The 57,671-nt window shown below is 45.4% G+C and carries 52 protein-coding genes and 1 riboswitch (2 of these 53 cut by a window edge); of the genes, 16 read left to right on the forward strand and 36 right to left on the reverse strand.

Translation table 11 applies throughout. The features are described 5' to 3' along the window. The 5 genes from MHB82_RS18170 to MHB82_RS18190 all read right to left on the reverse strand — a co-directional run. Window positions 1–935: the 5' portion of a family 43 glycosylhydrolase gene (locus MHB82_RS18170; RefSeq protein WP_341175528.1), read on the reverse strand. It extends 10 nt beyond the left edge of the window; only the first 935 of its 945 coding nucleotides appear in the window; its start codon is at window positions 933–935; its stop codon lies off the left edge, out of view. Between the two features lie 45 nt (window positions 936–980). After that, a complete protein-coding gene (locus MHB82_RS18175; protein ID WP_341175529.1) occupies window positions 981–2,696 on the reverse strand; it encodes a discoidin domain-containing protein in 1,716 nt (571 codons plus the stop codon). A 70-nt stretch (window positions 2,697–2,766) separates the two neighbouring features. Further along, window positions 2,767–4,452, reverse strand: a complete 1,686-nt coding sequence (locus tag MHB82_RS18180) for an extracellular solute-binding protein (RefSeq protein WP_341175530.1) — start codon at window positions 4,450–4,452, stop codon at window positions 2,767–2,769. A 70-nt stretch (window positions 4,453–4,522) separates the two neighbouring features. Next, a complete protein-coding gene (locus MHB82_RS18185; RefSeq protein WP_095357443.1) occupies window positions 4,523–5,392 on the reverse strand; it encodes a carbohydrate ABC transporter permease in 870 nt (289 codons plus the stop codon). A gap of 17 nt (window positions 5,393–5,409) precedes the next feature. Then, window positions 5,410–6,363, reverse strand: coding sequence for an ABC transporter permease (locus MHB82_RS18190; RefSeq protein WP_110823194.1), 954 nt, complete (start codon window positions 6,361–6,363; stop codon window positions 5,410–5,412). Window positions 6,364–6,610: 247 nt separating this feature from the next. Here MHB82_RS18190 and MHB82_RS18195 point away from each other — a divergent pair, with 247 nt between their 5' ends. The 6 genes from MHB82_RS18195 to MHB82_RS18220 all read left to right on the forward strand — a co-directional run bounded on the left by MHB82_RS18195 (window position 6,611) and on the right by MHB82_RS18220 (window position 12,727). Next, window positions 6,611–8,341 carry a sensor histidine kinase gene (locus MHB82_RS18195; RefSeq protein WP_341175531.1) on the forward strand — a complete coding sequence of 577 codons (1,731 nt, stop codon included), beginning with the start codon at window positions 6,611–6,613 and terminating at the stop codon, window positions 8,339–8,341. Then, entirely contained in the window at window positions 8,319–9,668 is a 1,350-nt protein-coding gene (locus MHB82_RS18200) for a response regulator transcription factor (protein WP_341175532.1), read from the forward strand. The genes MHB82_RS18195 and MHB82_RS18200 overlap by 23 nt, the downstream gene beginning before the upstream one ends. Before the next feature lie 306 nt (window positions 9,669–9,974). After that, window positions 9,975–10,304 (forward strand): PadR family transcriptional regulator, encoded by a 330-nt coding sequence (locus MHB82_RS18205; protein WP_095286527.1) that lies wholly within the window; start codon window positions 9,975–9,977, stop codon window positions 10,302–10,304. A gap of 14 nt (window positions 10,305–10,318) precedes the next feature. Then, window positions 10,319–11,182, forward strand: coding sequence for a pentapeptide repeat-containing protein (locus MHB82_RS18210; RefSeq protein ID WP_095357439.1), 864 nt, complete (start codon window positions 10,319–10,321; stop codon window positions 11,180–11,182). Window positions 11,183–11,194: 12 nt separating this feature from the next. Next, window positions 11,195–11,956, forward strand: coding sequence for an ABC transporter ATP-binding protein (locus MHB82_RS18215; protein ID WP_095357438.1), 762 nt, complete (start codon window positions 11,195–11,197; stop codon window positions 11,954–11,956). Beyond that, the gene (locus tag MHB82_RS18220; protein ID WP_341175533.1) at window positions 11,957–12,727 is read left to right on the forward strand and encodes an ABC transporter permease; all 771 of its coding nucleotides are present in this window, start codon (window positions 11,957–11,959) and stop codon (window positions 12,725–12,727) included. 507 nt (window positions 12,728–13,234) lie between these two features. Here the strand turns inward: MHB82_RS18220 and MHB82_RS18225 are convergent. The 3 genes from MHB82_RS18225 to MHB82_RS18235 form a co-directional block, all read right to left on the reverse strand. Next, on the reverse strand, window positions 13,235–13,870 hold the full coding sequence (locus MHB82_RS18225; protein WP_341175534.1) for a hypothetical protein: 636 nt from the start codon (window positions 13,868–13,870) through the stop codon (window positions 13,235–13,237). Window positions 13,871–14,190: 320 nt separating this feature from the next. Beyond that, the gene (locus tag MHB82_RS18230; protein WP_220039431.1) at window positions 14,191–14,319 is read right to left on the reverse strand and encodes a DUF6254 family protein; all 129 of its coding nucleotides are present in this window, start codon (window positions 14,317–14,319) and stop codon (window positions 14,191–14,193) included. A 119-nt stretch (window positions 14,320–14,438) separates the two neighbouring features. Next, window positions 14,439–15,176, reverse strand: coding sequence for an SDR family NAD(P)-dependent oxidoreductase (locus tag MHB82_RS18235; RefSeq protein ID WP_095357435.1), 738 nt, complete (start codon window positions 15,174–15,176; stop codon window positions 14,439–14,441). 176 nt (window positions 15,177–15,352) lie between these two features. Here MHB82_RS18235 and MHB82_RS18240 point away from each other — a divergent pair, with 176 nt between their 5' ends. From MHB82_RS18240 to MHB82_RS18250, 3 genes are all read left to right on the forward strand, one after another. Then, entirely contained in the window at window positions 15,353–15,976 is a 624-nt protein-coding gene (locus MHB82_RS18240; protein ID WP_110823211.1) for a TetR/AcrR family transcriptional regulator, read from the forward strand. Window positions 15,977–16,196: 220 nt separating this feature from the next. Beyond that, complete coding sequence (locus tag MHB82_RS18245) at window positions 16,197–16,712, forward strand: DUF2243 domain-containing protein (RefSeq protein WP_341176662.1); 516 nt, start codon at window positions 16,197–16,199, stop codon at window positions 16,710–16,712. Then, window positions 16,702–17,511 carry a cytochrome c oxidase assembly protein gene (locus MHB82_RS18250; RefSeq protein WP_445671264.1) on the forward strand — a complete coding sequence of 270 codons (810 nt, stop codon included), beginning with the start codon at window positions 16,702–16,704 and terminating at the stop codon, window positions 17,509–17,511. Before MHB82_RS18245 ends, MHB82_RS18250 begins: the two co-directional genes overlap by 11 nt. A gap of 133 nt (window positions 17,512–17,644) precedes the next feature. Here the strand turns inward: MHB82_RS18250 and MHB82_RS18255 are convergent, their stop codons facing one another. Further along, window positions 17,645–19,342, reverse strand: a complete 1,698-nt coding sequence (locus MHB82_RS18255; protein ID WP_341175535.1) for an ABC transporter substrate-binding protein — start codon at window positions 19,340–19,342, stop codon at window positions 17,645–17,647. A gap of 229 nt (window positions 19,343–19,571) precedes the next feature. Here MHB82_RS18255 and MHB82_RS18260 point away from each other — a divergent pair, with 229 nt between their 5' ends. Then, window positions 19,572–20,459, forward strand: coding sequence for an AraC family transcriptional regulator (locus MHB82_RS18260; protein WP_095357432.1), 888 nt, complete (start codon window positions 19,572–19,574; stop codon window positions 20,457–20,459). Between the two features lie 125 nt (window positions 20,460–20,584). Here the strand turns inward: MHB82_RS18260 and rbsB are convergent, their stop codons facing one another. The 10 genes from rbsB to MHB82_RS18310 all read right to left on the reverse strand — a co-directional run bounded on the left by rbsB (window position 20,585) and on the right by MHB82_RS18310 (window position 32,253). Then, window positions 20,585–21,517, reverse strand: a complete 933-nt coding sequence (gene rbsB, locus MHB82_RS18265; RefSeq protein ID WP_095357431.1) for a ribose ABC transporter substrate-binding protein RbsB — start codon at window positions 21,515–21,517, stop codon at window positions 20,585–20,587. A 14-nt stretch (window positions 21,518–21,531) separates the two neighbouring features. Then, window positions 21,532–22,494 carry a ribose ABC transporter permease RbsC gene (gene rbsC / locus MHB82_RS18270; protein WP_371859932.1) on the reverse strand — a complete coding sequence of 321 codons (963 nt, stop codon included), beginning with the start codon at window positions 22,492–22,494 and terminating at the stop codon, window positions 21,532–21,534. A gap of 10 nt (window positions 22,495–22,504) precedes the next feature. Continuing rightward, on the reverse strand, window positions 22,505–23,986 hold the full coding sequence (locus tag MHB82_RS18275) for a sugar ABC transporter ATP-binding protein (protein ID WP_110823217.1): 1,482 nt from the start codon (window positions 23,984–23,986) through the stop codon (window positions 22,505–22,507). 14 nt (window positions 23,987–24,000) lie between these two features. Continuing rightward, the gene (gene rbsD, locus MHB82_RS18280) at window positions 24,001–24,402 is read right to left on the reverse strand and encodes a D-ribose pyranase (protein WP_341175536.1); all 402 of its coding nucleotides are present in this window, start codon (window positions 24,400–24,402) and stop codon (window positions 24,001–24,003) included. Beyond that, on the reverse strand, window positions 24,399–25,280 hold the full coding sequence (gene rbsK / locus MHB82_RS18285) for a ribokinase (RefSeq protein ID WP_341175537.1): 882 nt from the start codon (window positions 25,278–25,280) through the stop codon (window positions 24,399–24,401). The genes rbsD and rbsK overlap by 4 nt, the downstream gene beginning before the upstream one ends. Continuing rightward, complete coding sequence (locus MHB82_RS18290) at window positions 25,273–26,262, reverse strand: LacI family DNA-binding transcriptional regulator (RefSeq protein WP_341175538.1); 990 nt, start codon at window positions 26,260–26,262, stop codon at window positions 25,273–25,275. The genes rbsK and MHB82_RS18290 overlap by 8 nt, the downstream gene beginning before the upstream one ends. Before the next feature lie 187 nt (window positions 26,263–26,449). Next, window positions 26,450–28,555, reverse strand: a complete 2,106-nt coding sequence (locus tag MHB82_RS18295; protein ID WP_341175539.1) for a serine hydrolase domain-containing protein — start codon at window positions 28,553–28,555, stop codon at window positions 26,450–26,452. A gap of 427 nt (window positions 28,556–28,982) precedes the next feature. Next, on the reverse strand, window positions 28,983–30,227 hold the full coding sequence (locus tag MHB82_RS18300; RefSeq protein ID WP_341175540.1) for an MDR family MFS transporter: 1,245 nt from the start codon (window positions 30,225–30,227) through the stop codon (window positions 28,983–28,985). Between the two features lie 396 nt (window positions 30,228–30,623). Further along, complete coding sequence (locus MHB82_RS18305) at window positions 30,624–31,520, reverse strand: aldo/keto reductase (protein ID WP_341175541.1); 897 nt, start codon at window positions 31,518–31,520, stop codon at window positions 30,624–30,626. A 244-nt stretch (window positions 31,521–31,764) separates the two neighbouring features. After that, complete coding sequence (locus tag MHB82_RS18310) at window positions 31,765–32,253, reverse strand: GNAT family N-acetyltransferase (protein WP_127536748.1); 489 nt, start codon at window positions 32,251–32,253, stop codon at window positions 31,765–31,767. A gap of 171 nt (window positions 32,254–32,424) precedes the next feature. Between MHB82_RS18310 and xerS the strand changes: the two genes are divergently transcribed. Next, window positions 32,425–33,519 (forward strand): tyrosine recombinase XerS, encoded by a 1,095-nt coding sequence (gene xerS / locus MHB82_RS18315; protein ID WP_095357422.1) that lies wholly within the window; start codon window positions 32,425–32,427, stop codon window positions 33,517–33,519. 161 nt (window positions 33,520–33,680) lie between these two features. On the opposite strand, the gene mobB is transcribed toward xerS, so the two are convergent. Together mobB and MHB82_RS18325 are read right to left on the reverse strand one after the other, a co-directional pair. Continuing rightward, the gene (gene mobB / locus MHB82_RS18320; protein ID WP_341175542.1) at window positions 33,681–34,226 is read right to left on the reverse strand and encodes a molybdopterin-guanine dinucleotide biosynthesis protein B; all 546 of its coding nucleotides are present in this window, start codon (window positions 34,224–34,226) and stop codon (window positions 33,681–33,683) included. Window positions 34,227–34,231: 5 nt separating this feature from the next. Beyond that, on the reverse strand, window positions 34,232–35,500 hold the full coding sequence (locus tag MHB82_RS18325) for a molybdopterin molybdotransferase MoeA (RefSeq protein ID WP_341176664.1): 1,269 nt from the start codon (window positions 35,498–35,500) through the stop codon (window positions 34,232–34,234). Window positions 35,501–35,665: 165 nt separating this feature from the next. Here MHB82_RS18325 and MHB82_RS18330 point away from each other — a divergent pair, with 165 nt between their 5' ends. Next, window positions 35,666–35,956 carry an HNH endonuclease gene (locus tag MHB82_RS18330; protein ID WP_095357420.1) on the forward strand — a complete coding sequence of 97 codons (291 nt, stop codon included), beginning with the start codon at window positions 35,666–35,668 and terminating at the stop codon, window positions 35,954–35,956. Between the two features lie 127 nt (window positions 35,957–36,083). Here the strand turns inward: MHB82_RS18330 and MHB82_RS18335 are convergent, their stop codons facing one another. The 5 genes from MHB82_RS18335 to lpdD all read right to left on the reverse strand — a co-directional run bounded on the left by MHB82_RS18335 (window position 36,084) and on the right by lpdD (window position 38,992). Next, window positions 36,084–36,818: a DUF4247 domain-containing protein gene (locus MHB82_RS18335; protein WP_095357419.1), complete on the reverse strand. Its 735-nt coding sequence runs from the start codon at window positions 36,816–36,818 to the stop codon at window positions 36,084–36,086. Between the two features lie 11 nt (window positions 36,819–36,829). Continuing rightward, a complete protein-coding gene (locus MHB82_RS18340; protein WP_095357418.1) occupies window positions 36,830–37,336 on the reverse strand; it encodes a DUF4178 domain-containing protein in 507 nt (168 codons plus the stop codon). Between the two features lie 23 nt (window positions 37,337–37,359). After that, window positions 37,360–37,761, reverse strand: a complete 402-nt coding sequence (locus MHB82_RS18345; protein ID WP_095286503.1) for a DUF350 domain-containing protein — start codon at window positions 37,759–37,761, stop codon at window positions 37,360–37,362. Between the two features lie 95 nt (window positions 37,762–37,856). Further along, window positions 37,857–38,528 carry a PspA/IM30 family protein gene (locus tag MHB82_RS18350; protein ID WP_095357417.1) on the reverse strand — a complete coding sequence of 224 codons (672 nt, stop codon included), beginning with the start codon at window positions 38,526–38,528 and terminating at the stop codon, window positions 37,857–37,859. Between the two features lie 122 nt (window positions 38,529–38,650). Beyond that, window positions 38,651–38,992 (reverse strand): prenylated flavin chaperone LpdD, encoded by a 342-nt coding sequence (gene lpdD, locus MHB82_RS18355; protein ID WP_095357416.1) that lies wholly within the window; start codon window positions 38,990–38,992, stop codon window positions 38,651–38,653. 151 nt (window positions 38,993–39,143) lie between these two features. On the opposite strand from lpdD, the gene MHB82_RS18360 reads away from it, so the two are divergent. Further along, window positions 39,144–39,935: a polysaccharide deacetylase family protein gene (locus tag MHB82_RS18360; RefSeq protein WP_095357415.1), complete on the forward strand. Its 792-nt coding sequence runs from the start codon at window positions 39,144–39,146 to the stop codon at window positions 39,933–39,935. Window positions 39,936–40,061: 126 nt separating this feature from the next. Here the strand turns inward: MHB82_RS18360 and MHB82_RS18365 are convergent, their stop codons facing one another. The 3 genes from MHB82_RS18365 to MHB82_RS18375 form a co-directional block, all read right to left on the reverse strand. Further along, window positions 40,062–40,736 carry a 3D domain-containing protein gene (locus tag MHB82_RS18365; RefSeq protein ID WP_341175543.1) on the reverse strand — a complete coding sequence of 225 codons (675 nt, stop codon included), beginning with the start codon at window positions 40,734–40,736 and terminating at the stop codon, window positions 40,062–40,064. A gap of 2 nt (window positions 40,737–40,738) precedes the next feature. Then, a riboswitch (cyclic di-AMP (ydaO/yuaA leader) is annotated at window positions 40,739–40,937 on the reverse strand. 265 nt (window positions 40,938–41,202) lie between these two features. Next, window positions 41,203–41,928, reverse strand: a complete 726-nt coding sequence (locus MHB82_RS18370; protein WP_176475922.1) for an amino acid ABC transporter ATP-binding protein — start codon at window positions 41,926–41,928, stop codon at window positions 41,203–41,205. After that, window positions 41,915–43,354: an ABC transporter substrate-binding protein/permease gene (locus tag MHB82_RS18375; RefSeq protein ID WP_375335159.1), complete on the reverse strand. Its 1,440-nt coding sequence runs from the start codon at window positions 43,352–43,354 to the stop codon at window positions 41,915–41,917. The genes MHB82_RS18370 and MHB82_RS18375 overlap by 14 nt, the downstream gene beginning before the upstream one ends. A gap of 204 nt (window positions 43,355–43,558) precedes the next feature. Here MHB82_RS18375 and MHB82_RS18380 point away from each other — a divergent pair, with 204 nt between their 5' ends. Continuing rightward, the gene (locus MHB82_RS18380) at window positions 43,559–44,734 is read left to right on the forward strand and encodes a M20 family metallopeptidase (RefSeq protein ID WP_341175544.1); all 1,176 of its coding nucleotides are present in this window, start codon (window positions 43,559–43,561) and stop codon (window positions 44,732–44,734) included. Between the two features lie 252 nt (window positions 44,735–44,986). Further along, window positions 44,987–46,738 (forward strand): alpha-glycosidase, encoded by a 1,752-nt coding sequence (locus MHB82_RS18385; RefSeq protein WP_110823237.1) that lies wholly within the window; start codon window positions 44,987–44,989, stop codon window positions 46,736–46,738. Between the two features lie 75 nt (window positions 46,739–46,813). Here the strand turns inward: MHB82_RS18385 and MHB82_RS18390 are convergent, their stop codons facing one another. The 3 genes from MHB82_RS18390 to glgB form a co-directional block, all read right to left on the reverse strand. Then, window positions 46,814–48,520, reverse strand: coding sequence for a right-handed parallel beta-helix repeat-containing protein (locus tag MHB82_RS18390; RefSeq protein ID WP_341175545.1), 1,707 nt, complete (start codon window positions 48,518–48,520; stop codon window positions 46,814–46,816). A gap of 134 nt (window positions 48,521–48,654) precedes the next feature. Beyond that, on the reverse strand, window positions 48,655–50,097 hold the full coding sequence (gene glgA, locus MHB82_RS18395; protein ID WP_095357408.1) for a glycogen synthase GlgA: 1,443 nt from the start codon (window positions 50,095–50,097) through the stop codon (window positions 48,655–48,657). After that, on the reverse strand, window positions 50,094–52,100 hold the full coding sequence (gene glgB, locus MHB82_RS18400) for a 1,4-alpha-glucan branching protein GlgB (protein ID WP_341175546.1): 2,007 nt from the start codon (window positions 52,098–52,100) through the stop codon (window positions 50,094–50,096). The genes glgA and glgB overlap by 4 nt, the downstream gene beginning before the upstream one ends. Before the next feature lie 196 nt (window positions 52,101–52,296). On the opposite strand from glgB, the gene MHB82_RS18405 reads away from it, so the two are divergent. Beyond that, window positions 52,297–53,523, forward strand: a complete 1,227-nt coding sequence (locus MHB82_RS18405; protein WP_341175547.1) for a glucose-1-phosphate adenylyltransferase — start codon at window positions 52,297–52,299, stop codon at window positions 53,521–53,523. A 72-nt stretch (window positions 53,524–53,595) separates the two neighbouring features. Here the strand turns inward: MHB82_RS18405 and MHB82_RS18410 are convergent, their stop codons facing one another. The 4 genes from MHB82_RS18410 to MHB82_RS18425 form a co-directional block, all read right to left on the reverse strand. After that, window positions 53,596–55,101 (reverse strand): sensor histidine kinase, encoded by a 1,506-nt coding sequence (locus tag MHB82_RS18410; protein WP_341175548.1) that lies wholly within the window; start codon window positions 55,099–55,101, stop codon window positions 53,596–53,598. Beyond that, entirely contained in the window at window positions 55,098–55,796 is a 699-nt protein-coding gene (locus MHB82_RS18415; RefSeq protein ID WP_095286490.1) for a response regulator transcription factor, read from the reverse strand. Before MHB82_RS18415 ends, MHB82_RS18410 begins: the two co-directional genes overlap by 4 nt. Beyond that, entirely contained in the window at window positions 55,789–57,000 is a 1,212-nt protein-coding gene (locus tag MHB82_RS18420; protein WP_341175549.1) for a hypothetical protein, read from the reverse strand. Before MHB82_RS18420 ends, MHB82_RS18415 begins: the two co-directional genes overlap by 8 nt. 127 nt (window positions 57,001–57,127) lie before the next feature. Beyond that, window positions 57,128–57,671, reverse strand: the 3' portion of a protein-coding gene (locus tag MHB82_RS18425) for a phosphonate ABC transporter ATP-binding protein (protein WP_095286488.1). 182 nt of this gene lie beyond the right edge of the window; the window shows 544 of its 726 coding nt (coding positions 183–726); the start codon falls outside the window, past its right edge; it ends in the stop codon at window positions 57,128–57,130.

The following is a 57,671-nucleotide window of genomic DNA, read 5'->3' on the forward strand; positions in this document are numbered from 1 at the left end:
AAAGAGATTGAATTTGTATCCTTATTCAATGTTAATGCAGAGTAATTATTCAGTATCGGCATATCGCCTTCCCATTCAATCGGCAGTACCACATAGCTTGATTGAAAATAATCTGCTCCATTCCAGCGGTCCGCAAAGTACAAATATTCCTGTTCGGATCGCTTCAGTACAAAAGACGGCTGCGTGTGATATGTCGTTTCGTCACCGAAATTCCTGAGCATCCCCCACGGTCCATCCATAGTCTCCGCCACTGCTACCTTCCCTTGATTCGGATCCCAACCCGTACAAAAAGAGGTTAGCATGTAGTATTTCCCATCCCGCTTGAAAACCGCCGGCGCCTCCCGATACTCCCCCTGCCACAACTTTCCGATCAGACTGTCGACATTCAGGTAATCCTGCTGCAGACGATAGATATGAAGATCCGCATTATCTCTGGCAGCTGATATAAAGTAGGCAGTCCCGTCATCATCCTGAAAGAGCGTACAGTCACGCGACATATAACCATATGGATTGAAGCTGCCATGATAGATGAAATGGCTATCTGGATAATCGGATGTGGCAATGGCACATGCAGCATCATTATAATTCGTTCCGTTCTCATAGTGGACCCATAGTACAAACTTTTTAGTTTCCTGATTAAACAGCACTTTGGGCCTTTCGAGGTTCACTTTTCCGACCCTGTCATTCATTAATTTCATGTTGGTTCGTACCCTGATGGGGGCAACCGGAGTGGAAGTCGTAAGGATATGATTTCGAAACTCCCAATTGAACAGATCTCTGGAACGGTAACAGCTGACATAAATATCATCTCTGCGGTCTTCCCCATACCAGTAATAATAATGATCATGGAACAACATATGTCCACCATGGGCATGGATCGGCTGACCACTTATATCACGCCAGATGGTGCCATTGGTTAATTGATGATTATTCAAACCGTTATCCCTCTCTTCTATTTGTTTTTCAGGTTGGAGTATTTGCTATTCTTCATCTGCTCCAAATACCTTCACTTCCCACAACCTTGGTGTATACCAGTTGTTCGGGTTGTTATGGAGCTGAGCATTCACCATATGGATTCTTACATATCTCGCCGTACTTGATAACGTATCCGAGGTGAAACCGTAAGAGGTATTATTGGTACGATCCAATGCTTCAGTCCAATTTACATTGTCTGTACTTGTCTCAATTTTATATTTGTAAAACCCTTCAGAGCCTTTTTGCATCCACCAGGAAATTTGTACATTATGAATCTCTTGAACCGAACCGAGGTCTACCTTCCACCAATGTGGCCAGGAACTGCCTGTACCGATCCATTCCGTTTGATAGTTGCCATCGTTCGCATAATTCGCCGGGTTCGTCCCCGTAGCCGTTTGCGCTGTTGCTGGTTTGCCTTGGGACAGCAGCTTTCCGTCCTGGACAGGGACTACGACATCATCGTTCGCACTGTAGAGGACTTGATCGAAATAGTCATAGAATGCGTAACCATTGGAGAAGGAAACGGGAAGAAGCCGCTCCTCTGTTGTTCCGTTTTCCGTGCCAGCCCAGCCGAACATCCATCGATAAGCAACCATAACCACTTGGTTACCCGTGTTTGGTTTTACCCGCATGACAGAACCCGATTGTGCCGAGAAGGTTGACGTGTTGCCTATCGTTCGTAATTCAGACCACTCTCCATCGATGCTTGAAGCGGAGGAATACATAGGTATACTCGGGTACCAACCCGCAGCTTGGGACGAGAACAAATAATAAACGCCATCCTTTTTGATCACTTTGGGCAGTTCCCGATGTTGATCCTGATAGATTACGGAAACCTGGTTTTCCACATCCAGCCAATCAGAGGTCAACTTGTACAAAATCGTATCTGAATTATTATTCGCTGTTGAGATCAAATAAGCTGAATCGTCGTCATCTTTGAAAATGGAGATATCCCGAGACTCATTCCCTTCTGGTCGAAAGCTTTTATGAAAGGTGAAGTTCTCTCCAGGCGTGGCAGAAGCTACTGACACCCTGGCAAGTGTGTAATCTGTGCTGTTCTCATAATGGGCCCAAAATACGAATTTGTTCGTGGGAGCATGGTATAAGACATTAATCCCTTCGAATTTGGAATTCGCCAAGTCCGGATGATCCGTGTAGGAAAGTACCACCTTGTCATTCCCATAAGTGATATCGTCAGTTGACGTCTGTTGTATCATCTGGCCAAAGCCGCCTGAGGACTTTTGAACAAAATTAAATCTGTAGTAGGTATCCCCTACTTTTAGTTCATTCGGGAGGTTTAAAGTAGATTGGTTCGTATTATCAAAGGTTGTGAGGTTATCTGGAAGGGTGTGGGGTGCATATTCGGGCGAGACAGCAGAGGTTATCAAGGAGCTTCCGCCATATGCTTTCACTTGATATCTGTATGTGCTGCCTATGGTAAGGTCATAATCATCCAGCGTTGTTCCCGTCAAGGTTTGCAATAAAATGAAGGGCTCATTGTTCTCGGATCGATATAATTCATATTCGTTTGCTCCATTAACAGGTGCCCAGTGTATTTTGGCATTGGACACTTCGGATGCGTTCTTAAGCACAAACAGTGTTGCTGCAATCTGGGTCCCCTCACTATCTTCAGCGTGAACGGTTTGAGCAGAGAATAATAGATGGCAAGTTAACACTATCAATGCAATCACAATAGCCGTCCCTCGTTTTTCTATAACCATGTCTCATCATCTCCTTTTTAGTAGACCAACCTTCCTTATGCCGGAAGGCTGATCTTGGTAGAGTGTGACTTTATTTCAACTTCATGAGTGCCATGACATCCGTCTCGCTGGCCTGGCTGTACCACTCGTTTACTTCTTCGATGACTTGGTCTCCGCCTTTTTCGTGCCACTGCTTCACAAAAGTATCAAATGCTTCAATTGGCTCATTGCCGTATATGATTTTGGTGAAGGTTTCTTGCTCCATGGTAGTCAGCTGCTCCCACACATTTTGCATCGTTGGCGTAGGTGGACCGTTAAACTCGTTTGGAAGCAGAACATCCCGGTTTTCATATGAAATGCGATATCCATCTTTGGTCGTTTGATCCTTTGAATCACTTTGGATGAGCACACCGGTATCGGCTTTGACACCGTTCGCCAGATCAAAATATGATTTTCCGGGACCATCTACACTCGGCGTATTTTTGGTGAACCCCATTTTCCCAACACTTTGTATCGCTTCCAGAGGTTTGTTGAATTTTTTCGGATCGAATGTCACCTCTTCATTGACGATATCGTAATCGTAACCCTGAGCGTAGCCATATTTGAAATCCCCCGTACTGAAGGCCGCATCGTACATTTTATCGTAGTACAGGAAGAATGCCTCCATGTTTTGGAATTCGTTATTGAACATGAATACGCCATCGTTTTGCTGAGCGGACTGATATGTCTTATCACCATTTACACCTTGAATGGTCGGGTAAGCTTGGATTTTGGCGCCCTCGATATTTTTCTCCACATCCTTCACACTGTCATAGAGCCAAGGACGTCCAATGATGATGCCTGCCTTGCCTTCGGTAAAATCGGATAATGCGTCCCATGCACCCTGAGTGGCCAGTTCTTTGTTCAAATACCCTTTGGCATACCAATCCCGCAGCTTGGCGAGTGCCTCCCTGTTGCCTTCAGCTACTGATCCATAGGTTAATTTGCCATTGTCGTTCACCCATTGCCGCGGAAGGTGTTTCCCTGTATATGCGCTGAAGATCATGACGGGATCACTGACCCAGCCCGTGTTGTAGGAATCCTTGCCCGAGAATGTAAACCCGTATGTGTCTTGCTTGCCGTTACCATCCGGGTCCTCCGTGGTAAATGCCGCAATGACGTTCTCAAACTCTTCTATGGTTATTGGCGCTTTCATTTTCAATTTATCCAACCAGTCCTGACGGATCAGCATGACTTCGCCCTCCGTCAGATTCGGTGCGATCGCCATTCCGTAAACCTTCCCGTCCCTGACCACCGGATTGAACGTCGTTGGGTATTGTTTGTAAATCTCTCTCATCCGCTCTGGCATATAAGCTGCAATATCTTCCGTTATCTCTTTGACCCGGCCCGATTCGATCAGATCATTAACCAGCATGGTGTCATACACTGGCAGAACGTCAGGCAGCTTCTCGGAACCGGTCAACGCCAGCCGAAGCTTGGTATTATATTGGGAAGCATCCCCGCCCAGCAGGGTCGTTTCGATCTTGATGCCCAGATTTTTTTCTCCCCAGCGGGTTAATACATTGTCATTCAAACTTTCACCATTGATATATTTGCCGGCATTTTCATCCTGTTGTTTCGCAATCGTAATCTTGAATGGAGGATCGTATTTTCCGTCCTTAAGCACCGATGTCGGTGCAGATTCAGTACTGTTCTCTCCTTGGCTGCATCCAGCCACAAGCAAAGCCGAGAGAATAACCGTGCTAACCATTTTCCATAGTTTTCTTCCTTCTTTCATAGAACATGCCCCCTTCGCTCATATCGTACTATTTTCTATTCATCCGACTGTTCATGATTCGAATGAAGAGCTATTCTTTGACAGCCCCTAGCACAATCCCCTTCACGAAATATCGCTGCAAAAATGGATACACCAAAATTATAGGCAGTGTACTGACAAAAATTTGGGCTGCCTTGATGCTCTGCTCCGACATGGCCGCGACTTCAGACTGGCTCATCGCCATGTTCTGCATGTTGCTCTGCACCACAACCGTCTGCAGGAAGGAAGCCAGCGGATACCTGCTCGCATCCGACATGTATAAAATCCCGTCAAACCAGGAATTCCAATGTCCGACCATGATGAATAAAGATACGGTAGCGATTCCGGGCAGAGATAGCGGCAGATAGATTTTGCTAAGGATCACAAAGAAAGATGCTCCGTCAATGAATGCTGCTTCTTCCAGCGCTTTTGGAATCGTTTTGAAGAAATTAACGAGAAGAATGAGATTGTAAGCTCCGAAGGCTCCTGGCAGTACAAGGGCCCAGATCGTATCCTTCAACCCGAGGCTTGTCACCAAAATGTAAGAAGGTATCAGTCCCCCGGAGAAAAGCATGGTGAAGATAAAGAACCACATGAGTGCGTTGCGGCCCCGAAATTCCTTGGACAGAGCATATCCTGCACAGGTCAGGATAAACATGCTGATGGTGGTCCCCAAAACGGTTCGGGTGATGGATGTCAGCATTGCACCATTGAAATTGGAATTGTTAAACGTTTTTACATACGCATCCACGTTGAACCCGACCGGCCAAAATGACACCATATTACCGCTAATGGCCGCTTTGCTGCTGAGCGATTGCGCCAACAGATGAAGCAGTGGAAGAAAACACGCCAGACCGGCCAGTATCATGAACACGTAATTAAAATAGGAGAATACTCTATAACCTGTCGTCTTATGGTACATGATCCCTCTCCCTCTTGTTAGAATATTTTATAATTGGCATACTTATAGGCCAGCCTGTAGGATACGACGATCAGAATCAGGCTGATTCCCGATTTGAAGAGACCAACCGCTGTCCCGAATCCGTATTGCCCGTTTAACAAGGAAGAACGATAGACATAGGTGTCGATAATATCTCCCGTACTGTAGACAAGCGGGTTATACAAGTTGAAAACCTGATCAAATCCGGCGTCCAGAATGTTGCCCAGACTAAGTGTAGAGATGACGATAATCATCGGCAGCATGCTGGGCAAGGTGACGTATCGAATTTGCTGCCGGCGTGTGGCTCCGTCAATCTCAGCCGCTTCGTAATAGGAGGGATTGATTCCCGCAATGGTAGCCAAATAGACAATCATGCCAAAACCGAAGCTTTTCCAAACGTCACTCACAACGACAGTGTACCGAAAGAGATCCGGATCACCCAAAAAGTAAATCGGTTCGCTCCCAAACAACCAGTTCAATATTCGATTGATGCCTCCGTCTAATCCCAGAATATCAATCATCAGTCCCGCGACAGTGACCCAGGACAAAAAGTGCGGCAGATACACCAGTGTCTGTACACTTTTCTTAATCCCGATATTTCGTATCTCGCTCAGCAAAATAGCCATGATGATCGGAACGATAATACCGACGATAATTTTGGAAACGGCAATAATTAGCGTATTAACGATCGCTTGAGTTGCTTCGTCGTACTGGAAGATCCTTTCGAAATTTGCTAACCCGATCCACCGGGAACCCGAGATACCAAGCCATGGTTTGTAGTCCTGAAACGCCATGAGCAAGCCAACCATGGGCCCATACGAGAAGATACAGACAAATACAAAAGCGGGAAGACACAGTACATACAACGGCCAGCTTTTCCTGATTTCGGTTTTCCATGGACTACGCCTTTTAATCCTGGTTTTTACTTTTTCTGCGGATGTAACGGTGCCCATCTCATTAATGCTGCATACCTCCTTTATGACAAGTCCTGGAAATCAATCCTCCAATTAAGCTTAACAAAAGCGCTTTCATTCCAAAATGCCAAAATTTCAAGATCATCACCCCAGCCTGAACCACTTTAAACCGCTTTCATTTTAGCGTTGTGCCGTCCTTCCTCTTTTCGGTCGTTTGGCTTATATTAAAGTTAAATTGGTAGAGACCTTATTACTCCCAAGCTTATGGTCAGGAAAGGGAATCACGATGCTAAGAAAAATGTACATGAAGCGATTTATCTATTTCTTTGTTTTTTTTCTGCTGCTGACGTTAAGTTTATTTTTCGTGATGAACCGTTTGAGTTCCAAAACACTGGAGGACAATCTGATTGGAGCTTCCAAGAACCAGCTTGATTATGTGAAAGGCATTTTGGACGGAATTATGTATGAGGCTAACATGTACGGGGTCCAGTTTGCAGCCGACAGTGACGTCCGGTTTTATCAGAGCCAAGTGATTGAGCTGAGTAACTACGATTCCCAAATGAAGAAAAATGAAATCGTTGATCGCTTACGTCAAATTTTGCTTTCCAGCCGTTCGATTGAGTCCATCGGCATCTACTGGAAGTCTGAAGAATCGTTCCTGTCCACCAACAATACGCTGGAGGCAAGACTTCCGTTCAAGGAAGTTCAAGAACGGGGTTGGCGAATTGTCGAAGGCAGCCTGTATTACTTTGCCGTCTACCCTTATATCCAAAAAAACGGAAAGGTTGAACCTGCCCAATATGTCGTTGGCGTAAAACTGAAAACCGATTATTTGAAGAGCCTGCTCAAGAAGGCGGTCAACAATGACAGCTCGAATGCTTTTTTCCTGTTTAACCAACAGCAATTGTGGAGTGAAAAAGAAGTTGACAACGATTTATTGAAAGCGGTTAACAGCATGCTCACGCCCCAACCGGAGTCAACTGTAAAATATGATTATCATACCAAATCGGATGATTACTATGTTCTCTCAAGATACATTGAACCGATTGACGCCTACCTGATTACATACACACGTACGAATGATTTTCTGCAGCCGCTGGATCGCAATCGCAAAGTTTTCCTTGTGAGCATTTTAGCCGTTTTGACGCTCGGTTTGTTTGTTATCTTCACGTTTTACCGGAATTATTACCGAAACATTCGTCTGTTGGAGAAGAAGTTCTCACAGGTTGAACAAGGCAATCACAACACACGAATTACCGAGAACACCGATAAGGAATTCTACAGCCTATTCCGCAGTTTTAACCATATGGTTGCAGAGATTCAGGAGCTGTTCGTATCCTTGAAGACCGAAACGGATCTGAGAAGAAGTGCCGAATTAAAACAACTGCAAGCCCAGATTAATCCGCATTTTTTATACAACAGTTTGTTTTATATCATGTCGGTCGCCCAGTTTTCGCCGGATGCGGTCATGCGAATGAGCAAGCACCTGGCGGAATATTACCGCTATTTAACCAAATTGGACCGGCATGAGGTAACACTGGAGAGCGAGCTTCAGTTTGCGGAACATTTCCTGATCATCATGACACTCAGCAAAAAAATCGAGTACAAGATCGACTTGCCGTCCGAACTTGCCTCCCTTCCTCTGACGCCGCTGATCATTCAGCCTGTAGTCGAGAACGCCATTCAACATGGAATTGAAGGACGACAGGGAGCCCATCAGGTCACGATCGATGTCAAACGGACGCAAACTGCCATAACGATCAGGATCTCGGATGACGGAAAAGGGCTCTCACTGGAGGAAATCCACAGGCTCGAAACTCAGTTGGAGAGCGACACCCCCCCTGAAGGAATAAGAGGCGTCGGGCTCTGGAATGTAAACCGGCGTCTGAGAAATACGTACGGCGAGCTGAGCGGACTTCAATTTTCCACCAATGATTGGGGCGGCTTGTCAGTACTGATGCTGATCGATTTTTCTGCAGAGAAAGGAGAAACGTATGCGACTACTGATCGTGGATGATGGACACTACGTTGTGGAATATATGAAACACCTGCTTGATTGGAAGTCCTTCGGCATCCAGCAGATCGAGACGACGACCAATTCAATTGAAGCCAGAGAATGGTTGAACCAACGTCATGTAGATATTCTAATCACCGATATCCGAATGCCCGAGGTTTCGGGAATTGATCTGCTCCAACACATCCATCAACATAACTTGCTCACTAAAGTCATTATCCTTTCGGGCTACTCCCAGTTTGAATATGCGCAGCAAGGAATTCGTCTAGGTGCACTCGATTATTTGCTTAAACCAGTAGACAAGGATGATGTGGAGAAAGCCATGAATAAAGCCATCCATAATATAAAGAACACCACTCCACGTCCTGCCGTCCATTGGGAAAACTTCGATGGTTTGGGCTATCTGCTATCACTGCTTGGAGAAAATGAGACGTTGAGAACGGAATTCGAGGCTTATACCGACTTATTAGGAAGTCGCCTTTTTTGCTGCTTGAAAATGGACAATTGCACACAAGCTGATATAGATGATTTGCAGCACAAACTTGGAGATCAATGGACCTGTCTCGTCTGGTCTTCCGGAACGCAGCTGGTCGGTTTAGTTCCCGAAGAGGTTGCCGAGATGCTGATCACCAAACCGGACTGTACATTCTTATCCCCACCATTTTCAATAACCGACCGGAACGAATTCCGTCAGCTGTTTTACGAATTCTTCCTGGGTGAGTATGTGCAGTCTGCGGACTTTGGCGGGATATTTAATCTTTCTCCATCATGCGGGGATTGGGAGTCGGCGGGCAATATTATGAAAAGTTATGATCGAATCCATCTGCGAAAGGAAAAAATCCTCTTCCTGATGGAAACCATCCTTTATGTGTATACGGTGGACAAAGAACGGAATCCCTCTAAGACTGCAGATTGGATTTTCAATCGACTGAAGGATCCTGACAAACTATGGCCGACACTCATGGATATAGTTAGCCAAATCAGGAACAACAAGCAAATGTCCATTCAAACGATCGTGGGTAAAGTGCAAAAATATATCGAAGATCATCTTTCACATGGCCTCAGTCTGGATGAATTGGGAAAAGTGGCACACCTTCACCCTGTCTACCTTTCCAAACTGTTCAAACAGGAGACTGGAGAAAATGTGTCCAACTACATTTCCAAGAAACGACTGGAGAGAGCCTCCCACCTCCTGCTGGATTCAGAACTCCGCATAGCCGATATTTCTCAAATGGTTGGCTACAAGAAAAATCAGTATTTTATCCAATTGTTCAAGGAAGAGTTCGGGGTTACCCCTTATCAATACCGCAGGAATATGGTTCATCAGTAAGGGGAACAGTACGTGGCTAGACTAGCTTGAAGAATCAACCCCCTCTTCACCCCAGCGATGCCTGAGTATTAGTAACTTTCTCATGTTTAACTCGATGTGCCCAACGATGAGCTGAACCTTAGAGCTGACTCTCAGCTCTAAGGTTCAGCTCATTTTTTGTTGCTTGATTACTTGCCATAAAGAGAAGGAACGATGTAGATCACATGATGTGATAAACACACAAATTTTCAATCAAGGTAATTTGATTATAATACTACCTTGACAGTCACAGTAGTATGACGTATTATACAATTGCGAGGTGATTACATGAGCCAAAACAAAATTACATCCGACCTACTACGCGGCCATACCGATACAATGATTTTACGGCTCTTATCCGAAGCTGACAGATATGGGTACGAGATTGTCAAAATGATTGCCGAGCGCTCAGGCGGTGAGTACGAATTAAAAGAAGCCACCATGTATTCCAGTGTTCGGCGACTTGAAGCGGAGGGTGATATCGAGTGGTATTGGGGCGATGAATCTCAAGGCGGACGCCGTAAGTATTTTAGAATTACCGAAAAAGGCAAAGCAACGCATGCCAGCAACAAAGAAAACTGGGAGTACGCGAAGCGCGTGCTTGAAAACTTATTATAAGGAGTGTTGAGGTTATGAATGAAAAGCTCACTCACTATTTAAATGGAGTTTTTGCACCGTACGATGGGGTAAAAAGTGTCACCGAATTAAAAGCAGATCTGCACTCCGATTTGCAAGAAAGGTTTCGTGACCTCAAGGCAGAGGGCAAAGATGATGAAACTGCTTTTGAGATGACCATTGAGAGCATCGGCGATATTGAACAGACCGTGCAGGAGGTTGCCAACCTCTCCCGTTCTCTGGAGCGGCAGGTAGTGACAAACTTTAACGCAAGTAACCTGTCAACGAGCGATTTTGCTGGTGTTACCGCACATAAAGGACAATTCAAGTCCAGTGCGCTGAGAGGCTCCAATTTCAGGGATGCAGATTTGACTGGTAGTTCTTTTTCTAGCAGCGATGTCCGGGATGCCAATTTTGACCGCGCCAATCTGACGGACTGCACCCTCTCTACACTGGACCTTGCAAATGCGAGCTTCAGACAATCCCTTCTTGTACGCACGAACTTCAGCAAGTCGGGTATGGACGGAGCCAAATTCACAGATGTCAGACTGACTGACGTTACGTTCTCCTTAACTGATCTTAGAAAAGCTATCTTCCATAACTGTATCTTCGACGGTGTGGAGTTCAAGTCTTCCGATCTGAGCGGGCAGCGTTTTGATGGGCAAACCTTTATCGGAGTCAAGTTTGAAAAGGTGGCATTGAACGAAGTTTCATTTCAGAACGCTACACTCAAAAACGTATCCTTTCCAACGTCTTCCTGGTCCAACAAGTATTATCGGGTGATCAAGACCGTCTGCTTTGACGGTGCGATGATGGATAAACTCACTTATGCTGCCCTCAAAGGCATGGAAGCCAATGTATCCAAAGTTACGGTTATCTAAGGAGGGGATCCTATGCAAAACAAGTCCATTCAAGTGATTGGCCTGCAAAAATCCTACAAACAGCTGCACGTCCTCAAGGGCGTGGATTTCGAAGTGGAAAAAGGCAGTATCTTCGCCCTTCTCGGCTCCAATGGTGCCGGCAAAACAACCGTTGTTAAAATTCTCACCACGCTGCTTCAAAAAGACAGCGGAACTGCTACCGTGAACGGATTCGATGTTGCAGCAAACCCTGACCATGTACGGCAGGCGATCAGCCTGACCGGACAATTTGCCGCCGTGGACGAAATTTTAACCGGACGGGAAAATCTGATCATGATTGCCAAACTGCGATATCTGCACAATCCGCGTCAGATTGCGGAAGATTTGCTTCAACGCTTTGGTCTAACGGATGCTGCGGACCGCAGGGTATCGACGTATTCGGGCGGGATGCGTCGCAGACTCGACATTGCTCTAAGCCTCGTGGGAAAACCACAGATTATTTTTCTCGACGAGCCAACGACCGGGCTAGATCCCGAAGCACGTATTGAGGTATGGAAAATTGTTAAAGAGCTGTCGGATAGCGGGACGACAGTATTTCTGACTACACAGTATCTGGAGGAAGCTGAGCAGCTTGCTGACCGAATAGCCATTCTCCACGAGGGAAGAATTATCGCCAGCGGCACGCTCTCCGATCTGAAGAAGTTGATTCCAACCGCAAAAGTGGAGTACGTCGAAAAGCAGCCTACACTTGAAGATATATTCCTCGCAGTCATCGGCAAAAAGGAGGCCAATTAAATGGAAACGGTAAAAAAGCACTTTTTTAGTGATATGAGCGTGATGCTGGGACGTTCCTTGCGCCATATTCTTCGCAGCATGGACACCATTATTACGGTTACGATCATGCCAATTGCCTTCATGCTGCTGTTTGTCTATGTATTTGGCGGCGCTATTCAAACCGGGACAGACAACTACGTCAATTATCTATTGCCAGGTATACTACTCATTGCAATTGCCAGTGGTATATCCTACACGGCGTATCGTCTGTTTATTGATGTACAGCGAGGCATATTTGAACGGTTTCACTCCATGCCGATTTCACGTTCCACTTTATTATGGGGGCATGTCCTGACCTCACTGGTTTCTAACACTATCTCTGTTGTCGTCATCATATTAGTAGCACTTGTAATGGGCTTTCGCTCACCGGCTGGGATCCTCTCATGGCTTGGCGTTGCGGGCATACTCGCTCTGTTTACACTGGCATTAACCTGGGTCGCAGCGATTGCTGGACTGTCTGCAAAATCTGTGGATGGCGCAAGTGCGTTCTCCTACCCCATTATATTCCTTCCTTTTATCAGCTCTGCATTTGTACCAACTGAATCGATGCCTACGGTTGTTCGTGTCTTTGCCGAAAACCAACCAGTAACCTCCATTGTCGAAGCGATCCGTGCGCTGCTCTTAGATCAACCGGTAGGCAATGAGATATGGGTCGCTTTGGCATGGTGTGTCGGGGTCCTGCTGGTCGCATATATTCTTGCAATGAGAGTTTATAATAACAAGCGGGTGTAAAAAAAATCCGTTCTATGTATATTCCTCCTCCCTGTTTAAACTCGAATTCCACATGTAAATCACTATTTATTTCACTTAAGTATTGTGCAGCAATTAAACAAAAAGGTCGTTGAAATCGATCCCTATCGGGTGATTTCACGATCTTTTATTGTAACCATTTGAGTCAATGAAACTTCCGCTGATTGTTCTATCTTTATCCTGTGTTATAATAAAACACAAACCTATTTTGGGTAATTCTAGGAGGTTCCAAATGTTGCAAAGTATTAATATCCCAGGCTTAATCATTCTCATCCTAATCGTTTTATTAATTATATGGTTCGTTCGTAAACTGATGGCATCCTTACGCCGTTAGGTACGTGTCCTTGTCATCGGACCGTGACACCTGCTGTACGCCTCAAAAAAAGCCGCTATATTAGCGACTTATATAGGGTATATATATATCTGTTACTCGACATGTCATGAATACTGGCTACTTACGACCATCGCTTGACCTAAAGGACTCCTGGGCTACGTATCGCTTTGCACGGTCGACAGTGAAACGAGAACTGGTCCTGCAAAAGCCGATGCCTCTTCCCCTTTTGGATTATGAAGCCGGAACAGAAAAGTGTCTCCTGCTTCAGACTTCCATACCATATAATCGCTTATTCCTTCCTCTCCGGAAGCTTGAAGATAGAGTTCCGCGAAACCAAGAGGATGTTCAACCAATTCGCCACTATAATCGGATACCTTACCAACTGCACTGAGCTCCCCTTTACCTTCAGCTTCAAGCTGAGTCAAATCGTAATCAGAGGGCAGCGGTTCAATGTCCACATAATAATCCGGATTACTGCTTAACGACAAGCGACCTGCTGTCTCATCGAAGGCAAACTTTTCAAAGACATACAAGGAAAAACCTTCGCCTTGCTTCAGTACTGCTTCCATGGACTGATTTCCATCTGCCGTCATCAACTCAAATCTATCTGCCTCTGGACGAGTCGTTTTAGGAGCTGGCTCCAGCTCGGAGGTTGGAGGTGAAACCGATTCAGATTCTGGAGTTTCAAGCTCCGGATTAACAGTAGACTCCGCTTCGCCTGTACAAGCAGAAAGGATCAGAACCAGGATAACCATCGGAAGGTTAAGCCACAGGACATAATGGGTTTTCAATGTAATCGCTCCTTTCGAAAGTAACCTAAGAATTTAAATCTGAATGATGATGTGCTCAACCCACACACGATCCAATTGTTCCTAATGTTGAGACAATATGTTATTACCCGTTATAGTGATCTACACTCAACCATTTTTCATCCAAGCTCCCCGTACTTTAAGTTTGATGATTCAAGTAAAAAAAGCCGCTACTTAGCGACTTCATCTTCAAATGTACTTCTTTATCCCATTTTAGATCGACATGGTTACATGAATCCGTCTTCTACAGTTTGACGTTATTAAAAAATGACTGCCGGACAGGTTGTCTGGCAGTCATTTGCTTAACTCGTAGTATGCTTCTCTTCATATTCGCTTGATAATTCTTTAAGCGATCTGATTTTACCATGAGGATGCTGTTCTTGCTTTCGTGACTTCCAAGCAGCTTCCTGCCTTTTCTTCTGGCGAGCCATAAAAGATCTCCTCCTCAGGAAATTAGAGTGATACTACTTTTCTATGATGTGAATTATCACTGACTTTCATTCATGTACAGCTTCATCTCAATAATCCACCATTCAGAAATCACCAGCTCTTATTGAGCAGTGTATCCACCATCCACGATCAGGCTGTTTCCTGTCATATAGGATGAATCATCGCTAGCAAGGAACAGAACGGCTTTAGCCATTTCTTCCGCTTGACCGAGACGTTTCATCGGTGTAGCTGCTGAAAGAGCTTGTTTGCTCTCTTCAGGAATAATTGGTGTATCGATAAAACCTGGGCATAGTGCGTTGACGCGAATGTTTTTCTCTGCATATTCCAGAGCCAGCGAACGGGTCAAATTCACAACGCCGCCTTTGGCTGCATTGTAGGCTGCAGATCCAGGTGAACCAACCCATCCATACATCGATGCCGTATTAACGATTGTGCCTCCACCGATTTTGAGCATTTCACGAATCGATTCACGCGCAACCAGGAATACTCCGTCCAGGTCGACATTAACCGTATTACGCCACTCGGCATAGTCCAGCTCGTGCGATGGATGAACACGTCCGATTCCTGCGTTGTTGAACACGATGTCCACTTTGCCAAAAGCTTCAACGGTTTGTTTGAAAATTTCAGCAACCTCTTGTTCGCTTGTGATGTTGGCTTTGATGAATAGAGCCTCCGCGTTAAGCGCTTTCAGCTCCTGCTCAAACGCTTTGCCTTTTTCTTCATTTAAGTCCACAAGGACGACTTTAGCTCCTTCGGAAACGAATAGACGAGCTGTCGCTGCACCAATTCCGGATGCTCCTCCTGTGATCACTGCTACTTTGTCTTGTAGTTTGCTCATGACTATATCCTCCAGTATACTATTTTGAATAGCGCCTATATCAATAGTGCTATATGATGTTTACAAAACTAATTGTATGCTTAAAATTGTAACAATCCAATCATTAAGATAAAGCCAAGTGTCTACCTTCTAGACACTTCTCCACACAATGTCTAATTTTATAGGAGATTTTTTGAATGAATGATGAACTTATTGTGACTTCTCAACATCGTAATCGTACCAGAGAGCATCTCAAAACGGCTCTGATTCAGCTTATTAAGAAAAAAGGCTTCCATGCAGTGTCTGTCAAAGATATCGTCGACCAAGCGGGTTACAATCGAAGCACGTTTTATTTGCATTATCAGGATAAGTATCTCCTTGCCGAAGAGTTGCTGATCATGAAGCTGGAAGGCTTAAAAGAAGCAACAGGTAAACCCTACTGGCACGGTCACAAGGTCTTTACAAACAAACTTAACGTGGAATCTTTTCAAATCGTGGATTATATTTATGAACACCGTGACTTCTTCGAATTAATCCAATATGATGATACGTTACCTGGTCTGCACACAGGCTTTCCACAAACCATGCTCAAAATTTATGAGGAGCAATTTGTATTCGAAACGATCAATAATACCCCTGTCAACATGGAGTATTTCAAGTACTATACAGCATACGGTTTTTTTGGACTATTAAACAATTGGATTTTAAGCGGATTCCGTGAGTCACGGGATGCGTTTATCCATAACGTGATTGAGCTCACCAAAACGCATATTCAATCTTTTCATTATGTGGGGAACAAGCTGGACTCTGATACCGAGTGAGCAGCTTAACTTAGAAACTACATACAAAAAGAGCCGCTTTATAAGCGGCTTCTTATTTGAGTGCATGATGTCCTCCGATATGTTCTACAGTTCACTCCATCTTTATGAATTGGTCAATCCTACACAAGCCACAGCTTTGTCCTCATTCCTGAGTATAATCAGTTTATATGGTTATATTGGATAATATAGTTAATGATCCGGGAGGCGAAGTACATTGGCTATTCAAAAATCACGCAGTAATTCAAACCCATACCCAAATAGCACGAATCACGATCTGTACTCCAAACGAAATGTATGGTCTGGTGTTCTATTCGGTATTGGTGCTGTCGCCTTCATGGATGAGGCGGTTTTTCATCAGTTGCTGCATTGGCACCATTTTTATGATAAATCCACAACCAACGTAGGTTTGATCTCAGATGGGCTTTTTCATGCTTTTAGTTGGTTTGCAACCATTGGCGGATTGTTCATGTACGCGGATCTTCGAAGAAGAAGTGCTCTTTACCGCGCGAGATGGTGGGGAGGATTATTGCTTGGAGCCGGAAGCTTTCAGTTATATGATGGACTGATCCAACACAAACTGATGAGAATCCATCAGATTCGATATGTGGATAATGTCATTCTCTACGATATGATATGGAACATCTTGGCCGCTTGTCTGATTCTCATTGGGCTCATTCTTGTTTACCGTACCCGAAGCAGCCAAGAGACAGGAAAGGTATACTCCAATGTACATTAATTCTCATTTACATCATTACCATGGAACTGAACAGCAGCCAATAGTATCGGCCCTGTCACAACTGCTTCTGGCGATGCTCTTTGTGATTGCTTTGATCTTGTATATTATCGCTGCACTTCGTTCTAATTCTAATAAGCCCTGGCCTCTACATCGGACAGTTTGCGGGTGTATTGGCGTTGTGTCAGCAGTTATTGCTGTAGCTGGTCCCCTTGCTAGTCTGGCCCATACTAATTTTGTTGCACATATGCTGAGTCATTTACTGTTGGGTATGCTCGCACCGTTACTTCTGGTCTTGGCCGCACCGATGACGCTTATGCTGAAAACGTTAAGCATCCCGTTAGCCAGGCGGATTACACGCATTCTGAAAAGTTGGCCCTCTCGCCTGTTGACTCATCCGCTCTTCACAGCGCTCCTCAATATAGGAGGACTCTGGCTGCTGTATACGACGAATCTTTACTCACTTATGCATGAGAGTGTCGTTCTTTATCTCTTTATTCATATTCACATCTTCATTGCAGGCTATCTATTTACGCTATCCCTTCTTTACATTGAGCCTATGCCCCATCGATTCTCCTTTGTGTATCGTTCAATCATTCTGATCCTATCGTTGGCAGGTCATGGCATTTTATCGAAAATGATCTATGTTCAACCGCCTGACGGTGTATCTCTGAACCAGGCAAAGCTCGGAGCCATGCTCATGTACTATGGTGGGGATATGATTGATCTCCTTTTGATCATGATTTTATGTTCACACTTGTTTCGAGCAACTCGACCACGCTCGGACTTATCTATCCACTGATAGCATATCGCAATCGACCACCTTGGGAGATTTCCAACAACTACAAAAGACCGTTGAACGGGCTTAAAATATGTTCAACGGTCTCTTTATTATATATGGTTGAGCATGCTTCGCCTGCAGATCTTGTAGTTCGCTATTTAATGTCCTTACCTGTCCACAATCTGACCCGATCTTTAATCCATTCCGTATATTGCTGTTCCATCTCGACGGCTCCAGCCTGATCAATTTCAGCAAGCATCCCATCATAGATGCCATCAAACGCACTCGGCGTAGTAGTGATCGCTTCGGCGATTCGTTTCTGGATGATATCCTGCGTTTTCTGCGAAATCACGTTGTAATCACCGCTATCCGAAGGTATAGGCATGTTATAGGCTGCTCCCCATTCTTTGACCGGAAACTCTTCTTCCGAAGGGAATAGGTCCTTCCACGTACTGATTCCGTAACCTGCAAGGGCCTCCTTCTCTGCTTCCGAATAACTTTGCTGTATTTGCTCAGGATAATTGGTTGTAAAATAATTTCCAGTGGAATCCTTCACTCCATCGCCGTAGTGAGCTCCGAAAATGTAGTACAGACCCACACCGGACTCCTTAGTAAATGTATTATTGTCTTTGTTTTTCTTTTCCTGGATCTCTGCCGGTATGGAGCGAACTCCATCTTCCAGGACATAATGCTCTCCCTCAACTCCCCAGTTTCTTAGAATCTGGCCTTCTTCGGAAGACATCCAGTCCAAAAATTTAATCGCCCGAACAGGGTCTGGGCAGTCCACCGTTATGCCAATTCCATATCCGTCAAAACCTATGTTCTGGAAGTCTTTGCGCTGGAAAGTCTCATCAAGCGTTACAGGATAGTATCCATAAGTCATGTCATCTTTCCCCACACTTTTGAGTGCATTTTCTGCATCACTGTAACCCCAGTTCGGGTCAAGCAAAGACAATACTCGCCCACTGGCAATTTTGGATTTATACTGATCGTCTTTCTGAACAAAACTATCTTTGTCCAGGAGCCCCTCATTGAACATTTTGTTCAGCCAACGGAAATATTCCTTCTCCTCCGGACGCTTGTAATGAAGCTTAGCTTCGTAGGTTTCAGGATCAATAAAGTACTCCCCATCTCCTGGGCCTCCTGTTGCCATGGCCGCCGGATCGGTTACGGTGATCATTCGGCGCCATCCGTCTGCGCTGAGTGTCAGCGGAATGGTTGGCTGTCCATCTTCAGTTGTGGGATGCTTTTCATAATATTCTCTTAGCACCTTCTCATAATCATCCAGCGTTTTGATCTCCGGATATCCCAGTTCTTTGACGACACGATGCTGGATGGCAGCGCCATTGTTCGCATCAAAGCTGATCTGGTCGATAGCACCATTCGTAGGAATCCAGTAAATGGATGGATCTTCATTGCTGTATTTCAATCGATTGAACTGCTCCCCATAGATTTTCTTCAGGTTTGGCGCATGCTCTTCGATTAGGTCCGTCAAGTCCAGCATGGCACCTGAATCTACCAATCTCGTTAAATTTCCTTTTGGAAAGATCAAATCCGGATAATCACCGCTTGCAGCCATGAGGGAGATCCGGTCATTGCCTCCTCCGCTTGATATATCATATTCTGCATCAATGGTCACGCCTGTTTTTTCAGTAATCTTTTTGCCTACAGCGTCCTGCATCTTGTTCCAGTTAGGACTCGCATCTGCCCCGAAAAAAGTGAACGTAATCGGGCTATCCGAGTCGACACCCTCCGAACTGGAATTGTTCGCTGTGTTACTGCTGCATCCGGCTGAGATCAGTAAAGTGCTCGTTAAAAGACATGTTCCTATTGCTTTGGATAGTGTGCGCATGTTTTTTTAACCCCCTGTATCTGGATTGACTTGTTTCCAAATGGCTGTTCTTATATTGATATCGCTTTCAAGAATACGTTTTCGATAATACTCCTTGAATCACTTTTATCTCTCGCCTCACTCTCCTTTTTTTCTATATAGTAGTATGTGTGCATTCATTCAAACCTTGATTATTCAGTCAGAAATATAGCATGATATAGACAAATCTCGATGCTGTGGTGGTGATTTCTTGAAGAACGTTCGTCTAAGATGGTTTACGAGAGACGAGGAATTTCCATTTTTTATTCAATACGGGGAGCATGCGGAAGACTTTTCCCTTCATAAACATACGGACTTCTCTGAACTCGTCATTGTGCTAAATGGCCATGCTACTCATATCGTTAATGATGAAATTTCTTTTATAAAAAAGGGACACGTGTTCGTCATTAACGGGGAAACCACGCATGCCTATAAAGACCCTTGTAGCTTTGAAATTTGTAATATCATGTATAAGCCGGAAATGATGATTCAACTTGGATCTGATTTGCGTTCGTTTGAAGGTTATCATGCGATGTTTGTGTTGGAACCGCTTTATCATAACAAGAAATCAATCCACAAACATATGTATCTATCGTTAAACAATATGAAATATATTGAAGAGTTTATCTCCGACATGATCGACGAATATCATGGGAAAAGGCCAGGGTACAAAACGTTACTGACTTCCAAATTTACCGAACTCGTAGTCTATTTATCCAGGCACCATGAATCGAGTGGAAAAACGACAGAAGGCCAGGTCATGCATCTGGCCGCGGCAGTCTCCTATATTGAAGATCATTATTTGGAACATATCACTTTGGAGGATATCGCATTATATGCCAACATTTCCGTACGACATCTAAATCGGATTTTCAAATCCTTTTATCAAACATCTCCCATTGCTTATCTTCACCGTTTGCGCATGGAGCGTGCATGCCAGCTCTTAAGGTTAACGAATCTGCCTATTACACAAGTTTCATACCAGTCCGGATTTAATGACAGCAACTATTTTACGAGGCTATTTACTAAAACGTACGGGTTGCCCCCAAAACTTTTCAGACAAAGAGAACTGGTAATGGACGAATCCACCTCTGAATAAAGGAACCTTCGCCTGAAGTTCCCTTAATAGAAAGTTTGAGTATTCATTCTCAGGCAGCCTAACCCCAAGGAGTAGATAAAAAAAACCGCCCTGGCGCATTCGGCCAGGACGGGATGTAAGATCATTTAGTTGTTTGCATTTTCCTTAGTCACCAGCTTCAATTCTGCCGGGATGGACTTCTCCACCTGTTTGCCGTCCAGGACATCCAGAGCAGCTTGTACGGCCAGCTGGCCAATCAGTACCGGCTGCTGAGCGACGGTCGCTGTCAGTTTTCCGTCCTGAATGGATTTAATTGCATCATCGTTACCGTCAAATCCGATCACTGGAATGTCTTTGCCTGAGCTTTGAATCGCTTCAATCGCACCAAGTGCCATCTCATCGTTATGGGCAAATACAGCCTGTACATCCGGATTTCCCTGCAGCAGGTTTTCCATCACATTCAAACCTTTGGAGCGGTCGAAATCCGCCGACTGTTTGGCAACCACGTCAAGCTTCTGGTCAGCCACCTCGTGGAAACCTTTTCCCCGTTCACGTGTAGCGGAAGCCCCTGGCACACCTTCTAGTTCAATCACTTTAGCACCTTCACCGAGCTGTTCAACGAAATATTCTGCTGCCATCTGTCCGCCTTTGACATTATCGGATGCTACCAGAGCCGCAACCTCACCTTTGTCTGCGGAACGATCCAGTGTAATTACGGGAATGCCTACGCTGTTGGCCGATTGAACTGCCGTAGAGATTGCCGCAGAGTCCGCTGGGTTAATCAGGAGTGCATCAACACCCTGCTGAATAAGGTCATCCACATCGTTGGTCTGCTTGGCCGAATCATTTTGTGCATCGACCACGATAACCTCAATGCCTTGTTTTTGAGCTTCGGCAACGACTCCGTCTTTCAATGAAACGAAGAACGGATTGTTCAGTGTTGAAATCGAGAGACCTATTTTCTTCTGTCCTTTATTTCCGGCACCGTCCGGCTTTGCCCATTCAGGCGGCTCCAGAGAGCAACCGGCCAGAACAATAATCATAATCATGCTTACAAGTGTTAATGTCCATTTTTTCATAATTATTTCTCCCCTTAAGCCGTTTTCTTGCGGTCCAACAGGACAGCAATCGCAATGACGACACCTTTGACCACCATTTGATAGAAGGAGTTCACGCCGAGTAGGTTCAAACCATTGTTCAGCACGCCGATAATCAGAACACCAATTAATGTGCCCACGATCCGTCCGCGTCCACCTGTCAGGCTTGTTCCGCCCAGAACAACGGCTGCGATCGCATCCAGTTCATAAGAAGTACCTGCTGTTGGCTGTGCGGAATTCAAACGAGAGGTCAGAATTGCACCTGCCAGAGCTGCCAGCATGCCTGCAAGGGAATAGATCATAATCTTTACACGTGTGACTTTGATACCCGAGATAATGGATGCTTTCTCATTACCACCAATAGCATACGTTTTGCGGCCAAAAGCCGTTTTATGCAGAATCGTCCATAGAATCACGAAGGTAATCAGCATCGTTATGGCAGGTACCGGAATGCCTAACAGATAGCCGCGTCCAAACAGTTGGAACAGCAGACTGTCACCGAGTCCTGTGATCGGATTACCATTCGTATATACCAGCGTTAAGCCGCGGAATATGGTCATTGTCGCCAATGTAGCGATAAATGGAGCCATTTTACCCTTCGTAATCATGAGTCCATTCACCATACCCATCACACCACCAAGTGCTACCCCGATAATGATGGACAAAATCGGATCCAGGCCAGACAACATCATGTTTGCGACAAACGCGCTGGATAAAGCCAGTATGGAGCCAACGGACAAGTCGATCCCGCCTGTCAGAATGACAAAGGTCATACCGAAGGCAATCAGTGCATTAATCGATACCTGACGCAGCAGGTTCAAGATATTAAGCGGTTCCAAGAAGCTTGGATTGAGTACGGATACGATAATAATCAGAATGATTAAACCAAGCAGCGGTCCTAATTTCTGTGTTACGCTCGATAAGCGGAATCCCGTTCCGGTTGTTTTGTTGTTCTGCATTGTTGTCATTTCACTGTCCCCCTGTGGCCAATGTCATAATGTTTTCCTGTGTTGCTTCTTCCCTGGCCAGCTCTCCGCTGATCTGCCCTTCATGCACAACCACAATTCGGTCACTCATACCGAGTACTTCAGGAAGCTCCGAAGATACCATGATGATGGCGACGCCGCGTTCTGTCAGTTCATTCATCAACTGATAGATTTCACGCTTTGCTCCGACATCCACACCTCTCGTTGGTTCATCCAGAATGAGCACGCTTGGTCCGATACCCACCCATTTGGCAATAACAACTTTCTGCTGGTTGCCCCCTGATAGGTTACGCGCGGCTGTCTCCGAAGATTGCGTCTTGATCTGCAGGCGCTTGATCAGGGTATCTACGAAATCCTGTTCTTTTGGAGCTGAAATGAACCCTTTACTGGAGAAGCTGAACAGATTGGTCAGCGCCATGTTTTCCCGAATCGAGAAGTCCAGTACAAGCCCTTCATCCTTACGGTCTTCTGTGATGAAACCGATGCCGTGTTTCACTGCATCCGAGGGTTTACGAATGCTCGCTTTTTTGCCACGGATCAAGACTTCTCCACTGTCCAGGGTATCCAGACCAAAGATCGCTCTCATGATCTCTGTCCGTCCCGAACCCATAAGTCCGGAGAAACCAACAATCTCACCTGCTCTTACGTTGAAGCTGACATGTTGGAACAATCCTTTAATGCTTGCGTCCCGTACTTCCAGAACAACTTCGCCATAGGAAGGATTACGGGCCGGATACCGCTCGGTTAACTCCCGTCCAACCATTTTCCGCACCACTTCATCGAAGCTTGTCTCAGGAATCGGCTTGGTATCTACCGTCCTGCCATCCCGCATTACCGTGATCCGGTCGCAGATGGTGAAGATCTCCTCCATACGGTGAGAAATATACACAATGGATACTCCGTTTTTCTTCAGTGCAGTAATCACATCAAACAACTTCTGAATTTCGCGTTCCGTTAACGCTGCAGTGGGTTCATCCATAATAATGACCTTCGCATCTGTCATCAGCGCCTTGGCGATTTCTATCATCTGCTGCTGTCCAACGGAGCATTCTCCTGCGGGCCGTTCGAGCGGGATTTGTACCGACAGCTTGGCGAATTGTTCTGAAGCGAGCGCTTTCATTTGTTTTGTATTGAGCAACCCTAAGGAAGAGGTCATCTCCTTACCGATGAAAAGATTATCGAGCACCGTCATTTCGGGCCAAACGTGAAGCTCCTGATGAATAAATGCGATACCTAACTTCTCTGCTTCCTTTGGACTGCCAAAATAGGTTTCCTTTTCATCAATGGAGATCTTTCCCTGATCACGCTGGTGAAGTCCGATCAAGATATTCATCAACGTGGATTTGCCGGCTCCGTTCTCACCCATCAGGGCATGAACTTCACCATCCCTCAGTTCGAAATCCACTCCGCTTAACACCTGGTTGGTGCCAAATGCTTTATGAATGTTGTGCATCTGAATATGCATCATGCAACCTCCTTTTAACCGAAATGAACACCTGATTGTAAAATGCAATTGGCATAGGGTGTAGCTTCACCTGTGCGAATAACCGCCTTAACCTGCCGGGTTAGTGCTTTGAATTGTTCGTGGTTGATGGAAGCATCAATGGCATCGATGCCAAATTTCTCTGTAACGAACTGCAGAGCTTCCGGATTGCCTTCCTTGATCTCTTCTGCCACGATCACTTTCTCAATGACCATATCGTCTGTGATCACTTCAACAACTTCCTGAAAGCTTGGCGTTCCGAGTTTCAGAGCGAGATCAATCTTAATCACTCCTTCAGGAACGGGTAGACCGGCATCCGCAATGGCAATCATGTCTGTATGACCCAGATCAGCCAGTATTTTAGAAATGTGACTATTTAGTATGCCGTTTCTTTTCATGATAAACTCTCCTCCACTTCGTCTCTCGTCGGCATGCCGCCCTGTGCTCCAAACTTGGTCACGGACAACGATGCGGCACGATTGGCGAACCGTATGCTCTCCTGCAGCGGCTTGCCTTCCGCTAAGGCGACCGCGAATGCAGCATTGAATGTATCCCCTGCACCGGTAGTATCCACTGCCTCCACCTTATATGTTGGCACCAGGATTTCCTCCGCTCCGTCAAAGTAACGAACTCCCTTACTACCTTCCGTTATAAACAATTTGTTCGGGTATTTGCGCAATGCCTCAGCTGGGTTCATGCCTTGAAACAGGATTTCGGCTTCATGCTCGTTCGGCGTGATGTAGGCGGCATTGTCAATGACTTCCTGCGGCACTGTTCTCGCCGGAGCCGGATTAAGCAGCAGAGGCGTTCCGTATTCAGCACACAGGCTGCTAACATGGACAACTGTTTCTTCCGGAATTTCCTGCTGGATCAACACGATATCGGCATCGCGAATTACTTCGGCCGCATGATCTACATAAGAAGGAGTGACTTCGCGATTTGCCGCCTCGACGACTACGATACTATTATCACCTTCTGCCAATATGATATGAGCCGTTCCACTTTCCGAATGTGTAACCGGTTTCACATTTTGCGTATTTACAGCATTTGCTTTGAAATTATTCAAAATGTCTTGACCAAAAGCATCGTCTCCTACCCGGCCAATCATCGTTACATCACCGCCCAGTCTTGCCGCGGCAACGGCCTGATTGGCTCCCTTACCGCCAGGTACCGTTTTGAAACTTTCCCCAAGGACGGTTTCACCCGCCCCCGGACGTCTTGATGAAGTAACGACCAAATCCATGGAACTGCTTCCGATTACGCATATTTTAGCCATCTGAATTCACCTTTCTCGTTGTGCCTCGTTCGATAAAACTTACGGGCATCTGTATGTTTTTGTTCTCAATTGGAGCTTGTTCCACAAGCCCGATAAGTAATCCCGCCGCTTCCCTGCCCATCTCGTATGCAGGCTGGCGAATGGTTGACAATGCGGGTGATAACAGGCTGCTCATCGGAATGTCGTCGAATCCAATTACTTGCACATCGTCAGGAACCTTTCTCCCGATTCGCGAAGCCTCATGCAGTACCGCCATAGCTGCGATGTCATTGCTGGCAATAACTCCATCCGTGTCACCATATTTACTGAACAGCTCTTCTGCCCACAATCCCGCTTCGTTAAAAGAGAATGAGGTCGTCTGGATCACATGGTAATCCAATCCGGCATCCCGGATGATTTCAATGGCTCCCTCGAATCGATCCTGTGCTGGCTTGATATGTGACGGACCCTGCATAACGGTTATCCGATGACTACCGCGCTTGATGATTTCTCTCGCTGCCAGTCGTCCGCCCTCTCTTCCGTCCGCATAAACAGAAGGACTATCCAGTGCAGTCCTGTCAAGAAACACGACAGGTATTTTTAATTTTTCATATATTGGAGAATGAGGGTAGTTCGTGGATGAGATCACACCGACTACGTTATTTTGGATAAACGTCTGGATGTAATCCTGCTCCTTCGATTCATCCTCATCACTATTTCCGAAAATGAGCCTGAAATCCTGCTCCTGCATCCGATCTTCTACACCCCTAGCTAACTGTGGAAAGTAAGGGTTTGCAATGTCCGGCAGCAGCAGACCAATCAGTTTGGACTTACGTTTATATAATGAGCGAGCTACTTCATTAGGGGAGAAGTTAAGCGCCTTCACGGCATCTTCTACTTTCTTGCGTGTATCCTCATGTACATAACCCCTGTCATTGATGACCCTAGATACGGTGGCTACTGATACACCAGCCAAATTCGCTACGTCTTTGATTGTTGTCATGAATTTGTTCTCCTTATGTGTAACCGGTTACAGACATTAAATTATCACATATCTTTTTATTTGACAATCCTTTTCTTGCTGGAAATTTATCCAAGTTGTTTTGTGTTTCCTGATGCTATTGAATATTGGAACAGAAAAAGCCACGGTTAACGTGACTTTTTATCCGTTTCAATTATTTTTCCGTCGTTTAATTCTTGTTGCTGGCGAGTGTAATTTCAAAAGCTGAACCGATTTCACCAGCAAAAACAATGATGCCATTCTCAGGAAGAACTACCTCGTTTTGGCCGCTGACCACAGTGTGATTAATGGAAATACCCGCTTGATTATACACGGTAAAAGCACCTTTTGAAGGCATTTGGACCGTCATAACCTTACCTGCTGCCGTCGCCGGGATCGAGTACCATGTGGCATAACCATTCGTCTGGATCGTTGTCTTCGACTGATTTCCGGAATAGAGCGGCTTCACTGCGTCCTGGCTCGCATAAACTTTGCCCCCTGCTGTAACATATTCCACTCCGTTTTCCTTGAAGAATTCGTATTCCATCGTATCACGACCGGCCAAACCGGGGATTTGCAGCTGGTTCACAGCGAGGTTGGCGTCTATGATTGTATTGGTGTATACCAAGCCTGGCATCTCGTCAAAGAGGTGAATCGGGATGATCGGTGTAGCACTGTCATATACCGTTGAAGTGTATTTCTCGTTCACAAGAAAGTAATTCTTACCTTCACGTTTCTGCCAGGCTGCCGCTACATCCGGGGACAATTCACTCTTTTCCAGCTTCTCAGCCTTGTATTCGGAAGAAGCGATCTGCCCAAGCCCAGGCATGGACTGATACGAGCGTGACCATAAATAGATATTCCCGTTATCTTCTTCAACGAACATCAATTTTTCCGTACCTTCATCGTTGGTAAAAGTTCCATCTGTGGTATATGTGTACTTTTGTTCAGCACTATCCGGTGTTAAAGGCGCGGTCAAAGTTAGTTGCCCATCAGCTTGCACATCAATATTCAGTAGCGAGCTGGCTCCACCTCCATAGATGCCCGAATAAGCTGATAACCCCTTAGGCATCGTTGCGCTTACAGGTGTCCCAAATGACTTATCCGGCTTTCGTTCCGTAATGATATCCTTCTCCTCAAGTGCACCAAGCAGCAGTTCCGTTGCAATTAATTGATCCGTTGTACTTGTTCCTCCCGAAGAAGTAACGGCTGCAGCCATGTTGTATTCGGGAAGTACAATCAGAGAGGAATGGTACGAAATCGTATTTCCGCCTTTGGCAACGGCCTGGATGCCGTATTCATTGAAAGGAAAAAGGTTTACACTATCCCAGCCCAAGCCATAAGAAATTGACGAATCTGCATCTTCCGGCCACATGCCATTTTTGTATTCTTCTTCTGCCATGGCTTCTGCCGATTCATGCGAGAGAATGCCTTCAAGCTCTCCCGTGAAAATTTGCGCAAATTGAACCAAGTCTTCGGCTGTGGAATAAATGCCTCCCGAAGCAATCATATTTGTGTTTTCCTGTGGAAGTTGTCCATTATGCAGGGCTGAATACGTCACGGCCATTTTGTTGTCACTAATCAGATCCTGTGGCGTTTTGGTGTTGTTCATACCCAAAGGCTCGGTAATATAGCTGTGCATGAATGCAGTAAAACTCATTCCACTAATTCGCTCAACCAGAATCTCGGCTAACGAAAAGCCGTCGTTACTGTAAACCGAATATGCTCCGGGGTCTGCTTTTAGCTTTTGCGTAGCGAGTTGATCCAACAATGTATCATGTGCGTAAGTATCGTTATCCCCGAACAGGATGGCACTGCTGCTTGAAGTTCCAGGAAGTCCGGAGGAATGATTCAACAGCATTCGCGTCGTGATTTCTTTGTAGCGTTCATCCTTCATTTTGAAATCAGGAATATAAGTTATCACAGGTACATCCAGATCGATTTTTCCTTCATCGACCAACATCATCACAGCAGTTGTTACCACCATTTTACTGGTTGAACCTATGCCATAGATCGTATCTGCGTTAAGAGGTACGGTGTTATTCTGGTCATTCTTGCCGGTTTGGCCCGAAATTACGATTTCACCATCATCTATGAGTGCATACTGTACGCTTGTTGTGCCATAGGTTTCGGTAAGAATTTGGGCTTTCTCAATCACTGCTTTTTTAGTCATCTCGTACGTAACATCGTTGACGTTACTTACCGGCACAGCCATAGCAGACATTGGAGCAAGTATGGTAAACACCAGCGTTACGGCTATAATTGAAGTTCGTTTCTTGATGGACAAAATTATCATCTCCTGTTTTTTCTGTGTTGGCTACCATCAGGTGGCGTCAAGATAAGTGTACTTAAGGAAAATGTACTGCCCGTGTCATCCATATGAACTGAACATGAACTACAAAAAAAGCCACGGATGCGGCATTATCATGACACCCATCAATGACGTTATTTAAATTCCAAAATATGGGTACAATCTACTTTCATTCTACTTTCGTTAGACTCTCGAATATTTTTCTTGACTTTTACTCATGGATAATGATGTTCGTTTTAACATTTCGGGAGCGTAAGTGCAGCTTAATTGTAGGTCGTAACAAGGTACGGAAAATGGTTTTATTATTGTGAATTTTTCATATGTTGAAATATTATAGTTATATAGCAAAAAAAGAACCTTCGGACTCAAAAGTGATTTGAAGGTTCTTGAATTTTTATAAATACGCATCCTACTAGTTTTCCATTGCGTTTTCCTTCGTTCGTTGCTGTTCCCTTGCCTGTAGGCGCTGATGTGCTATCCATAAAAAAGGAACTCCGCATACAGCACTGATCGCAATAGGTGCAAATACAAGCATTGGTTGGTTAGCCCCGAAGCTGTCGAGCAAAAAGCCCCCCAGGATTGGAGCACTGACATTGCCCAGATTGTTGAATCCGATCATGCCGAAATATGTGCCTTTCAGTTCCGGTTTCGCAACCCGATCCACCAGAACATCCATCAGCGTAAACATGAGTACTTCTCCTACCGTAAAAATGACAACTGCCGCCACCAGCATCCATGGGCTTTGTGCCAACCCAAACAGCAGCAGACTGACAGATACCATAATATTGCCTGTTATGAGCGGCACTACAGGTGGAAAGCGACTCGCGATACGAACCACCGGAAATTGAACGGCGAGAACAACCACTGCGTTTAAAGAAAGCATGTATCCAAACCATTTCGCACCATCAGTCATATTCGGGTTAATCGCCATGAACTGAGGTAGCGTCGAGCTAAAGTGTCCGTACCCGAGCACACAAAAGATGGTTCCAATCAAAACAAACATAAAGACAGGATCCCCACTTGTTATGCGGAATGCTTGTTTCAAACGGATCGGCTCCGTTGTCCCCGTGCTCTGCCCGTCCTGCTTCAGAGGATGAAGAATAAACTGAACAATTAATAGAATACCGTAAGCTATGTATACTCCTCCAGCGACCAGAAAGGACAAATTGGAATCCGATAATCCCAAATACAGGCCTAGCAGCGGTCCGAACACAACACCCAGATTTATCGCTGCATACCTCAGATTGAATACAAGCAGCTTGCTTGACGGTGGTGTGATATCCGATAACAACGCCCTGGATGTCGGTTCAAATAACGCCCGGCAAATGCCGTTGAGTGCATTCATGATAAAGAACAGCCAGATCTCGTCCGATAGAGCAAACCCAATAAATACGAGCGCCCAGCCAAATACCGACATGAACAACACTTTTTTACGTCCAATCCGGTCAGAGATGTATCCACCGTAGAAACTGGCAAAAACACCGACGAGCGCGCTCACGGCCACGATTATGCCTGTCTGGGTTGGCGACGCCCCCATCTGCTGTGTCAAATAGATGGACAGAAACGGAATGCTCATGGAAGTCGCCATACGTCCAAAGATGGTACCAACGATAATCGTCCACGCCAGTGGATGAATTTGTTTTAACTGTGAAGCCATGCTGTTCCCCCTTGTTGACCACTCCTGATTTTACATGTTCTTATAAACATATGTATGAATTCTATTATACGGCCCGTGGACTTTTTAGAGGTACATTTTATTTGGAAAACGGTCTTGACTTTTTACGTTTAGGCTTGATCCCCTCTCTTTTCCTCGTCACAGCCATACAATATATCTATATCCGGTGCAGATACATGATGAGTGTTCATTATTGTGAATTTTTCATATGTTGAAATTATATTATAAATGTCATACTAATTCTGTTTTTATAATTGTTCCGCGGGTTTATGCATGTCTCCTTTAGCTATGATGCTTGGATTCCATTAAAAAAAGCCGCCCTCGGGCGGCTTTCAAAAATCGACAGCTCTCTGTCGAACCGTTCGCTCCATTCTTCAATTACGTACGTCCGGTCCAATCCGCTCCGGCAACTTCCTTCCATCTTGTCCTGATTTCATCGTACAATTCCTGCGGAAGAGCGCCTTTTGCGATCAGATCAGCATTTTGCTGCCACCGGTTCGGCTTCGTTGTTCCAACAATAGCCGTATCGACTCCCTCCGTACTTAACGTGAAACGAAGGGCCGTTTCGACCGCGCTTTGCACATCATTACCTGCAAGAAAACCGTAGCCCAGCTCCTGCAACCGTCTCCAATATACGAATGGATAGGCATCTTCGGGGAGCGTGTCAAACGTCCAAGCTGCATTGGCAATCGGTCGTTTGGCAATGACACCCATGTTTCTTTTTCTCGCCTCAGGCAATGTCAGATCAATCGCTTCCTGGTCAGCAATATTTAGCGAAGTTTCTAAACTGTCGAACACCCCGGTTTCAATCGCGTACAACGCGTCCGTTGTGTCCCCGCTGTACCCGATAAACCTGGTCTTTCCGGCTTCCTTGGCTCGCTGCAGCACTTCAATTACCGCCCCTTGCCGGAGAACTTCTTCAGAACAGCTATGCAAATGAATGACATCCACATACTCCGTTTTGAGTCTTCTCAGGCTGCGGTCAATCGTTTGCTCCAGCACCTTGGCGTCCCAGTCAGGTCCATCTACACCGGCAGCATGTCCACATTTGGTAAACAAATAATAGTCATCACGCCGATGCGAAAGTACTTCCCCAATCAGTTCCTCACTGTCCCCATAACATTCGGCGGTATCAATAACATTCAATCCGGCATCCAAAGCGGTATTCAGGAGTGTTTCCACGTCTTGTTTGGATACGTTGCTTCCGATTTCAGATCCGCCAAATCCGAGCGTGCTTACTTTCATGCCTGTGTTTCCATATTCGCGCAGTTCCATGATTGATTCCTCCGACTTCGTTAATATAGGTACAACGTATGAAAGATTGACAACTCTATGGGTTATTACCCGTCAGACGAACATCACACCCACTTTAGATCTATTTATCCAATAAACATTTAAAATGCGTATAAGAAAAGTGATCCACTGTCCTTCCAAATGACAAATAGGATCTAATCGTGTCACACGCTCCTAATTCAATCCAATATGTATGAATGACAGTCGATTAGTTCTTCCCCTTCTGTTACGTTACAAAAAACTGGCTCGGGTTACCAAGTTCCGGATGAAATTTCTCACGAAATCTTCCTCCTGTATAGGCTCCGATTACTTTCCTCCAGAATGCCTGAGCGATCACATTGTTGCGCACCTGCGTTACTTTCCATCTTCCCGGAAAACGATGAAACAGCTCGTGTGCCGCTTGAGTCCCTATTCCGCTCCGCCGATATTTTTGCATGACAAAGAACTCGGTCAAATAATAATCGTTATCCTTGCTGCCAGGCTCGAAGCGTTCCACCAGTGCAAAACCGGCCGGGGCTCCATCACACGTGATAAGAAAAGCAAATTTACGCCCTTCCTCCTCCCAAAATGCTTCCAAACCGGGGTATTCCGGAAAAATGCCATTGCTGTCCACATCGATATTCAAATATTTTGTAAAATCATATAGATAAAACTGCATTAAATGCCGAATTACCTGACTCCGTTCCCGGGGAACCAGCTCGATTTGCATATTCATCCGGTTCACCTCCTCTGCTTAACTTATACTAGTTACTTTAAAGGTTTGTAAGGCGAAGGGCAAGAATACAGCCCTCCTCTGCACTATTCCGTGAACAGGCTGTGACCAAGCAAATTATGGTACACTAGGACATAGACGATTTGAAGAAGATTTAACCAGGAGGTGCCGAACTTGACCAATGTGCAAAAAGAGATTGATCGACGCAAGCTGGATGACAAACTGCCTTCCATGCCTTGGTTCGTTCAGCAATTCATAGATTATAAGCTGCCCGATTTATCACCCTCTACCCTGCTGGAATACTTAAGGGACTATGATACTTTTTTCAGTTGGCTGCGTGCTGAAGGATTGTCCCAGGCTGAGTCTAACCGGGAAGTGACGTTAACTGAACTGGAAGTATTACGGATGGATTCGGTAACCTCGTTCCGCTTGTTCCTCGCTACTAAACGCGAAGGAGCCAATTCGAGAATTACGGTATCCCGCAAACTGTCCTCTCTGCGCTCCCTCTTTCATTATTTGAGCCAAATTGCCGAAGATGAAGATTTCTATCCGCTGCTGAAACGAAATATTATGGCCAAGATTGAGATCAAACGCACACACAAGCCAAAGGACACCGCGGCGAAGCTCAAAGGGAAACTATTAGAGGATGAGGAGCTGCTTGAGTTCATCGGATATATCCTCGAAGGATATGCAGTCGACATGCAAAAAAACAAACAAGCTCTGTACTCCCATGAACTCAACAAAGAACGGGATGCATGCATCGCCAGTCTTATTCTCAATTCCGGACTACGGGTATCCGAAGTGGTTAACCTGAATGTCGATGATCTGGATTTGAATAATAAACTGTTATATGTTTACCGCAAAGGTAACAACGATGAAACGTTCAAAACACCCGTATATTTCAGGGAGCAGGCCAAGGATGAACTAGCCAACTACATGCAGCTCCGGCAATCAAGGTATCGCACGCCCAAACGGGAAAAAGGATTATTCATTGCGCTTCGTAACGGTGAGTCTGAAGGCAGTCGAATGACCAAACGAGCCATTCAGGCCATGATTATGAAATATGCCAAATGTTTTGGCAAACCGTATCTGACGGTGCATAAGCTGCGGCATTCCTTTGCAACAGACTATTACCTGCAAAATGATATCTATAAAACAAAGGAACAGCTTGGACACGCCTCGACAGAAACGACCGAAATCTATGCACATCTTACTGACAAAACGATGTCTGAAGCCATTGAGCGTCGTTCAGAAGGTACGGGTTCATAGGAGACTCCCATGCCAATCGAACAGCGGATACTTTTTACTGATAATCAGTAAGAATATCCGCTGTTTTTCCGATTATTCAGCTTTTCTATGGTAACGAATACGGTGGAGTTTGCTGAAATGAAACTGCATTATTCTTTTGATCACACCAAATTCTTCTCGGCTCACGACTGCTCTATATTCACATGTTCCAGCAACCATCGTGCAATAAGTTCTGGTTTCTGCACAGAGTGCCAAACTACCTCGCTTTTCAGATCAGGTTCACTCCCCGCTGAATGCAAGGTTTCTCTCGGAAACCAGGAAACAACTGCCATCACTCCCTCTAGCTTTTGAAGTATCGCCACATGCTGTTCTTCACGAATCATCACCAGTTTGGGGTAGGGTGCCGCTTTGTATCCTTCAATCAGAATCCAGTCATATTCCGATAGACGACTCAGCATCGTCTCCAGACTGGTTGGCTGCTGCTCGATGACAGCCGTTCGCTTCTCCGACATTACAACCACGGCGGAGGCTCCCGCCTGATTGAAACGATATGAATCTGTTCCTTCATGATCCATCTGGAAATGATCGTGTCCATCATGCTTTATGACGGCAACCCGTAACCCTTCCGAAGAAAGATAGCTCGTGAGCTCTGCAGTTAAGGTGCTTTTCCCCGTATTTTTGTATCCCACGATCTGCACAATGTGTGGAAGTGTTCTCTTGTTGACCATGAGCCCTACCTCACCTGTCCACTTGGCAGCTTGAGTATGCGCACTTGTTCTCCTGCAGCAATCCCTTTCTTGTCAGGCGGAATGATGATCAGACAATCACTGTCCTTGATCGTAATCATGACGCTGGACTCATCCACTCGTGACGCAGCAGGCTTCGCATATACCCTCCCATTCCGGATCTCTGTGCGCCCCCGTACGAATCGCGTAAAATTGTTCACTTTTGTATATTCTTGATCCAATGTCGCTGTCCACTCTTCCAAATAAGGCCGTGCATCGTTTTGCATCATACGAATGGTAGGCCGTACGAACAGTCCGAATCCTACAAAACAAGCTCCGGGGTTACCGGATAGGGCAAATAGTAACTTACCGCTAACAACCGCTGCTGTCGTAACACTTCCTGGTCGCATCGTTACTTTATTAAACAGCATCTCCTTGTTGCCTTCCCGTACCAGATCTCCCATAATGTCATAATCTCCAACCGATACGCCCCCTGTGGTCACAACGATATCGTTATGCTCGACTGCTTCTGCCAGTTTAGCACGAGCCGTATCCACATCATCGGCTATGGATCCATACATCACAGGTTCTCCCCCTGCCTCCACGACCAAGGATCGGAGCATATGACTGTTGCTGTTACGAATGCGTCCCGGCTGCAAAGGCTCGTCCACCTCCAGCAATTCCGTTCCCGTTGCAAAAATGGCGACTTTTGGACGTCTAAACACCGGTACATTGGCCACACCAAAAGTAGCCAATACGGATTGTTCTCCTGCCTGGATGATCGTGCCGGCTTCAAGCAGCAGCTCACCTTCCTGAACTTCCAATCCAATTGGCGTTATATTGGCATTGGGCTGGATATGACGCTTCAATGCAATCCATTGTTCTCCATCCTGTTCCCTGCTTTCGGTCATCTCCAGCATAACAACGGCATCTGCCCCTTCAGGCACTTGTGCACCTGTCATTATTCGCGCGGTCGTACCTGAAGTAATGGATATATTTGACGTGTATCCACATGGAATTTCATCAACGACTCGCAGCCAGATCTGTTGATCGCTGGACGCATGGGTTGTGTCACTGCTGACAATCGCATAACCATCCATACCTGATCTACGGAAAAAAGGATAAGGATGCGGGGCATGGATCGTTTCAGCAAGCGTTCGTCCATGCGCTGATTCCAGCGTTACTTTTTCAATTGAAGCTTTAGTAACATGAGGAGATATTTTGGCCTGAGCAGCTTCGACCTGAACGGCTGTACGGTTGAATTTGGGACTTGTCATATCATCTGAATGTGTATTGATTTTCAAAATGGAACGGACCTCCTTGGGACAGAACTTGTTTATGAAAGTGTAGCGTGAAAGCAGGGGTGTGACAAGTACTCGCTCGCGGGTAACATGAAACTGTGAGCTTATGCCCATAATAGGGATGAGAACGGAGGAGTAGATATGAGCAACCGATGCGAATTATGCGGTAGAGAGCCTGTGGAAACAACAGTTCATCATCTCACGCCCAAGGAAATGGGCGGTACTTTCATGCCTACTGCTGATCTATGTATCCCGTGTCATAAACAAATCCATTCGCTATTTACTAATCAGGATATCATCAGGCTCCAATTAACAGAACTTCAGGCACTGCGAGAGAATGAACGAATGGCCCCTTTTGTTCGCTGGATTCGCAAACAACCACCTTCCACCATTCCCCGGACACGTAAATCCAATCATGTTCGCAGATCTTAATGAAATCTATACTTCCTACTATAAAACAAAAAGAACAGCCACAAGGTGAGCTTTCGCATGGCAGGGTTCATTCTGCCTTACCTTGTGGCTGTTCTCTATATACTCTCCAGGCTGGCAAATCTCATCTTTACCTTCGCCTCATGATTCGCCCGCCGCCTACCCTTGTTTTGGGCTTCTTATAAGAGCTCTTTGGTGAATTAAACAATCCACCACTCTTGTTACGTTCGACGGTACCGGTGCTCGGTTCCTTTTTACGGCTAAACAATCCACCGCCTGAACCTACACTCGTATCGGTGTCTCCTCCCCGCCGGGTAATGGATCCTTTTCGGTCAACCGTGATGGGCGGAGCTGCCTTTTTGTCATTGTTTGTTGGTGCACGATAAGTACCTTGATTCGGTTTGTACGTATCACGATCGGTGTACCCTCTGTACTTTCCGTATCCGCTACCGCCAAAGGAATCAAACAAATTGCCAATGAGCGTTGCGGTCAAATACCCCTGTAAAAAGGAAGAATCATAATTCTGGCGTACGTATTCCTTGGAATCCACCTCAATTAAGGTATCTTCCTTCTTGTTCGGGTCCTGCTGCAAATGATAATACTGGTCCTGATACACCAGGAACATCCGCTCTTCGTTTTCCGCCGAGATCTGATCAGGTTTGCGCTGTTCGGATAACTCCTGAGCGACTTCCGGAACAGAACGATCAGCAGCCCGATACACATAGGATGTCGTATTGCCACTGCCACTTACAGACTCAAGCGGATAAGTGTCCTGAACGGAAGGCATCCCGCACGCGGACAACAGGGACATGACAAGGCTGAGGACCAGCATTAATTTTAATCCAAGTGCCATGCGCTTTTTCATTGGAACCTCTCCTAGCTCGAACGAATCACTTTGATATCCGCAGGAAGAATGGACTCACCTTCATACAGAGTAAATCTTCTGTCTTGCCATTCCACACGCAGAAGCATGTTATCATCGGACTGGTACTGCCAAACCAATTGCTCTCCAGCCTGACCATAAGGTGTCCTGCCGGCAGTGGTAACCATTCCTCCATATTCTTCCTCCAGATGATACGCGCGTCCGTCCAGATCAAGTAAGGTTGGTACTTCGTCTGGTGCGTCAAGACGCCCATCAATTGGCGTATAGAGGGAATAACGTGTCAATTCTCTTTCTTCTACATGCAGATGTCTAAACGTTGTACCGTCTTGCAGTGTTAGCACCACCGCTCTTCGGGCACGATGCTGCACCCGCCCCACGACTTCATACGTAACGAGCGAGACCTCACAGATATCTCCAGGCTCAAGGTCCAGCATGGTTTTCTCTGCTCGTGGTGGTTCGGGTTTGGCTAGTATTCCTTTAATCCGTTTCCATACACTCATACCCATTACTCCCGTTCGTTATCTTATAAACAAGCTGCAATAATTAATGCGCCCACGATGTGCAAGGCACCGGAGAACAAGCCATATCCTGTCTTCCCTTGCTGAATTCCTGTGTCCAAATCGAGATTGGCCCACGTGCGAATCATAAAATGCACAACGCTTTCCAGAATAAGCAGGATGACAAACGAAACAACGGATACAAGCAACGCTTCACCCAGATGACCCGCTGTCGAAATCGAAGTGGCAAGCACATAGCCTTGAGCAAACAGCTTCATGACCATCCGTGTTGTAACTGCCATGTTCCCTGCCTTAACTTCCGCAAAATCCTTATACTTCGTAAACAATGAATCCACATACATCAAAACAAAAAGCAAAACCGAACCAGATAATGTCCAGACCAGCATCGCCAAAATGTTCAAATCCATTTACACAGCCCCCACTTATCAACATGAACCGCATTTAAAAGCGAAGGAGAAACGCTGTCTCTCCTCCGCTAGGAACCCTGCTTAAGATGCAAGGTTTAGTTCTTATTTTCGTACTGCTTCATGAGTGCCGCCAGTTCATCTTCAACGGCCTGATCCTTGCCGAGTTTCTCGAACTCTTCATCAAGTGATTTTCCTTTGGAAGACATCTCGTTGCTTGCTTCAGCCTGTGCTTCCATTTGCATCATTTTCTCTTCCATACGTTTCATGCCAGCACTCGCTGTATCGGAGCTGAATCCATTCAACGCTTTGTTGATTTCGGTTTGTGCTTTTGCTGCATTATAACGCGCTACCAACGTTTCACGCTTGTTTTTCATTTGTGTCAATTGCTTGCGCATTTCATCCAGCTTGCCGCGCAGATTGTCTGCCGAAGCCTTGTTCTGATCATAGCTTGTTTTGTATTCTGCCATTTTTACTTCAGCAGCTTTTTTCTCTTCCAGAGCCCGGCGCGCCAGCTCCATGTTCTGTGCACGTGCTGCGGTATGAGCTTGCTCCTCACGTTTCTTCACCAATGCTTCCTGTTCCTCGAACAGCTGCTTGAATTTTTTCTCAATCGCGATTTGTTGAGCAACAGCCTTCTCTGCATCTTCCAGATCTTCCTGCATATCACGGATATATTGATCCGTCATTTTGATTGGATCTTCTGCCTTGTCAATAATGGCATTAATGTTAGACATCGTTAAATCACGCAAACGTTTGAAAATGGACATTATGGTATTCCTCCTAGTCGATTTACATCTTGTATATAATCATACATACGTGGTAACCTTCATCCCGTTTCAATTTTACCAAAAAAAATCATAAAACACGATTCAGATTCACCCAAAATATACTATTTTGTATCATTCGCCAGGGTTAAATGATCATCGAGCAGCTTTTCCGCCGTCTGTACGATCTCATCAATCTGTACACGTGTAATGGCGTCAAAATGAATCCCCATAATAACGGTTACAGTCACCTTAAGAGAATTTGCGGCCTTACGTGCAAGACGCTCACACAATTCCTGTTCCTTATGCCCCGGTATATGGACTGCCGTCCCCACCACGCGTTCTCTTTCCGGATAAAAGGTCGCCACAGCCCCTATATGAGCTTTCCCACCCGTGACCAAAAATATCTTATCTTCTCCAGCTTCAATGACCTGCAAACGAACCGATTTCAAATCATACGTACCCATCCTAATCCACCCATCCTTTTGGAGTATATGTAATGGTGGAATTATGAGCTTAATGACTGAATTGGACAATGAAACATCTCACATTTATGCATAATGGACCATCAACACGGGCATACCAAAGAGAACGCAATTTGACAAAGGAGGCTATATCATGCGTATTCGCCTCATCGCATTCTCCATGTTGATCCTTATCTTTATGAGTGGAAGCTATTCACCTGGACAACTGCTGGCAAAACCCGTTCGAGAGAGCATGCCTGCTGCAAAGCCGGATCTATCTGAGGATGAACAGCTGACACTCGGTCAGCTAAGGCAGAAATATGCCGATACGTTCAAGACCAATGGTCCTTCAACCAGACAGGTAGCACTGACTTTTGATGATGTACCTGATCCGCGCTTCACTCCGCAGGTATTGGATATTTTAAAGAAATATAATGTTAAAGCGACTTTCTTTATTGTTGGCAACCGGGCAGAGAAACATCCCGACCTCGTCAGACGGATCGTTAGGGAAGGTCACATTGTTGGGAACCACAGTTACAACCACCCTGAATTCAGTAAGCTGTCTTTGAATGCTTTTCGCAAACAAATTCTACATACCGGCGACATTATTCGTAAACTGACCGGGTATACACCAAAAATGATTCGTCCTCCATACGGGGATATTAATGAAAAACAGCTGCAATGGGCCGCAAGACAGCAATACAGCATCGTCAATTGGAATGTGGATTCGCTGGATTGGAAAGGCCTTAGCAAAGAACAAGTGAAGCAGAATGTCTTATCTGCAGTCAAACCAGGCTCCATCATTCTTCAACATGCGGGCGGAGGCGTGGGCTCCAATCTGTCCGGTACCATTGGAGCACTTCCGGAGATTATAGATGAACTGCGATGCAGGGGCTTCAATCTGGTGACTTTGGACGAGATGCTGCAATTGCCAAAAAGCAAATAATACTCGGCTTAGTAGAGGAAACACATAAGTTATGAATTAACAATCTTGCGCGTTTTAATAAAGACAAAGGGTACCCTTATTACGCGTTCATCGTGTAATAAAGGCACCCTTTTGTAGCACTGATACTTATTTCAAGATATAAAGTTCAACGTCCTGAAAACCAAAGGTACTCACAGACTTCTGGCTCCCAGGAATGAAAATGTCAATTCGTTTCCCTTTGATCGCTCCACCGACATCCCGGGCAGTAGCCACAAATGCCTGCTTAGGCAGCCCCGGATGGGAGTGACCCGTAACAAGAACCTTTGTACCCAGTGGGATGACACTAGGGTCTACTGCAATCGTGCCGAGTTCAAGTGGATTACCGAAGTAATCAACAGCACCCCATCCACCATTTTCGGAAGCGGCTGCAGAGTATGCTGTTGCTTTCACATCAATGGACTTACTATAATCAAACGTTTTGCCCCAGGCCTCAACGACTTTATCGTCAGCATTTACATCAAGGCTAGCGGTCGTAATCGTCTTTGCACCTGTAGAGCTCTTCGCAGCTGGAGCAGCTGAGGCTGTGTTTGCTTTTCCAGGAATCGTAATTTTCAAACCACCATAAATGTTGTAAGGTGAAATATCACTGTTTGCTTTAACCAGTGTGTTCAGTCCAACTCCATATTGTTTCGATAAGGTATAGAAGGTATCCCCCTCTTTGGCCACGTGAACAGAATCAGCGTGAGCTGGAACGGCCTGAATGAGCATTGCTGCTGTCAATAGGGCTGTTGCTGTTTTGGCTATAGTTCTCTTCTTAATCATGGTCTTCCTCCCTCATTGTGCCTGCGAAGTTAGTTGTCGGATTCGGATGGAGGAAACCACCCTATAGGTCTCTGTTACATTCGTCTTGCGTTATGTATCCCTAATTCACCCCAAGCAGCGTGCGTTTCAAACTTCCCCCCACGGTCTGCATCATTACATCCTCCACACTTCCTCCTCAGGAAGTTTCGGCAGGAACAATATATCACAATTTTGTAACCAAGGTCCGTAGTAAATGTTACCAACTGTATTGAACAACACATTATGCGGCTTTAGAAATAAGGATTTTTCTTGTTAAAGAGCGATCAAGCAGCTCTGGAACGATGACAGAAACGTTACTTTTACGACACTGGATACTTATCCACAATCAAAAAAAAAACCCTGCTAACGTGACGTGAGCAAGGTTGTTTGATTTCTTTTTTTGTTCGTTCTATTTAATCCGGTTCACTGACTGGATCATGCTCAAAGGTTATGACAAGACTTTACCGAGGAAGTCACGTGTACGTGGATTCTTAGGTTGACCAAATACTTCATCCGGTGTGCCCTCTTCCACAATTACACCGCCATCCATAAAGATGATGCGATCACCCACTTCACGGGCAAAGCCCATTTCGTGGGTAACAATAACCATCGTCATGCCGCCTTCAGCCAGGCGTTTCATAACGTCGAGTACTTCACCAACCATTTCCGGGTCAAGTGCAGACGTTGGCTCGTCAAACAGCATCACATGCGGCTGCATCGCAAGCGCTCTGGCAATGGCAATCCGCTGCTTCTGTCCACCAGACAGCTGACTCGGATAAGCATCTTTTTTATCCAATAACCCAACGGTTTTGAGCAAGTCTGTGGCGATCTGCTTGGCTTCCTGTGCAGATTGCTTTTTGACTTTAATCGGGGCAATGGTAATGTTTTGCTCCACGGTTTTATGCGGAAACAGATTAAAGTGCTGGAACACCATCCCCATTTTTTCCCGGGTTGCATTAATGTTGTGTTTGGGATCTGTGATCGATACGCCTTCGAAATTAATTTCACCTGAAGTAGGCTGCTCCAACAAGTTAAGACAGCGAAGGAAAGTACTTTTGCCTGATCCTGAAGGACCAATTACAACAACGACCTCGCCCTTGCCAATCGTGACATCTATGCCTTTAAGTACTTCGTTTTTATCGTAGGATTTGTATAGTTGTCTAACGTCTATCACTTGCACTCAACTTCCTTTCCAGTCGACCCAGCAGCTTGGACAAAATAAATGTCAATACAAAGTATATGGCTGCTGCAATAAGGAACGGATTCATTCCTTGGTACGTAATGTTTTTGACTACACTTGCCTGATACATGATATCAACCATACCAATGACCGAGATAATGGATGATTCCTTGATAATGGTTACGAATTCATTACCGATGGCAGGCAGTACAGCTTTGAAAGCCTGTGGCAAAATAATAAATCTCATTGCCGCGCCTCTACCCATCCCAAGCGAACGTGCTGCTTCCAGTTGACCCCGGTCAACCCCTTGAATCCCAGCACGGAAGATCTCTGCAAGGTAAGCACCACTGTTGATGGAGAGTGTGATAATACCGGCTTGAAGAGCTGAGAAATTAATACCGAAGGTCAGGGAAAGGCCATAATAGATAATCATCAGTTGAACCAGCATCGGCGTCCCGCGAATGACTTCAACATATGCCGTACCAATCCAACGTAAAATGGCCATATCATGCATCCGGAACATGCAAATGATCAAACCGATAATTACCCCGAAAATTACGCCAAGTGCGGACAATAGGAGGGTATAACCAACCCCCGTAGCATAAAAGCTTTTGTATTGCCAGAATACTTCAAAAATATTTGGCGATTTGACCTCACGGTCTGCCATTAATTGACTGGCTTCCGTTACCATCTGATCAATTTTATTTTCGCTCTTCAGTCGTTCAAGCGTACCATTAACGGCATTCAGCAATTCCGTATTGCCTTTGCGGATACCGATCGCTGCTGCTACCTGCTCTTCATCCGGAACAGCAGGCGCAAGTCCGATCATATCATCCAGGTATCCTGCGGCAACGGTATCTTCAACGATTGCAGCGTTGATCCGTTTAGTTTGCAGTTGAAGCACTATGTCCGAGATTTTATCAAGAGACGTCAGCTTAGCTCCAGGAATCTTCTGTCCGATTGTTTCCTGGATCGAACCTTTTTGTGCTCCGATCTTTTCATTTTCCAGTTCAGCCATGGTTGGGTATTTGTCTTTATCCTCATTGCGAACCATGATGACTTGTTTCGATTTATAGTAGGTATCGGAGAAGTCGATACTTTTCTTGCGGTCCTCTGTCGGTGTCATGCCTGAAATAACAATATCCACGCGTCCACTCTGCAATGCAGGCAGCAGGCCGTCGAAACCCATATCTTCTATTACAAGTTCTACGCCCAAATCGGCAGCAATCTCTTTGGCAATGGCAATATCGAATCCGACAATCTCATCCTTGCCATTAATCACTTTATGGAATTCATATGGTGCAAAGTCGGCACTCGTGCCGAGAACCAATTTTTTACTGTCTGAAGTGCCTGTAGTTCCACTTGCCAGCGCCGAAGGAACGGCAGCCGTCAATAAAACGACAAAGGTCAACAGCATCATGGTGTAACGACTAATCAATTTCAACCCTGTTCTCCCCTTACATACATTATGTGCTTCCTCATGTTGATGCCTGAGTCATTATAAAGTACAATGCATGATTATGCAATGAGTTTTCAACTTACAAATCCTGACTTGTTTCTGAAAAAACCAAGCAAACATGATATAATGACTAAATTATTTTCATTTTGCACGAAGGAGTTCACGATGACACATACCAAATCACAAATTTTGTCGGTTATTGATCAATATGCTTCCCGTTTTAAGGAGATTTCATCATACATTGGTGCCAATCCCGAACTCGGGAACGAGGAATACCTTGCTTCTGCCCGTTTAAAGGAAGAACTGATATTTCACGGTTTTGAAGTAGAAGCTCCCGTACTTGGATTGGATACGGCTTTTATCGGCACCTACGCTGCTGCCAAAAAAGGACCAACCATAGCGCTGTTATGCGAATACGATGCACTTCCCGAGATTGGTCACGCTTGCGGCCATCATCTGATATGTATGATGAGTCTGGGTGCTGCTGTCGGTCTAAAGTCCATTTTGGATGAAGTTGGAGGAACGTTAAAAGTCTTCGGCACACCTGCTGAGGAAACTCGTGGCGCCAAAGTTCCAATGGCTGAAGCAGGTCTGTTTGATGATTGTGATGTCGCACTGATGGCCCATCCTTACTATGCTTATGAGAAATCGGGCAGCTCTCTGGCCATTGATGCCGTGCAATTCGAATTCCACGGGAAATCCTCTCACGCCGCGGCCAGTCCGCATGAAGGGATTAATGCTCTCGATGCCGTCATTCAAACCTTTAACGGCATTAATGCATTCCGCCAGCAAGTGAGAAGTACAGTCCGGATCCATGGTGTTATTAATAGCGGTGGTCAGGCTGCCAACATCATTCCCGACTACGCTTCAGCCCAATTTTACGTACGCGCCGCAACCAGAAAAGAGCTTAACATACTAACGCAGCGTGTCATACAAATTGCCGAAGGTTCTGCGCTCCAAACAGGCTGTCGTCTTGTGACTTCGAATTATGAAACGTCATATGATGAGATGGTAACCAATGAATCTTTATCTGCAACGTTCAGTGAAAACCTCATGGAACTCGGTATTCCTCAAGACGAGATTGTTAGCGGAGATGATCATGGCTCCATGGATATCGGTAACGTATCCTTACGCTGTCCTGCAATTCATCCCTACATTCAGGTCGTTGATGAGGTGCATACCCTGCACTCCATCGAATTCCGCGATCTGGCTTTACAGGAAAGGGCACTGGATGGCATGATCTTGGGTGCAAAAGCACTTGCCACAACAGCTTATGATGTGCTAACGAAGCCTGAGCTGCTGCAAACGATTCGAACAGAGTTTGAACAAGCCTTACGATAATATAAGTTCTAAGTTAACAGAGACAACCAAAGAGGTGTTCTCTACAGATTTGATGGATATCACCAGGTCTGCAGAAAACACCTCTTTTCTTTATTTTGCATACGTATATTCAACCCTAACCTGGAGATGCTTGTGAAATGAAAATCATGAAAATGATGAAAATTTTACTAATTATGTAAACCCTTTATGGTTCATTTGCTGTCTAGCTTGGTTATGTAATGCTATACTCATCTTGATACAGGAGGTGCCGTCATGCTGCTCGAAGCGATGTATCACGTTCCACGTGACAAGTGGGCTTACGCCTACAACACGTCTACGATTCATCTGCGTGTACGTACGAAGAGAGATGATGTAGACTATGTGACTGCACTGACCGGTGATAAATATGATTGGGACGGAACCTACAGGGAAATCCAACTGGAAAAAGCTGCTTCGGATAGCATGTTCGACTACTGGGAGGCTGCGGTTAAACCCAAATTCAAGCGACTTACCTATATTTTTCGAGTCACTGCGGGTCATGAAAATGTATTTCTGGCCGACAATGGGATTCACCGAGATCCCCCTTACCCTACTGGAGGATATTACGAATTCTCGTACATTCATGAAATTGATGTGTTTAAGGTTCCCGAATGGGCCAAAGAAGCTGTGTTTTACCAGATCATGACCGAACGGTTCGCCAATGGCAATCCAGACCTCAATCCCGAAGGAACTCACGCTTGGGGAGGTACGCCCGAGCTGGATAACTACTTTGGCGGAGACCTGCAAGGCGTCCTCGATCATCTGGATGATCTAACCAAACTTGGCGTAAATGCTATATATTTCACCCCCCTCTTTCAAGCCAACTCCTACCATAAATATGACACCATTGATTATAAAAAAGTAGATCCGCATTTTGGAGACAATGATTTGCTCAAAAAAGTCACAGAGGAATGCCACCGGCGTGGTATCCGCGTCATGCTTGACGCCGTTTTTAATCATTGCAGTGAAGATTTCCCGCCTTTTCAGGATGTGCTGCAAAATGGAAAACAATCAAAGTATATAGACTGGTTCCATATCAATGAGTTTCCTGTCTGTATTAAGAATGGCATACCCACCTATGATACCTTCGGTTTTTATGGAAATATGCCGAAATTTAACACGGCTAATCCCGAAGTAAAAGCGTATCTGCTGGATGTCGCCGAATACTGGATTAAGGAAATCAAGCTCGACGGCTGGAGATTGGATGTAGCGAACGAAGTGGATAACCACTTCTGGCGAGATTTCCGTAAGGTAGTTAAAACGGCAAACCCGGAAGCCTATATAGTGGGCGAGGTTTGGAGTGATTCCCTGACATGGCTGATGGGTGACCAATTCGATTCTGTCATGAACTACCCTTTTGCCGACAAAGTTCTGGAATTTTTCTGCGGTTCCATGGATGGCTACAACTTTGCAAATGAGATGGGGTCCCTCATTATGCGGTATCCCCAGCAAACCAACGAAGTGATTTTCAATATGTTATGCAGTCATGATACGCCTCGTCTGCTCTCCCGATGCGGTGAAGACAAACGCAGATTAAAACTGTCCGTTGTATTCCTGTTTACCTACATCGGTACGCCGTGTATCTTCTATGGAGATGAAGTGGGCATCAGCGGTGAAGGAGATCCCGATTGCCGCAAATGTATGGAATGGAACCCTGCCAAGCAAGATCGGGAGCTCTATGACTTCTACCGGCTGATGATTGATCTCCGCAAGAGCAATGAGGCACTTCGCAAAGGGCGCTTCCGCTTCCTTAAAGCAGATCACAACGATCCCTGTATCGTATACGAGCGAATGGATGATCAGCTTCACTTTACCGTTTGGATGAATAATACGCCCGATGTACGCACCCTCTCTCACCCTATGGAGACCGAGGACTGGAGAGATGCTCTAACCGAAGACCCCGTTATTCCCACAGATGGCATCATGAACATTAAGCTCGATCCTTACGGTTATCGAATTCTATACAGACAGCTGGATCCTTCATAAAGGAATCTCCTAATTCATCAGATCCATGAACCCTTTTCTCGATCTGGTGTTTAGGAGGTTTTTTTATGATAAATGCTAAACCTTGGTCCCCTTAATATTACCATTGGCATCGACAGTGACTCTCCAGCGGGTGGAATTGGGTCCCGTCAGTACAAGGTCGTTCACCAGTTGGTAGAAAGAACCATTATTGTCCTTAACCACATCAATCACGACGTTTTTTCCATTCGAAAAAGCGCTGGACCCGAATAAATATCGACCAGTGGCACTAGAAGATACCAGCAACACATTATCTTTGATAATGTTATTTTCCACAACCCGATTGGCATTATCAAAATGAACTGCCCACCAATTTCCATCATAGTTCATGCGATTGCCCGTTATAACGCTGTTTGATCCACGAATTTTCAGTGATGTGCCTTTACCCGAAATTGTATTGCTTGTAAATGTCACATGATCATTAATGCTGACCATCCGGTCAGGATTGGTCGTGACAAAACCAGGCTGAATGATATTGCTGGTGGCGACTACCCCATTACTCAAGTCCATAGCAATGCCTGCTTTGGCAATATAATTGCCTTTGATGATGATATTTCCGTCTGCAATGATCCCCCAATGATTGCCATTAGGAATCACGATATTATCGGAGATAACGCCAATATCCATGCCTTCAATCCCGTTATTGGTTCTTGCCTCAATGGCTGCTGTAGGATTCGACCTTAAAATGCTATCAATATAATTGCCCTGAATCACAAAAATATGGTTGCTCTCATCATTTGGGTTGAATTGGGAAGGAAGAAAGGAGACAGAAACTACAGAACTGTTTCGAATATTACTGAAGAAGTTTGAAGTGACAAATGCGCCTCTAAAACCGATAAGTCCTACGCCAAAAGCTGTTCCGATCACACTGTTATCATGGATATGGAGGCTCCGGGCCCCTGTCTCGCCACCTTCATTGTTACATGTAATGCCTCCACCTACTTTGGGCACATTAGATCCTTGCTGGCCTGCTGTAAACGTAGTATAGTCTGCATCGGTTGACAATACGGGTGTATGAAGAAAGTTTGTCGTTACAAATACGTTCCAGGTTGCTTTAATGAGGATTCCATCCCCCAAGTATCGGTAGCAGTCATTTTGGCTAATGATGACAAAGGCCAGATTGGTCCTCACTGCAATGGGCTCTTCACCCAAGTGGTGAAGCTTGTTGTTTCTAATGATAACATTTCTTGAAGGATTCTCCTGACTGGTTGAACCATTCACGCCAATGCCGTCCGTAAATTTGCTAATATCATTATTCTGCAATATGACGTTGCTGGAATTCTCTACGTAAATGCCTGTTCGTCCTTTGGCCCATCCAGCCTGAGTTGTACGCCTTAACGTTAGACCACTTACTTCAATATGGTTGCTGTTCTCAAAGCGTAAACCCTGATCCGATACTTCCAATATGGCTCCCGGGTGAGCTCTGATGGTTACCGCTTTTCCATTAAACGTATAAAACCATCCCGATTTTACGACTTTGTAGTGTCCCGGCGTAAATAGTAAAATATCACCTTCTTGCGCTGAGTCAAAAAACGCTTTGATCTGTACGGACTGGTCAGTTCCATCCCCCGGAGCGAAGTTTCTAACGTCAATGATATTTCCAGGGATAGAAGATTCAACCGCTGCAATATTACCCAAAATCTGACTAAACATCGCGTTCATCTTGAGAGGATCAAATGTTTCATTCCCACCCCATGCCTCCAGATTCGGATTATAAGTGGAGGTGAAATTAATATGATTGGCCATTTTACCAACTCTCTTTCATCCAATTTTCAACCTCATTCACTTCATTCGACCTCAACAGGGCATACCAACATGGCTCCAGATTTATTCTCCAAAAAAAGCCACAGTACGTATACTGCGGCTCCGTGGTTTAATCATTATTTTGTATTCTCAACAGTAATGCTACGATAAATGTCCATGTATTCATCAGCCGAAACATCCCAGCTGTAATCCCCGTTCATGCCATTTTTCACAATCTTCTTCCAGTGGTCGGGCTCGCGATACAACTTCACTGCACGACGGATGGTATTCATCATGTCATGTGCGTTAAAGCTGGTAAACGAGAAGCCGTTCCCTTCACCGTTGAACTCATTGTATGCCTGCACGGTATCGTTAAGACCACCCGTTTCACGGACAAGTGGCACACTGCCATACCGGAGTGCTAACAGCTGACTTATGCCACACGGTTCAAACTTGGACGGCATGAGAAATATATCACTTCCTGCATAGAAACGACGGGATAAACCATCGTTGAACTTGATTTGGGCTGACATTTTCAGTGGATAACGATAGGACGCCTCCCGGAACCAATGCTCGTAGGCAGGATCCCCTGTTCCCAATACGGCAAACTGGATATCGTCGTAGTACAACAGTTCATCCAATATGCGACAAACGAGATCAAGTCCTTTAGAGTCAACAAGACGGGTAACCATTACCATTAATGGTACATCTGGACGGACAGGCAGCCCAAGCTCCTTCTGCAGCTCAATCTTGTTCTCCGTTTTCTTGGATAAACTTGTTCTGTACTTGACCGGGATTTTGTTGTCAGTCGCCGGGTTGTAACTCTTGGTATCAATACCATTCACAATTCCGGTAAAACGTTCGCCTAGCGAGCTAAGCAAACCGTCCAGGCCATAGCCATAATAGGAAGTTTTCACTTCCTGTGCGTAGGTGGGGCTTACTGTTGTTACATGGTCCGAATAGACAATACCTGATTTTAGAAAATTGACATTACCATAATATTCTGCGCCATCCATGGTGAAATATCGGTCGTCCAGTTCAAGCAGATCGCTGAATAACGAATGCGGGAATACACCTTGATACAACAGATTATGTATGGTGAATACGGTACGTATCTCACTATAGAATGGCTCATGTGCGTAATGTGCCTGCAGCAGCAGCGGAATCATTCCCGCATGCCAGTCATGACTATGAAGCACATCCGGCTTGAAGTCCAGCAGCGGCAATACCTCGAGTACCGCGCGATTGAAGAAAGCAAATCTCTCCCCGTCATCCATATACCCGTAGACACCGTCACGGCCAAAGTAATATTCGTTATCGACAAAATAAATCGGAATTCCGTCATGGACGAGCATCTCAATGCCGCAGTATTGCCTGCGCCAGCCGAGTGGAACATCAGTCACGATAACCGGCTTCATGGCCTCTTTATATTCGTCAGGAATCCCTTTATATTTGGGTAAAATAACACGAACATCTGCCCCAGCCTTTTTCAAGGCTTGAGGCAAAGCTCCAATAACGTCGGCGAGTCCACCCGTTTTGATAAATGGATGACCCTCGGCAGCAGCGAATAAAAGTTTCACGCCTTTTTCCCCCTTTTTGATTTGGCAGTGGTCTTATTTGTATTTTTGAGTGCTTTTGGTCTGACAGAAGCGACTTCAATTGCTGTCTCATCCGTTTTCCGACGTGTATTCTTTTTTAGAATAACCACGCTTAGCGGAGGCAAAACAATCTCCAGACTGTGGGGATGGCCATGAAAAGGAATCTTTTCGGTAGCTATGTGCATATCATTCAATATACCTGATCCCCCGTAATCGGGATGATCACTGTTCAGAACTTCGGCATACATACCGGGACGCATGACACCAATCCGGTAACGCTCCCGCTTGACCGGCTGGAAGTTAACAAGCACAAGGAGTGTATCCGCAGGTTTTTTTCCTTTGCGTACATATGAAATGACACTTTGGCCATGATCATCCGGAGTGATCCATTCATATCCGTCCAGGGAATGATCAAGCTCCCACAAAGCTTTTTCGCTCAGGTACAGCTCAGACAGGTCACGTTCAAACTTGTGGAGTTTGCGGTGACTGTCATAATCCAGCAAGAACCAATCCAGTTCATCCTCATCTTTCCATTCAATAAACTGGCCAAATTCTCCGCCCATAAAGAGCAGCTTCTTGCCTGGGAAAGTCATGAAGTAACCCAAGAAAGCTCGCATGCCATCAAACTTTTGTTCGTACGATCCAGGCATCTTGTCCAGCAAGGACTTTTTGCCATGTACAACTTCGTCATGCGACAGAGGCAGCACATAATTTTCAGAAAAGGAGTAAACCACAGGAAATGTCAGCAAATGATGCTTCGACGGACGATCGTGGAAATCGGTTTTCATATAATCCAGCGTATCGTTCATCCAACCCATGTTCCATTTATAATTGAATCCCAGTCCGCCTACGTCCACAGGAGATGTGACCATCGGCCATGCACTGGACTCTTCAGCCATCATCAGCGCATAAGGATAATACTTGAAAATCGTTTCATTGAGTTGCTGCAAGAAGGCAACAGCTTCTTTATTTTCCAAGCCCCCGTCTGCATTGGGACGAAATTGGCCAGAATGCTTTTCAAAATCAAGCCTTAACATGCTGGTAACCGCGTCTACACGCAGACCATCAAAATGATACATTTCCATCCAATACAGAGCATTGGAGATTAGGAATGAACGAACTTCCGGTTTCGAATAATCAAAACTTAGTGTGCCCCATCCTGGTTTCTCTGCCAGCAATGGATCTGCATATTCGAACAGCGGTGTGCCATCAAACAAACGCAGACCATGGGCGTCCTTGGCAAAGTGTGCAGGCACCCAATCAAGCAGTACACCTATTCCAGCCTGATGTAGTGTATCCACTAAATACATTAAATCCTTAGGACCTCCAAAACGGCTTGTCGGGGCGAAGAAACCCGTACTCTGATATCCCCAGGAAAGGTCATAAGGGTGTTCACTCAGAGGCATCATCTCCACATGAGTGTATTTCATTTCTAATAAGTAAGGAACGAGCAGGTCCGCGATCTCTCTATAACTGTATAAAGAGCCGTCTTCCTTGCGCTTCCATGTTCCGATGTGCATCTCATAAATATGTAAAGGCTTGTTATATACAGCCCTCTGTTTCCGTCTCCATGCACCATCGTTCCATTTGTATCCCTGGATGGAACTTGTCATGGAAGCAGTCCGAGGCCTAACTTCGGCGTGAAATGCATACGGGTCTGCTTTCAGCAGTTCTGTTCCGTTTTCCGTTAAAATACGGAATTTGTATAAAGTTCCTTCACTGATTTCCGGAAAAAAACGAGTCCAAAATCCAGAATCGGGTATCTTATATAAAGGTGCCTGTTCACCTTTCCAATCATTGCAGTCAAGAGCCAGCCCTACTTCTTTGGCATTTGGAGCCCAGACAGTGAAGCGATACCCCTGACGATGATCCTCAGTCGCAGGTTGTGCGCCTAATATTCGATAACTGTGATGAAGGTTTCCTTCATGAAACAAATAGATATCCTCCGGCGAAATGGCCGGATCTGCCAATGGTTGAATGGCCAAGAGATCACCTTCTTCCCCTAGAAAATAGATATAACGTTAACCATTACCCCATTCTAGCCAAGTTGAAAAGAAAAATGACGTGTTTAAAAAAATGTTGTAATTTTACAGGAATTTTACAGTATACATCGTTTCAACAGCTCCACTTTGCGTTTATGTAAGTACTACACTGGACAAATATCTTGGGAGGGAAACGATTATGTTTAATAAAGATTGCATCGCTATGCTGTTGGCGGGAGGAGAGGGGAAAAGATTAGCCCCATTGACCTCAAGTATTGCTAAACCCGCTGTACCGTTTGGCGGGCACTACCGGATTATCGATTTTCCTCTCAGCAACTGCGTAAACTCAGGAATCGATACGGTTGGAGTATTAACGCAGTACCAAGCTGAATCTTTACACGATCACATTGGTGGAGGAGAACCATGGGGACATGGGAATTCGGAAGAGGCAGGAATCTCCCTGCTTCCATCTTATCATACAGGAAATGACGAATACTTGGGAACGGCGGATGCCATTTATAAAAATATCGACTATATTGACCAACAAAACCCCGAAAATGTTCTAATTTTGTCGGGAGATCACATTTACCACATGAATTATCGTGACATGCTGGAATCCCACAAAGCGAATGAAGCAGTTGCGACCATTTCGGTCATGGAAGTTCCTTGGGATGAAGCACATCGCTTCGGAATTATGGCTGCGGATGAAAATATGCGTGTGACCGAATTTGCAGAAAAGCCCGCTGAACCAAAAAGTAACCTGGCTTCCATGGGTATTTACATGTTTAATTGGGAGTATCTGAAACGCCATCTTCTGCTGGATGCGGCTAACCCGAATTCCAGCCACGACTTTGGTAAAGACGTAATCCCTCAAATGCTTAATGAAAACAACTCACTTTTCGTGTATAACTTCGATGGTTACTGGAAAGATGTTGGTACTGTAAAAAGCTTGTGGGATGCACACATGGATCTGCTGCATAACGAAGAAAACTGGAGCCTGCACAAAGAACACTGGCCGATGTTTACTCGTGACTGGAAAACCAAATTAAGTGCTCACAAAGCTCGTCATTCCCGTGCTGAGCATGCGTCCTCCATGGTTCATGAGTCATGCGCCATTGAAGGTCGTGCAGAGCGCTCTGTTATCTTCTGCGGTGCTGAAGTAGGAAAAGGCTCTGAAGTCAAAGACAGTGTTGTTATGCCAAATGCCCGTATCGGTAGAGGTGTTCATATCGAACGTGCCATTATTGGTGAAGGTGCTATTATCAAGGACGGCGCCATTGTCAAAGGCACTGCTGATGAAATTGTCGTTGTAGGCCCGAATGAGGTTGTATCTGCCAAACCGGCAGTCCGCACTCAGCCTGCACGTATTCTGAAAGAAGTGTATGAGAAAACCGGTCGCTTGCGCGCTGGCGAACTCTCTTCATAATATACCAAAAAAGGCAAGCCGTTGACGGCTCGCCTTTTTTGGTGCATTCAGAATCTGTCCATTGTAATCGGTTTATACGCTTTTGCCTGTACCCGAATCCGGATTAATATGTTGTGGCCCGCTCTCTTGTTGCGGTTCTGAAGTGAGTTCATTAACCTGATGCTCAGTTACGATCTCTTCTTCCGGCAAAGCAGGCAGTTCTATCGTGACGGTTGTACCCGATCCAAGTTCACTTTGTATCCTAATCGTTCCTTCATGCAGCTCCACGAGTTCTTGCGTAATGGCAAGCCCCAATCCTGTTCCACCATTCTGGTGATTGACCTGGAAGAATCGATCACGTACTTTGATGAGATGCTCCTCGCTAATTCCGATTCCGGTGTCCTGCACAGCCGCTATAATCTTCCCGTCCTCTTCTTTTACGGACAAGTAAATCCACGAATTTTCGTGTGAGAATTTAATTGCATTATCCACGATGTTCAGGAATACCTGTTTCAACCGATTTCCATCACCATGCACGTTAAAAGCTCGAGTCTCATCTGTGTCCAGCTTCAAATGTATTTGTTTTTGTTCCGCTTTGGCCCAAACGTTTAACATCGTTTCCTGCACAATCTCGCGAATGCTGACCGTGCCTTTGACCAGCTTCATCTGATTTTGCTGCAGTTTGGAGAAATCCAGCATCTCTTCGACAAGCCCGATCAAGCGTTCTGTTTCTTTCGAGATAATGCTCATGCCAATACGTGTCTCATCCGGATCATATCCGCCTGAATCCAGCGTTTCACTCCAGCCTTTGATACTGGTCAGTGGTGTTCTCAGCTCATGGGAAATGGATGAGATAAAATCATCCTTGATCTGGTTACTGCGAACAATCTCATGAGCCATAAAATTCAGTGTGGATGCCAGCTCACCAAGTTCGTGCTTATAGTTCCCTTTGACTCTGACATCCAGACGTCCTCTCGCCATCTGGGCAGATACTGCGGTAATATTGTTAATGGGACGGACGATGGAGTTCGCCATACCAATGCTGATAATCAGAACAATGGCCATAACGGCAATCCCGACGGCAACCGCAAGCAATCCCATGACAAGCAGCTTCGAGTTTACATTTTCAAGTGAGGTCAGATATCTTACAATGTACGTATTCTCCCCACCCAGATCAAGTTTGTGCGAAACGGCCATGACTTGCTCTCCGGTGCCCGGTTGTCTGCCTACCCACCGTCCCGTATTACCATTTATGGCCTGCATGATATCACTTGTCTGCATTACGGCTCGGTCAGACTCGAAGGCCGCAGAGCTGGCAAGAACTCGTCCGTTGAGATCAAGAATTTCGAGCTCTGTGCTGGATAGTTCCAGGTTCGAGAGTAACTTCGACAGATTACCATTATCCGCATTATCCTCGCGGGCGATGGGCTCCAAAAAGTCTTTTGACATGGAAATATGAGAGCTGATGGTATTGTAGATACTCTCGTAATAATACCGCTGCACCGCAAGCATAAAAATAAATTCCACCAATAACAGAGCAAGCAGAACTACAAAAAAATAATGTAGTACGATCTGTCTGGTGATGCCTTTTTTAATCATTGCTCCCGGCCCTTCCATTTATAACCGTGACCCCATACAGTCTGCAGGTATTCAGGTTCGGAAGGATTATTCTCGATTTTTTGGCGTAAGCGGCGAATGTTCACATCCACAATTTTGGGATCTCCCATATATTCCTTGCCCCATACATGATCCAGGAGCAAATCACGGCTAAGGGGTGTATTCTCTTTTTCCAGGAAGAATTGAATAAGTGAAAATTCCGTTGGAGTCAATTCAATCAATTCATTTTGTTTTTTAAATTGTTTGGAGATCAAATCAAGAGAAAACGGCCCTGATTGGAATGTGACCTTAGCTGCAGTCTCCCGATGCACATTTACTCTGCGCAGCAAGGATTGGATTCGTGCGATCAGTTCGGTCGGGCTGAATGGTTTGCTTACATGATCGTCAGCTCCAACAGAAAGAGCATATACCTTGTCCTGTTCCTGAACCTTGGCCGTCAAGAAAATGATGCCCAAACGTTCATTGGTTTCACGGATGCGACGACAAACTTCAAAACCGTCAATTCCAGGTACCATGACATCAAGAAGAGCCAGGTCAATATCTGGTACAGTTTGCAAGATGCGAAGTGCTTCATGCCCATCTCCTGCTTCAAGCACTTCGAACCCGTTTCTCTTCAAATTGATAACGATAAAACTGCGGATGGATTCTTCATCCTCAAGAATAAGTACTTTACTCATTTAGTTCTCCCTTTCTGTTCAGCTGAGACATATTATCAAGTAATCCATCATTACTATCCTGCGCATTACGTGAAGCAATCACCCGGTCGTTTGTTCGGGTAATTTCCTTCCATCTCTTTCCTTTTTCCTGTTCCCACTGAGAAAGCGTGAAATATTTAATTTCACCCACGGTTTCATCCGTATCAATCATTTTAAATCGAATATATTTTTCTTTTTCCGATTTGGTGTCAATGGTAATCTTCCCGTACCACTCCGGCTTTAGATTTAAATGAAACAGATTGGCATCATCACGATACTGGAACGAAACAAATTCTTTTCCATCCTTGCCATCCCATTGATAAAAGGTATAAAACCACATGCGGGAGTCAAACACGTAATGTTCCCAGCCCTTTGGCGTTTCCTTTAGTCCAAACTCAATAATACCATCATTGTTGAAATCACCGCTTAAAATTTTGTCATCTCTATAGGTTTGATCAGGTGATTTGAAGGCATTCACCAGTTTGTTATCCTTCACATAGATCAGTTGTGAGAAAGAACTGCGGTCATCCAGCTCTGTGTCCAGCACAATACCCATCTTATCCTTGGCGATTTCTCCTCCAAGCGCATTGTAGATCTCTTTAACGGTATAATCGGTCTGCAGCCGATCAACTTCCTTAAAGCTGCCTTCGTCATACTGATACAACGCTACACTTGCAAACCCACTGTTATTTAGGGCTACAATGGCAAAATCGCTTTTTCCATCCCCATTCATGTCCAGTGTATTACCTTGCAGATCATCAATAATATACTGGTTATAAGGGACTCCACCCAATACCTGCTCAAGTGCACCGCCATTATATGAATACGCCGTCAGTGCTTTTTGGTCCTGCAGACTCACACCGAGTATGATATCCGGGTTTCCATCGTTCGTGATATCCAACACTTTAAAGGATTGCAATTCACTTCCCGGAACGTCAAACGTCAGTTTCTTAACCCACGTATCTCCCTGTTCCTCCAGGAGCATGCCATGGATACGCACATTCTCATTGGGTGTTTCGTAAAATACGATAGCTTCGCGCGTTCCGTCCCCGTCGAGATCTTCAACACGGATCATGCTGGTGTTGTTCATGTCTTTGGGGCGAATCAGATTGCTCTCTGGCGGCTGCTCCTTCTGAACAACGTAAAACAATTTTTCTTTGTCCGTGGACAGCATGGGTTTCTTCATCAAGCCCTTGGGGTCGCTTATGACCGTACATCCGCTAAGAACGGAGCCAAGCACCACCGTCACTGCTCCGCACGCTAACAGGCGCCCCCATCTTGAGTTAAGCAATTTCATCACTCATTTCAATAGTTTAAATCATGTTTTTTTCCTTCTGTGTCAGTCTACGTCCACGTATATCAAAGGCAATCTTGCCTTCTGCAAGACCCCAGATGCGAGTTGCATGTTTCTCCGCCATCTCGATTGGTAAAACGGCAATAACCGTTGCCCGTTCTTCTTCGCACAGTTTCCGCAGCGTCTCGAGAACTGTATCGGCAGTATGTGGGTCAAGCCCAATTACTGGTTCATCCGCGAGAATGACTTTGGCCCCATGGGCAAGTGCACGGGCAATCGCTACACGCTGCTTCTCACCACCGCTTAACTTTTCTGCGGTTTGATGAGCTTTATCCAAAAGTCCGAGTCCTTCAAGATAATCCATGGCACCCATATAATCATCGGAACGGACCATTCCAGTCACCATTCTCCACCAAGGCGTTTGACCAGACCGACCAATCAATACGTTTTTGAGTGCTGACTTTCTAGGATAGAGCTGAGGATTCTGTTCCAAGTATGCCCATTCACGCTTAATTTTCCGTTTGCCGGACCAGCCTTCTTTCAAAATTTCGACACCGTCAACC

This window comes from Paenibacillus sp. FSL K6-2862, assembly GCF_038005125.1.
Taxonomy (GTDB): Bacteria; Bacillota; Bacilli; order Paenibacillales; family Paenibacillaceae; genus Paenibacillus; species Paenibacillus illinoisensis_A.

What these genes read in the sequence shown, in the direction of transcription:
- MHB82_RS18175 (WP_341175529.1), bottom strand. Translation starts at nt 2,696, where the DNA reads ATGGTTATAGAAAAACGAGGGACGGCTATTGTGATTGCATTGATAGTG.
- MHB82_RS18180 (WP_341175530.1), bottom strand. Translation starts at nt 4,452, where the DNA reads ATGAAAGAAGGAAGAAAACTATGGAAAATGGTTAGCACGGTTATTCTC.
- MHB82_RS18185 (WP_095357443.1), bottom strand. Translation starts at nt 5,392, where the DNA reads ATGTACCATAAGACGACAGGTTATAGAGTATTCTCCTATTTTAATTAC.
- MHB82_RS18190 (WP_110823194.1), bottom strand. Translation starts at nt 6,363, where the DNA reads ATGGGCACCGTTACATCCGCAGAAAAAGTAAAAACCAGGATTAAAAGG.
- MHB82_RS18195 (WP_341175531.1), top strand. Translation starts at nt 6,611, where the DNA reads ATGCTAAGAAAAATGTACATGAAGCGATTTATCTATTTCTTTGTTTTT.
- MHB82_RS18200 (WP_341175532.1), top strand. Translation starts at nt 8,319, where the DNA reads ATGCGACTACTGATCGTGGATGATGGACACTACGTTGTGGAATATATG.
- MHB82_RS18205 (WP_095286527.1), top strand. Translation starts at nt 9,975, where the DNA reads ATGAGCCAAAACAAAATTACATCCGACCTACTACGCGGCCATACCGAT.
- MHB82_RS18210 (WP_095357439.1), top strand. Translation starts at nt 10,319, where the DNA reads ATGAATGAAAAGCTCACTCACTATTTAAATGGAGTTTTTGCACCGTAC.
- MHB82_RS18215 (WP_095357438.1), top strand. Translation starts at nt 11,195, where the DNA reads ATGCAAAACAAGTCCATTCAAGTGATTGGCCTGCAAAAATCCTACAAA.
- MHB82_RS18220 (WP_341175533.1), top strand. Translation starts at nt 11,957, where the DNA reads ATGGAAACGGTAAAAAAGCACTTTTTTAGTGATATGAGCGTGATGCTG.
- MHB82_RS18230 (WP_220039431.1), bottom strand. Translation starts at nt 14,319, where the DNA reads ATGGCTCGCCAGAAGAAAAGGCAGGAAGCTGCTTGGAAGTCACGAAAG.
- MHB82_RS18235 (WP_095357435.1), bottom strand. Translation starts at nt 15,176, where the DNA reads ATGAGCAAACTACAAGACAAAGTAGCAGTGATCACAGGAGGAGCATCC.
- MHB82_RS18240 (WP_110823211.1), top strand. Translation starts at nt 15,353, where the DNA reads ATGAATGATGAACTTATTGTGACTTCTCAACATCGTAATCGTACCAGA.
- MHB82_RS18250 (WP_445671264.1), top strand. Translation starts at nt 16,702, where the DNA reads ATGTACATTAATTCTCATTTACATCATTACCATGGAACTGAACAGCAG.
- MHB82_RS18255 (WP_341175535.1), bottom strand. Translation starts at nt 19,342, where the DNA reads ATGCGCACACTATCCAAAGCAATAGGAACATGTCTTTTAACGAGCACT.
- rbsB (WP_095357431.1), bottom strand. Translation starts at nt 21,517, where the DNA reads ATGAAAAAATGGACATTAACACTTGTAAGCATGATTATGATTATTGTT.
- rbsC (WP_371859932.1), bottom strand. Translation starts at nt 22,494, where the DNA reads ATGCAGAACAACAAAACAACCGGAACGGGATTCCGCTTATCGAGCGTA.
- MHB82_RS18275 (WP_110823217.1), bottom strand. Translation starts at nt 23,986, where the DNA reads ATGCATATTCAGATGCACAACATTCATAAAGCATTTGGCACCAACCAG.
- rbsD (WP_341175536.1), bottom strand. Translation starts at nt 24,402, where the DNA reads ATGAAAAGAAACGGCATACTAAATAGTCACATTTCTAAAATACTGGCT.
- rbsK (WP_341175537.1), bottom strand. Translation starts at nt 25,280, where the DNA reads ATGGCTAAAATATGCGTAATCGGAAGCAGTTCCATGGATTTGGTCGTT.
- MHB82_RS18290 (WP_341175538.1), bottom strand. Translation starts at nt 26,262, where the DNA reads ATGACAACAATCAAAGACGTAGCGAATTTGGCTGGTGTATCAGTAGCC.
- MHB82_RS18295 (WP_341175539.1), bottom strand. Translation starts at nt 28,555, where the DNA reads ATGATAATTTTGTCCATCAAGAAACGAACTTCAATTATAGCCGTAACG.
- MHB82_RS18300 (WP_341175540.1), bottom strand. Translation starts at nt 30,227, where the DNA reads ATGGCTTCACAGTTAAAACAAATTCATCCACTGGCGTGGACGATTATC.
- MHB82_RS18305 (WP_341175541.1), bottom strand. Translation starts at nt 31,520, where the DNA reads ATGGAACTGCGCGAATATGGAAACACAGGCATGAAAGTAAGCACGCTC.
- MHB82_RS18310 (WP_127536748.1), bottom strand. Translation starts at nt 32,253, where the DNA reads ATGAATATGCAAATCGAGCTGGTTCCCCGGGAACGGAGTCAGGTAATT.
- mobB (WP_341175542.1), bottom strand. Translation starts at nt 34,226, where the DNA reads ATGGTCAACAAGAGAACACTTCCACACATTGTGCAGATCGTGGGATAC.
- MHB82_RS18325 (WP_341176664.1), bottom strand. Translation starts at nt 35,500, where the DNA reads ATGACAAGTCCCAAATTCAACCGTACAGCCGTTCAGGTCGAAGCTGCT.
- MHB82_RS18330 (WP_095357420.1), top strand. Translation starts at nt 35,666, where the DNA reads ATGAGCAACCGATGCGAATTATGCGGTAGAGAGCCTGTGGAAACAACA.
- MHB82_RS18335 (WP_095357419.1), bottom strand. Translation starts at nt 36,818, where the DNA reads ATGAAAAAGCGCATGGCACTTGGATTAAAATTAATGCTGGTCCTCAGC.
- MHB82_RS18340 (WP_095357418.1), bottom strand. Translation starts at nt 37,336, where the DNA reads ATGAGTGTATGGAAACGGATTAAAGGAATACTAGCCAAACCCGAACCA.
- MHB82_RS18345 (WP_095286503.1), bottom strand. Translation starts at nt 37,761, where the DNA reads ATGGATTTGAACATTTTGGCGATGCTGGTCTGGACATTATCTGGTTCG.
- MHB82_RS18350 (WP_095357417.1), bottom strand. Translation starts at nt 38,528, where the DNA reads ATGTCCATTTTCAAACGTTTGCGTGATTTAACGATGTCTAACATTAAT.
- lpdD (WP_095357416.1), bottom strand. Translation starts at nt 38,992, where the DNA reads ATGGGTACGTATGATTTGAAATCGGTTCGTTTGCAGGTCATTGAAGCT.
- MHB82_RS18360 (WP_095357415.1), top strand. Translation starts at nt 39,144, where the DNA reads ATGCGTATTCGCCTCATCGCATTCTCCATGTTGATCCTTATCTTTATG.
- MHB82_RS18365 (WP_341175543.1), bottom strand. Translation starts at nt 40,736, where the DNA reads ATGATTAAGAAGAGAACTATAGCCAAAACAGCAACAGCCCTATTGACA.
- MHB82_RS18375 (WP_375335159.1), bottom strand. Translation starts at nt 43,354, where the DNA reads ATGATGCTGTTGACCTTTGTCGTTTTATTGACGGCTGCCGTTCCTTCG.
- MHB82_RS18380 (WP_341175544.1), top strand. Translation starts at nt 43,559, where the DNA reads ATGACACATACCAAATCACAAATTTTGTCGGTTATTGATCAATATGCT.
- MHB82_RS18385 (WP_110823237.1), top strand. Translation starts at nt 44,987, where the DNA reads ATGCTGCTCGAAGCGATGTATCACGTTCCACGTGACAAGTGGGCTTAC.
- MHB82_RS18390 (WP_341175545.1), bottom strand. Translation starts at nt 48,520, where the DNA reads ATGGCCAATCATATTAATTTCACCTCCACTTATAATCCGAATCTGGAG.
- MHB82_RS18405 (WP_341175547.1), top strand. Translation starts at nt 52,297, where the DNA reads ATGTTTAATAAAGATTGCATCGCTATGCTGTTGGCGGGAGGAGAGGGG.
- MHB82_RS18410 (WP_341175548.1), bottom strand. Translation starts at nt 55,101, where the DNA reads ATGATTAAAAAAGGCATCACCAGACAGATCGTACTACATTATTTTTTT.
- MHB82_RS18415 (WP_095286490.1), bottom strand. Translation starts at nt 55,796, where the DNA reads ATGAGTAAAGTACTTATTCTTGAGGATGAAGAATCCATCCGCAGTTTT.
- MHB82_RS18420 (WP_341175549.1), bottom strand. Translation starts at nt 57,000, where the DNA reads ATGAAGAAACCCATGCTGTCCACGGACAAAGAAAAATTGTTTTACGTT.